The 57,671-nt window shown below is 66.2% G+C and carries 47 protein-coding genes and 1 riboswitch (2 of these 48 cut by a window edge); of the genes, 29 read left to right on the top strand and 18 right to left on the bottom strand.

Annotation, left to right across the window (positions count from 1 at the left end):
• The 3 genes from xerC to P0M04_RS07805 all read right to left on the bottom strand — a co-directional run.
• Positions 1-46 carry the 5' end (the start) of a tyrosine recombinase XerC gene (xerC, locus tag P0M04_RS07815; protein WP_259448336.1) on the bottom strand. The gene continues 893 nt to the left of window position 1, outside the view, so 46 of the gene's 939 nt are visible here — the first part of the coding sequence; its start codon is at positions 44-46; its stop codon lies beyond the left edge, outside the window.
• A 1-nt stretch (position 47) separates the two neighbouring features.
• Positions 48-713, bottom strand: a complete 666-nt coding sequence (locus tag P0M04_RS07810; RefSeq protein ID WP_259448335.1) for a DUF484 family protein — start codon at positions 711-713, stop codon at positions 48-50.
• Between the two features lie 180 nt (positions 714-893).
• Positions 894-1,967, bottom strand: a complete 1,074-nt coding sequence (locus P0M04_RS07805; RefSeq protein ID WP_259448334.1) for a porin — start codon at positions 1,965-1,967, stop codon at positions 894-896.
• Between the two features lie 482 nt (positions 1,968-2,449).
• On the opposite strand from P0M04_RS07805, the gene P0M04_RS07800 reads away from it, so the two are divergent.
• Positions 2,450-4,051 carry a tetratricopeptide repeat protein gene (locus tag P0M04_RS07800; RefSeq protein WP_259448333.1) on the top strand — a complete coding sequence of 534 codons (1,602 nt, stop codon included), beginning with the start codon at positions 2,450-2,452 and terminating at the stop codon, positions 4,049-4,051.
• 15 nt (positions 4,052-4,066) lie between these two features.
• Here the strand turns inward: P0M04_RS07800 and dapF are convergent, their stop codons facing one another.
• Genes dapF through P0M04_RS07785 form a run of 3 tightly spaced genes read right to left on the bottom strand, consistent with a single transcriptional unit; the run spans position 4,067 to position 6,653 of the window.
• The gene (dapF, locus tag P0M04_RS07795; RefSeq protein ID WP_259448332.1) at positions 4,067-4,930 is read right to left on the bottom strand and encodes a diaminopimelate epimerase; all 864 of its coding nucleotides are present in this window, start codon (positions 4,928-4,930) and stop codon (positions 4,067-4,069) included.
• Positions 4,931-4,941: 11 nt separating this feature from the next.
• Entirely contained in the window at positions 4,942-5,805 is an 864-nt protein-coding gene (locus P0M04_RS07790) for a lysophospholipid acyltransferase family protein (RefSeq protein ID WP_259448331.1), read from the bottom strand.
• Complete coding sequence (locus P0M04_RS07785) at positions 5,802-6,653, bottom strand: lysophospholipid acyltransferase family protein (protein WP_259448330.1); 852 nt, start codon at positions 6,651-6,653, stop codon at positions 5,802-5,804. The genes P0M04_RS07790 and P0M04_RS07785 overlap by 4 nt, the downstream gene beginning before the upstream one ends.
• A 179-nt stretch (positions 6,654-6,832) precedes the next feature.
• On the opposite strand from P0M04_RS07785, the gene metK reads away from it, so the two are divergent.
• The 4 genes from metK to metF all read left to right on the top strand — a co-directional run bounded on the left by metK (position 6,833) and on the right by metF (position 10,847).
• Entirely contained in the window at positions 6,833-8,002 is a 1,170-nt protein-coding gene (gene metK / locus P0M04_RS07780) for a methionine adenosyltransferase (protein WP_259448329.1), read from the top strand.
• A 69-nt stretch (positions 8,003-8,071) separates the two neighbouring features.
• A riboswitch (S-adenosyl-L-homocysteine riboswitch) is annotated at positions 8,072-8,143 on the top strand.
• 28 nt (positions 8,144-8,171) lie between these two features.
• Positions 8,172-9,587 carry an adenosylhomocysteinase gene (gene ahcY / locus P0M04_RS07775; protein ID WP_105378467.1) on the top strand — a complete coding sequence of 472 codons (1,416 nt, stop codon included), beginning with the start codon at positions 8,172-8,174 and terminating at the stop codon, positions 9,585-9,587.
• An 86-nt stretch (positions 9,588-9,673) separates the two neighbouring features.
• Positions 9,674-10,027, top strand: a complete 354-nt coding sequence (locus tag P0M04_RS07770; RefSeq protein WP_105378466.1) for a phage holin family protein — start codon at positions 9,674-9,676, stop codon at positions 10,025-10,027.
• Entirely contained in the window at positions 10,014-10,847 is an 834-nt protein-coding gene (metF, locus tag P0M04_RS07765) for a methylenetetrahydrofolate reductase [NAD(P)H] (protein WP_105378465.1), read from the top strand. The genes P0M04_RS07770 and metF overlap by 14 nt, the downstream gene beginning before the upstream one ends.
• Before the next feature lie 60 nt (positions 10,848-10,907).
• On the opposite strand, the gene P0M04_RS07760 is transcribed toward metF, so the two are convergent.
• On the bottom strand, positions 10,908-11,471 hold the full coding sequence (locus tag P0M04_RS07760) for a 5-formyltetrahydrofolate cyclo-ligase (protein WP_259448328.1): 564 nt from the start codon (positions 11,469-11,471) through the stop codon (positions 10,908-10,910).
• 79 nt (positions 11,472-11,550) lie between these two features.
• Between P0M04_RS07760 and P0M04_RS07755 the strand changes: the two genes are divergently transcribed.
• Genes P0M04_RS07755 through P0M04_RS07740 form a run of 4 tightly spaced genes read left to right on the top strand, consistent with a single transcriptional unit; the run spans position 11,551 to position 16,576 of the window.
• Entirely contained in the window at positions 11,551-13,596 is a 2,046-nt protein-coding gene (locus tag P0M04_RS07755) for a lytic transglycosylase domain-containing protein (protein WP_259448327.1), read from the top strand.
• Positions 13,597-13,627: 31 nt separating this feature from the next.
• On the top strand, positions 13,628-14,593 hold the full coding sequence (locus tag P0M04_RS07750) for a complex I NDUFA9 subunit family protein (protein ID WP_259448326.1): 966 nt from the start codon (positions 13,628-13,630) through the stop codon (positions 14,591-14,593).
• Positions 14,594-14,615: 22 nt separating this feature from the next.
• Positions 14,616-15,332: a glutathione S-transferase family protein gene (locus tag P0M04_RS07745; protein ID WP_259448325.1), complete on the top strand. Its 717-nt coding sequence runs from the start codon at positions 14,616-14,618 to the stop codon at positions 15,330-15,332.
• A 5-nt stretch (positions 15,333-15,337) separates the two neighbouring features.
• Positions 15,338-16,576, top strand: coding sequence for a multifunctional CCA addition/repair protein (locus P0M04_RS07740; protein WP_259448501.1), 1,239 nt, complete (start codon positions 15,338-15,340; stop codon positions 16,574-16,576).
• A 1-nt stretch (position 16,577) separates the two neighbouring features.
• Here P0M04_RS07740 and P0M04_RS07735 read toward each other — a convergent pair whose 3' ends face one another.
• A complete protein-coding gene (locus P0M04_RS07735; protein WP_259448324.1) occupies positions 16,578-19,607 on the bottom strand; it encodes a ligand-binding sensor domain-containing diguanylate cyclase in 3,030 nt (1,009 codons plus the stop codon).
• A 188-nt stretch (positions 19,608-19,795) separates the two neighbouring features.
• Here P0M04_RS07735 and P0M04_RS07730 point away from each other — a divergent pair, with 188 nt between their 5' ends.
• Positions 19,796-20,455: a GNAT family N-acetyltransferase gene (locus P0M04_RS07730; RefSeq protein WP_259448323.1), complete on the top strand. Its 660-nt coding sequence runs from the start codon at positions 19,796-19,798 to the stop codon at positions 20,453-20,455.
• 6 nt (positions 20,456-20,461) lie between these two features.
• Here P0M04_RS07730 and P0M04_RS07725 read toward each other — a convergent pair whose 3' ends face one another.
• Positions 20,462-21,460: a LacI family DNA-binding transcriptional regulator gene (locus P0M04_RS07725; protein ID WP_259448322.1), complete on the bottom strand. Its 999-nt coding sequence runs from the start codon at positions 21,458-21,460 to the stop codon at positions 20,462-20,464.
• A 289-nt stretch (positions 21,461-21,749) separates the two neighbouring features.
• Here P0M04_RS07725 and P0M04_RS07720 point away from each other — a divergent pair, with 289 nt between their 5' ends.
• The 5 genes from P0M04_RS07720 to P0M04_RS07700 all read left to right on the top strand — a co-directional run bounded on the left by P0M04_RS07720 (position 21,750) and on the right by P0M04_RS07700 (position 27,498).
• The gene (locus P0M04_RS07720; protein WP_259448321.1) at positions 21,750-22,691 is read left to right on the top strand and encodes a substrate-binding domain-containing protein; all 942 of its coding nucleotides are present in this window, start codon (positions 21,750-21,752) and stop codon (positions 22,689-22,691) included.
• A 24-nt stretch (positions 22,692-22,715) separates the two neighbouring features.
• Positions 22,716-24,224 (top strand): sugar ABC transporter ATP-binding protein, encoded by a 1,509-nt coding sequence (locus P0M04_RS07715; RefSeq protein ID WP_259448320.1) that lies wholly within the window; start codon positions 22,716-22,718, stop codon positions 24,222-24,224.
• 11 nt (positions 24,225-24,235) lie between these two features.
• Positions 24,236-25,264, top strand: a complete 1,029-nt coding sequence (locus P0M04_RS07710) for an ABC transporter permease subunit (RefSeq protein ID WP_259448319.1) — start codon at positions 24,236-24,238, stop codon at positions 25,262-25,264.
• A gap of 1 nt (position 25,265) precedes the next feature.
• Entirely contained in the window at positions 25,266-26,177 is a 912-nt protein-coding gene (locus P0M04_RS07705) for a carbohydrate kinase family protein (RefSeq protein WP_259448318.1), read from the top strand.
• Between the two features lie 94 nt (positions 26,178-26,271).
• Complete coding sequence (locus P0M04_RS07700) at positions 26,272-27,498, top strand: maltoporin (RefSeq protein WP_259448317.1); 1,227 nt, start codon at positions 26,272-26,274, stop codon at positions 27,496-27,498.
• On the opposite strand, the gene P0M04_RS07695 is transcribed toward P0M04_RS07700, so the two are convergent.
• From P0M04_RS07695 to P0M04_RS07685, 3 genes are read right to left on the bottom strand one after another with little or no spacing between them, the layout of a single operon-like run.
• The gene (locus tag P0M04_RS07695) at positions 27,499-28,419 is read right to left on the bottom strand and encodes a carbohydrate kinase family protein (protein ID WP_259448316.1); all 921 of its coding nucleotides are present in this window, start codon (positions 28,417-28,419) and stop codon (positions 27,499-27,501) included.
• 1 nt (position 28,420) lies between these two features.
• Complete coding sequence (locus P0M04_RS07690; RefSeq protein WP_259448315.1) at positions 28,421-29,632, bottom strand: AGE family epimerase/isomerase; 1,212 nt, start codon at positions 29,630-29,632, stop codon at positions 28,421-28,423.
• A 27-nt stretch (positions 29,633-29,659) separates the two neighbouring features.
• On the bottom strand, positions 29,660-30,703 hold the full coding sequence (locus P0M04_RS07685; protein ID WP_259448314.1) for a LacI family DNA-binding transcriptional regulator: 1,044 nt from the start codon (positions 30,701-30,703) through the stop codon (positions 29,660-29,662).
• A 318-nt stretch (positions 30,704-31,021) separates the two neighbouring features.
• Here P0M04_RS07685 and P0M04_RS07680 point away from each other — a divergent pair, with 318 nt between their 5' ends.
• From P0M04_RS07680 to axe2C, 5 genes are all read left to right on the top strand, one after another.
• Positions 31,022-32,290 (top strand): sugar MFS transporter, encoded by a 1,269-nt coding sequence (locus tag P0M04_RS07680; RefSeq protein WP_259448313.1) that lies wholly within the window; start codon positions 31,022-31,024, stop codon positions 32,288-32,290.
• Positions 32,291-32,384: 94 nt separating this feature from the next.
• Positions 32,385-34,628, top strand: coding sequence for a glycoside hydrolase family 3 C-terminal domain-containing protein (locus P0M04_RS07675; RefSeq protein ID WP_259448312.1), 2,244 nt, complete (start codon positions 32,385-32,387; stop codon positions 34,626-34,628).
• Positions 34,629-34,741: 113 nt separating this feature from the next.
• A complete protein-coding gene (locus P0M04_RS07670; RefSeq protein ID WP_259448311.1) occupies positions 34,742-36,058 on the top strand; it encodes a glycoside hydrolase 5 family protein in 1,317 nt (438 codons plus the stop codon).
• Entirely contained in the window at positions 36,058-37,272 is a 1,215-nt protein-coding gene (locus P0M04_RS07665; RefSeq protein WP_259448310.1) for a glycoside hydrolase family 27 protein, read from the top strand. The genes P0M04_RS07670 and P0M04_RS07665 overlap by 1 nt, the downstream gene beginning before the upstream one ends.
• Positions 37,269-38,318 (top strand): bifunctional acetylxylan esterase/glucomannan deacetylase AxeC2, encoded by a 1,050-nt coding sequence (gene axe2C, locus P0M04_RS07660; protein WP_259448309.1) that lies wholly within the window; start codon positions 37,269-37,271, stop codon positions 38,316-38,318. The genes P0M04_RS07665 and axe2C overlap by 4 nt, the downstream gene beginning before the upstream one ends.
• A gap of 197 nt (positions 38,319-38,515) precedes the next feature.
• On the opposite strand, the gene P0M04_RS07655 is transcribed toward axe2C, so the two are convergent.
• A complete protein-coding gene (locus P0M04_RS07655; RefSeq protein WP_036230990.1) occupies positions 38,516-39,016 on the bottom strand; it encodes an Lrp/AsnC family transcriptional regulator in 501 nt (166 codons plus the stop codon).
• A gap of 76 nt (positions 39,017-39,092) precedes the next feature.
• On the opposite strand from P0M04_RS07655, the gene P0M04_RS07650 reads away from it, so the two are divergent.
• The 4 genes from P0M04_RS07650 to P0M04_RS07635 all read left to right on the top strand — a co-directional run bounded on the left by P0M04_RS07650 (position 39,093) and on the right by P0M04_RS07635 (position 47,310).
• Positions 39,093-42,704: an indolepyruvate ferredoxin oxidoreductase family protein gene (locus tag P0M04_RS07650; RefSeq protein ID WP_281042388.1), complete on the top strand. Its 3,612-nt coding sequence runs from the start codon at positions 39,093-39,095 to the stop codon at positions 42,702-42,704.
• Positions 42,705-42,822: 118 nt separating this feature from the next.
• Positions 42,823-44,400, top strand: a complete 1,578-nt coding sequence (locus P0M04_RS07645) for a S41 family peptidase (RefSeq protein WP_259448307.1) — start codon at positions 42,823-42,825, stop codon at positions 44,398-44,400.
• A 62-nt stretch (positions 44,401-44,462) separates the two neighbouring features.
• Positions 44,463-46,238, top strand: coding sequence for a M14 family metallopeptidase (locus P0M04_RS07640; RefSeq protein ID WP_259448306.1), 1,776 nt, complete (start codon positions 44,463-44,465; stop codon positions 46,236-46,238).
• 178 nt (positions 46,239-46,416) lie between these two features.
• Complete coding sequence (locus tag P0M04_RS07635; RefSeq protein WP_259448305.1) at positions 46,417-47,310, top strand: glycosyltransferase family 2 protein; 894 nt, start codon at positions 46,417-46,419, stop codon at positions 47,308-47,310.
• Positions 47,311-47,312: 2 nt separating this feature from the next.
• Here the strand turns inward: P0M04_RS07635 and P0M04_RS07630 are convergent, their stop codons facing one another.
• Positions 47,313-48,605, bottom strand: a complete 1,293-nt coding sequence (locus tag P0M04_RS07630) for a sugar MFS transporter (RefSeq protein ID WP_259448304.1) — start codon at positions 48,603-48,605, stop codon at positions 47,313-47,315.
• Between the two features lie 223 nt (positions 48,606-48,828).
• Here P0M04_RS07630 and P0M04_RS07625 point away from each other — a divergent pair, with 223 nt between their 5' ends.
• Positions 48,829-49,272 (top strand): YciI family protein, encoded by a 444-nt coding sequence (locus tag P0M04_RS07625; protein ID WP_259448303.1) that lies wholly within the window; start codon positions 48,829-48,831, stop codon positions 49,270-49,272.
• A 3-nt stretch (positions 49,273-49,275) separates the two neighbouring features.
• Here P0M04_RS07625 and ttcA read toward each other — a convergent pair whose 3' ends face one another.
• Genes ttcA through P0M04_RS07610 form a run of 3 tightly spaced genes read right to left on the bottom strand, consistent with a single transcriptional unit; the run spans position 49,276 to position 51,450 of the window.
• Positions 49,276-50,205: a tRNA 2-thiocytidine(32) synthetase TtcA gene (ttcA, locus tag P0M04_RS07620; protein WP_259448302.1), complete on the bottom strand. Its 930-nt coding sequence runs from the start codon at positions 50,203-50,205 to the stop codon at positions 49,276-49,278.
• Positions 50,202-50,600, bottom strand: a complete 399-nt coding sequence (locus P0M04_RS07615) for a dihydroneopterin aldolase (RefSeq protein ID WP_198118024.1) — start codon at positions 50,598-50,600, stop codon at positions 50,202-50,204. The genes ttcA and P0M04_RS07615 overlap by 4 nt, the downstream gene beginning before the upstream one ends.
• 31 nt (positions 50,601-50,631) lie before the next feature.
• Positions 50,632-51,450, bottom strand: a complete 819-nt coding sequence (locus P0M04_RS07610; RefSeq protein WP_259448301.1) for an SDR family oxidoreductase — start codon at positions 51,448-51,450, stop codon at positions 50,632-50,634.
• Between the two features lie 42 nt (positions 51,451-51,492).
• Here P0M04_RS07610 and P0M04_RS07605 point away from each other — a divergent pair, with 42 nt between their 5' ends.
• From P0M04_RS07605 to P0M04_RS07590, 4 genes are all read left to right on the top strand, one after another.
• Positions 51,493-52,641 (top strand): class I SAM-dependent methyltransferase, encoded by a 1,149-nt coding sequence (locus P0M04_RS07605; RefSeq protein WP_259448300.1) that lies wholly within the window; start codon positions 51,493-51,495, stop codon positions 52,639-52,641.
• A 142-nt stretch (positions 52,642-52,783) separates the two neighbouring features.
• Positions 52,784-53,788: a J domain-containing protein gene (locus P0M04_RS07600; RefSeq protein ID WP_259448299.1), complete on the top strand. Its 1,005-nt coding sequence runs from the start codon at positions 52,784-52,786 to the stop codon at positions 53,786-53,788.
• Positions 53,789-53,939: 151 nt separating this feature from the next.
• The gene (locus P0M04_RS07595; protein WP_259448298.1) at positions 53,940-55,574 is read left to right on the top strand and encodes a tetratricopeptide repeat-containing response regulator; all 1,635 of its coding nucleotides are present in this window, start codon (positions 53,940-53,942) and stop codon (positions 55,572-55,574) included.
• A gap of 6 nt (positions 55,575-55,580) precedes the next feature.
• Positions 55,581-57,170: an HDOD domain-containing protein gene (locus tag P0M04_RS07590; RefSeq protein ID WP_307727071.1), complete on the top strand. Its 1,590-nt coding sequence runs from the start codon at positions 55,581-55,583 to the stop codon at positions 57,168-57,170.
• Here the strand turns inward: P0M04_RS07590 and P0M04_RS07585 are convergent.
• A protein-coding gene (locus P0M04_RS07585; protein ID WP_259448297.1) for an EAL domain-containing protein crosses the window boundary here: on the bottom strand, positions 57,136-57,671 show its 3' end. The gene runs 2,704 nt beyond the window's last position; the window shows 536 of its 3,240 coding nt (coding positions 2,705-3,240); its start codon lies beyond the right edge, outside the window; it ends in the stop codon at positions 57,136-57,138. The two genes, P0M04_RS07590 and P0M04_RS07585, sit on opposite strands and share 35 nt — an antisense overlap.

Here is a 57,671-nt window from a genome sequence, read left to right as displayed (position 1 = left end):
CCGCCAGGTAGCGGCCGGTCCAGTCGTCGGCGGCCGGGGTGTCCATGTCAGCCGAGCAGCGGAGCGAGTGCGGTGCTGGCCGTCTCGCCGATGTGGACGAGGAAATCCGTCGCCATCGCGGCGCTGAAGCGTTCCGGATCGGGCGAACCGAGCACGAGCAGGCCGAAGGCGCTGCCGTTCGCGCGCAGCGGCAGCAGGACGGTCGAGCGCACCGTGTCCGCCTCGGCCAGCCAGCTTGCTGCTTCAAAATCCTTGTTCGGGCCGCAGTACGGCGCGCGCAGGCTGCTGGCGAACAGGCGCACGTCTTCCGAGACGCCGTTCGTGTACCACGTGTCGGCGTGCTCGGGCGCCAGCTTCCACAGGCGCAGCGTGGCTTGCGGCACGATGAAATGCTTGACGAGGCCCTCGGCGACGGCGGCCGGGATCTCGCCCGGCACGCGGGTCCGCAGCAATTGCTGGGTCCAGCCATGAAAACGGTTGGCGATGGCCGCGTTTTCCTCGGCGTGGCGCACCAGCTCGGACATGCGCAGTTCCAGGGCGCGGTACTTGTCGCGCATGACTTCCATCTGGCGTTCCTGCAGCGAGACCGCGCGGCCCGTGAGTGGGCTCGACAGTTTTACTTCGCCCAGCAGGGTGGCGTGCTCCACGAAGAATTGCGGATGGTCGAGCAGGTATTGGGCGATGGCGGCGGAATCCAGTGTTGCGGCGGTCATGTGCGGCTTGCGAGATGGGTAGACCGTTCATTTTAACCGACAGCAATGCGCCGGCGCAGATTTCCTGTCTGCACTGTGCCGCCGTTGCATCATCGACACCCGGAAAAAGCCAAGGGCGGACCCGGTTGCCAGGTCCGCCCTTGCGGAAGCGATGCAGCGGGGTTTCCCCCGCAGCTCAGCTTAGAACGAGTGGTTCAGGCCCACGTCGTAGTGGTTGACGGTCGGGGTAGCAGCAGGTGCGCCGGTCGTCTGATTGCGGATATGGGTCTTGCGTGATGCGTCAACGTACAGGTAGGTACGCTTCGACAGGCTGTACTCGTAGCCCAGCGAATACTGGCGGGTGATCAGGTCGTGCAGGCGGACGTTTTCTTCCTGCTTCTTCAGACCAAAGCCAGCCAGCACTTTGCCCGGGCCGACAGCGTAGGTTGCACCGATTTCCGCGCCTTTGATGGTCGGACGCTGGGTATTGATGTGCTCCATGTTCTGGTGCGAGTAGGTACCCATCAGTTTCAGTTCCGGGGTCACCGAGAACGAACCTGCGACCGACCAGACTTTCGATTCGACGGCGTTGCGCTCGTAAGCCAGCATCGCGGCGGCCGGACCGTTGTTGTAGGTACCAGCGATCGAGAACGGGTTGGCCGAAGCCTGTGCGCCCGTAGCGTAGGTGGTAGCGCCTGCGCCGACACCGGCCACGCCGCCGCCGTTGGCTTCTTTCGAGGCCCACGAAGCGTTCACCTGGAAGCCATTGGCGACCGGCGAGTTATAGAAGATCGCGTTCGAGATACGGTTGTTGTTCGGGCCGCTGCCGCCGACGTCCAGCGGAGCCGAGTTGAAGCCGGCGACCGAGATGTCGGTGTAGAAACCGGCCGGCGACGGCAGGCCGTGCCACGGTTCGAACGAACCGACGATTTCCTGGAACGGGGTCAGGCCACGGCCCAGACGGATCATACCGAAGTCGCCCTGCAGGCCGACGCGGCTCTGGCCCTGGAACAGCGGACGGCCGTTGTTCTCGGTGGTGCCAGTGTCCGGCTCGTAACGCATTTCGATCTGGAACAGTGCTTTCAGGCCGTTGCCCAGGTCTTCGGTGCCTTTGAAGCCCAGGGTGTTGGCGGCGCGCTTGCCGATAGCCAGGGTGTTGTCGGTACGCTTGACCATGCCGACGTCGACGTTACCGTAGATTTGAACGGCGGTTTGAGCTTGTGCCACACCGGCGAATGCGCCCAGCAGAGCGGCTGCCACGAGGGTTTTTTTCATCTTAATTTTTATCCTAAAAAGTGAATCGAAGGAATCCAGAGAGCATTGAGATTTTTATTAGTTGCTGAACACTCGGATGTGTGAACCTTAAATGCTTAATGCGTCAAGATTGTCTGATTTGTCAATTATGACTGTTGCACTTGGTCGAAAGCCAATAAATCCAATCGTGCTGTTGTATTTTCGAAACGGCCGCGCCGGCAAACCGGGCGCACCTTAAGGCTCGTTTAAGTTTCTAAACATCATCATTCTGTCCCCGTACCACGGCAGGGTTTGTGCGGGCTCAAAGGCCTTTGGAATCGTAGCCGAATCGCATCGCCGCGGCTTTAGACTCTGGCCCATCCGACGTCCATTGTTACCGCAGTGCGCGCCACATGAGCTCATCAGTAGCGCAACGCAGGCGATCTCGCGCGTATCTTCGCGCATTGTGCATGCGAAATGGAACTGCGTACATTTCTAGGCGTCTCTAACATCCAGATAAGACGATGGCAAATCGTGAAGAACTGGCGGTCATCCGCGGCGCACGTGCCGGGCGCGCCGAATCGCAACTGGCCCTGGGCCGGCTCTATCTGTTCGGCAGTGCCGGACTGCCGAAGAGCCTGCCCACGGCCCTCCACTGGCTCGACCGCGCCGCACAGCAGGGTTGCGATGAAGCATGGCAATTGATCGGGAACCATATTCCGATCGATCTCGCGCGTGACAGCCTGCAGCCGGTCACCGGCTGGTACGAACGGGCGTACGACGGCGGCCTCGTGCGCGCCGGGCTCGTCTACGCCCAATTGGTGCTGGGCGCGCTGAACGATGGCCAGTGCACGCCGGCCCAGCGCGCCAAGGCGCTGCGCGCGCTGGAAGATGCGGCCCGTGCCGGCTTCCCGGAGGCGCAGTGGCTGCTCGCGCGCGAACATGGCGCCGCCCCGCCCGAGACGGACGAGCCGGCCGCCCGCGCGCCCGTGGCCAGCCCGGCGGGCCAGCGCTGGCTGCGCCAGGCGGCGGACAGCGGCGTCGGCGCGGCGCAGTTCGCCCTGCTGGAACAGGACTGGAACGCGGGCCGCTGGTCCGCCTGGCTGGAGCGGGCGCTCCCGCTGGCGCGCGTCCTGGCCGGTTCCGATGCCGCGCAGGACCACACGGCCGCCCGCCTGGCGCCGGACGAAGTGTTGCTGCTGTCGCGCTGCGCCCGGCTCGTCGCGGCGAACGAGGCGCCGCACGACGTCGGCCAGGACGAATTGCTGCGGTTCTGGGAAATCGCCGCGACCGAACAGGACCGCCATGCCCAGTTCGCGCTCGGCCTGTGGTGCGCCCGCATGCGGGTGGACGGCAAACGCCTGCCCGGCAGCCATGGCGCGGCCAACTTCAAGAAGGCCGTGCGCTGGCTGACGCAGGCCGGCGAGCAGGGCCTGGCCGAAGCCTGGTACGCCCTGTCGCGCATCTATATCAAGCCGGAATTCTCCCAGCGCAATGTGCTGGAAGCGCAGAAATACCTGGAGCGCGCGGCGGAGATGGGCTATCGCGACGCCCAGCTGGAATGCGGGAATGCGGCGTGGCGTGCGCGCCGCGAGAACGAGAACAACGACGTGCGCGCGCTGTTCTGGTTGCAGAAGGCGGCGGCGCAGGCTTGTCCCAAGGCCGCGGCCGCGCTGCGCAAGCTGGCGCCGCGCCTGCCCGGCGCCTGGAAAGACCTGGGCGCGCTGGCCGGACGCGACCTGGCGGCCCATCCGCTGCTGGCCGCGCGCCTGGAACTGGCGGTGGCCTTTGGCCTGAGCCGGGCCGAGGCGCTGTTGCTGGACATCCGCGGCGCCGACCGCGGCCACTGCCTCGTGATCGACATTCGCGCCAGCTACGGACGCAGCCGGCGCCGGCTGATCTCGGTGGAAACGGCGCAGGAGCGCCAGTTGCTCGACCGCGTGGCGCTCGTCTTCGAGAACGTCGATTGCGGTCTGGGTGGACCGGAAGGGAATTACCGCCAGCGCCTGTACCGGCTGCGCAGCTTGCTGCCGGAGATGGCGAGTGCGGAGTCCGCGACGGACGAACCGGAAGAGTCCCCGGCGCCGGACGGCGCGCCGGATGGTGACTACTCGCTCGCCGCCTGAATCAGATCCCGATTTTCAAATGTCGATTTCGCCTTCGAACACGGTCTCGGCCGGACCGCTCATATAAACAGGCTGGCCTTCGCCGGCCCAGTTGATGGTCAGCTTGCCGCCGCGGGCCTGGACTTGCACGGGCGAGTCCAGCAGGCCACGCCGGATGCCGGCCACGACGGCGGCGCAGGCGCCGGTGCCGCAGGCCAGCGTCTCGCCGGCACCGCGTTCGTAGACGCGCAGCTTCACATGGCCGCGGTCCACGATCTGCAGGAAGCCGGCGTTCACGCGGCGCGGGAACCGCGGATGATGCTCGATCTGCGGGCCCGTTTCGAGGACGGGGGCCGTGTCGACGTCGGCGACGACCTGCACCGCGTGCGGGTTGCCCATCGAGACCGTCGACACGAGCACGGTCTGTTCCTGGCCCTTGTTCGAGACGGTGATCGGCCACAGCGTGTCGCGGCCTTCGGCAACGCCTTCCAGGCCGGCCGCATCGAACGGGACGCGGGCCGGTTCCAGGATCGGGGCGCCCATGTCCACCGTGATGCTGCCGTCGTCTTCCAGGCGCGGCGTGATGATGCCGCTCATCGTTTCGACGCGGATGCTGCGCTTGTCGGTCAGGCCCTTGTCGCTGACGAAGCGGACGAACGCGCGCGAGCCGTTGCCGCATTGTTCGACTTCGCCGCCGTCATTGTTATAGATGCGGTAGCGGAAATCGCTGCCTTCCGTGGCCGGGCGCTCGACGATCAGGATCTGGTCGGCACCGATGCCGAAGCGGCGGTCGGCGAGGCGGCGCCATTGTTCCGGGCCGAGGTCGATGTCCTGGTTGATCGCGTCGATGACGATAAAATCGTTGCCGGCGCCATGCATCTTGGTGAACTTGAGTTTCATGGTATCTGTCATTAATCGTAGAACGAGGGCTCGCCGGGCGGCCGGGTCTTGAAGCGCTTATGCGTCCAGAAGTACTCGGCCGGATGTTCGTGCACGCGGTCCTCGATGAAGGCGTTCATGCGACGGGTGGCGGCGATGATATCGTCGCCCGGAAAATCTTCCCATGCAGGATAGAACTCTACCCGGTATCCCTTGTAGTTGGGCAGGAAAGTGGCGACGACCGGGATGACTTTTGCGCCGGTCGCGCCCGCCAGCCGGCCCATCGCCGTCAACGTGGCGGCCGGGATGCCGAAGAACGGGACGAAGGTCGCATCCTTTTCGCCGAAGTCCATGTCCGGCAGCATGAAGTAGGGGAGGCCTTCGCGCAGTGCGCGGATGATCGGCTTGATGCCGTCGGTGCGCGTGAACAGACGCACCGGGCCATAGCGTTCGCGGCCATAACGCAACAAATCGTCGAATGCCTTGTTCTTTTGCGGCGAATACATCGTCGACAGCGGCACGACGCGCGACGCCACGCCGGCCACGTCCAGGCACACGAAGTGCGGACAGAACACGATGGTCGGGCCGCTTTCCATCTGTTCCTTCGGCACCTTGGGGACGATCTCGATCAGGCCCTGGATGCGCTCGAACGGCGCCCACCAGATCAGCGAGCGCTCCAGGATGCTGCGCGAATAGGCCATGAAATGGCGCTTGGCGATATCGACCCGCTCCGCTTCGCCCAGTTCGGGCATGCACAGGCGCAGGTTGACCAGCGCGATCTTGCGGCGCTTGGGAATCGCGTAATACATCAGCCAGCCGACGGCGTTGCCGATGCGACCAAGGACAGGCAGCGGCAGGAAGTGCAGCAGCCACAACAGGAAAATCAGGAACCTCATGCGACGGTCTCGGGGTGCGGTGCTTCGACGCCTTGCGGCTTCTTGTAGCGGTTATAACTCCAGAAATACTGGGCGGGGCAGAAGGCGATGAGCTTCTCCATCTGGCGGTTGATGGCGGCGGCCTGCTGGGCCGCATCGCCGTCCAGCGACCCTTCGAACGGGACGAAGCGGATGGCGAAGCCGCGGCCGCGCGGCAGGCGTTCCGCGTACACGGTCAGGATATCGGCCTTGCCCAGCTGGGCCAGCTTGGCGGGCAGGGTCATCGTATAGGCGTCGCGGCCGAAGAATGGCGCCCACACGCCTTCTCCTTCCTGCGGAACCTGGTCCGGCAGCACGCCGACCGGCTGGCCGCCCCGCAGCGCCTTGACGAGCATGCGCACTCCGGCCAGGTTGGCGGGCGCCAGGTGCATGTGCTGGCGCTCGCGGGCACCCTCGACGAGCGGTTTCAGGGCGCTCTGGCGCGGCGGGCGGTACATGACCGTCAGTTCGACGCGCAGCGAGACTTGCTGGGCGGTCAGTTCGAAGCAGCCCAGGTGCGGCGTGAGGAAGACGATGCCGCGGCCGGCGTCGAGCTGGCGCTGGACCAGTTCCCAGTTTTCCATGGTGACGTGCCGGGTGACGCGCTCCTGCGGCGCGCACCAGACGAACGGCAGCTCGGCGATGGCCTTGCCGGACTCGGCGATCGCGGCGCGCAGATGGCCGCCGTAGCCGGCCTGTTCGAGGTTCTCGCGCAGGCGCCGGCGGTGCGACGGCGAGAGCAGATAGACGATCCAGCCGAGCGCGGCGCCGAGCGCATGCAGGACGCGCAACGGCAAAAACGACAGGATCCGAAACAAAAGGACAAGCATTTATTGATTTAGGGTAGAGAACCGACGAGTTGCTGTGCCAGAATTTTTGGAGGAGCGTAAAATACCACTTTGTAGCATCCGCGGAGTTAATGACAACTTGCGAAGCGGAATATAAATCTCGCTAAAGCGTCGCAGGCCTTGGTGCTGCGGCAATTTTCATAACAGTATCAGGAGCCTTAATGTCTTCCAACGACTACCTCTTCACTTCCGAGTCCGTCTCGGAAGGCCATCCGGACAAGGTCGCCGACCAGATTTCCGACGCCATCCTCGACGCCATCCTCGAACAGGATCCGCGCGCGCGCGTGGCTGCCGAGACCCTGTGCAACACGGGTCTGGTCGTCCTGGCCGGAGAGATCACGACGCACGCAAACGTCGATTATATTCAAGTTGCACGCAATACCATCAAGCGCATCGGTTACGACAACACCGACTACGGCATCGACTATAAAGGTTGCGCCGTGCTCGTCGCCTATGACAAGCAGTCGCCGGACATCGCCCAGGGCGTGGACGAAGGTGCTGGCCTCGACCTCGACCAGGGCGCCGGCGACCAGGGCCTGATGTTCGGTTACGCGTGCGATGAGACGCCGGAACTGATGCCGGCCGCTATTTATTATGCGCACCGCCTCGTCGAGCGCCAGTCGCAGCTGCGCAAGGACGGCCGCCTGCCGTGGCTGCGTCCGGACGCCAAGTCCCAGGTCACGCTGCGCTACGTCAACGGCCGTCCGGTGTCCGTGAACACCGTCGTGCTGTCGACCCAGCACGCGCCGGAAGTGAGCCACAGCCAGATCGAGGAAGCGGTGATCGAAGAGATCATCAAGCCGGTGCTGCCGCGCGAGTGGCTGCAGGACACCCGCTACCTGGTCAACCCGACCGGCCGCTTCGTCATCGGCGGCCCGCAGGGCGACTGCGGCCTGACCGGCCGCAAGATCATCGTCGACACCTACGGCGGTGCCGCACCGCACGGCGGCGGCGCATTCTCCGGCAAGGACCCGTCGAAGGTCGACCGCTCGGCCGCCTACGCTGCCCGCTACGTCGCCAAGAACGTCGTGGCCGCCGGCCTGGCGCGTCAGTGCCAGGTGCAGGTCAGCTACGCGATCGGCGTGGCCCGTCCGATCAACATCACGGTCTACACCGAAGGCACGGGCGTCATTTCGGACGAGAAGATCGCCGAACTGGTGATGGAACACTTCGACCTGCGCCCGAAAGGCATCGTGCAGATGCTCGACCTGCTGCGTCCGATCTACGCCAAGTCGGCCGCCTACGGTCACTTCGGCCGCGAAGAGCCGGAATTCACGTGGGAGCGCACCGACAAGGCCGCGCTGCTGCGCGCCGAAGCCGGTCTCGCGTAACACCCCCACGGGCGTTGTAAAACGCCTGCAGCCGGTGAGCACAAAGGTGCTCACCGTGCTACACTTACCAGTTCCGAGGAGCGTTGCGACGAGATTCCCCATCTCGCCAGGCTCGGATCATCAACACCGCGCTCACGTTACTTTTTTCTTAACTTGAAAGGAGGGCGTGATGAGCGCCGTACTCAAAGACACCACCCAGGACTACCTCGTTGCCGACATCGGCCTCGCCTCGTGGGGCGAGAAGGAAATCCGCATCGCCGAAACCGAAATGCCGGGCCTGATGGCCATCCGCGACGAATACGCGGCCGCCCAGCCCCTGAAAGGCGCGCGCATCGCCGGTTCGCTGCACATGACCATCCAGACCGCCGTGCTGATCCGTACGCTGGAAGCCCTCGGCGCGCAAGTGCGCTGGGCCTCGTGCAACATCTACTCGACGCAGGACCACGCTGCCGCTGCCATCGCATCGGTCGGTACGCCCGTGTTCGCCGTCAAGGGCGAGACGCTGGACGAATACTGGGAATACACCCATCGCATCTTCGAATGGCCGGGTGACAACCACGCCAACATGATCCTGGACGACGGCGGCGACGCCACGCTGCTGCTGCACCTGGGCGTGCGCGCCGAGAAGGACATCTCGGTGCTGGACAAGCCGGGTTCGGAAGAAGAAATCTGCCTGTTCAATGCGATCAAGGGCCGCCTGGCCGTCGATCCGCAGTGGTACTCGAAGCGCCTGCCGGAAATCCAGGGCGTGACCGAAGAAACCACCACTGGCGTGCACCGCCTGTACCAGATGCACGCGGAAGGCAAGCTGGCATTCCCGGCCATCAACGTCAACGATTCCGTGACGAAATCGAAGTTCGACAACCTGTACGGCTGCCGCGAATCGCTCGTCGACGGCATCAAGCGTGCGACGGACGTGATGATCGCCGGTAAGATCGCTGTCATCGCAGGCTACGGTGACGTCGGCAAGGGCTCGGCGCAGGCCATGCGCGCGTTGTCGGCCCAGGTGTGGGTCACCGAGATCGACCCGATCTGCGCACTGCAGGCCGCGATGGAAGGCTACCGCGTCGTGACGATGGACATGGCTGCCGAACACGGCGACATCTTCGTCACCTGCACCGGCAACTACCACGTGATCACCGAGCAGCACATGCTGCGCATGAAGGACCAGGCGATCGTCTGCAATATCGGCCACTTCGACAACGAGATCGAAGTCGCCGCGCTGCGCAAGTACGAGTGGGAAAACATCAAGCCGCAGGTCGACCACATCATCTTCCCGGACGGCAAGCGCATCATCCTGCTGGCCGAAGGCCGTCTCGTGAACCTGGGCTGCGGCACGGGTCACCCGTCGTACGTGATGAGCTCGTCGTTCGCGAACCAGACCATCGCCCAGATCGAACTGTTCACCAATACCGCCGCCTACCCGGTCGGCGTGTACACGCTGCCGAAGAAGCTGGACGAAAAAGTCGCCCGCCTGCAGCTGAAGAAGCTCAACGCCCAGCTGACCGAGCTGACCGACGAGCAGGCTGCCTACATCACGGTAAGCAAGGAAGGCCCCTACAAGCCGGAACACTACCGTTATTGATCTGGTAAGCTCTTCCGTGAACTGATGCTGCGCACCGCCGGATTCCATCGTCGGCGGTGCCGATAACTTCTCACGAAAGACACGACATGCGCCTGCTCCTGACCTGGCTGATCAACGCGGCAGCCCTGATGGCCCTGCCTTACCTGATGCATTCGGTATCGGTCGACAACGTCGGCGCCGCCCTCGTGGCGGCCCTTGTCCTGGGCCTCGTGAACACGATCATCCGTCCGTTGCTCGTCGTGCTGACGCTGCCCGTGACGGTCGTGTCGCTGGGCCTGTTCATCCTGGTGATCAACGCATTGCTGTTCTGGCTGGTCGCGCACCTCGTCGGGGGTTTTCATGTCGCGGGGTTCTGGTCCGCGTTCCTGGCGGCGATCCTGTACAGTGTCATTTCGTGGGCGCTTTCTACCTTATTACTCAACAAAGATGGAAACCCCTAACATCAGTATCGAGTTTTTTCCGCCCAAGACGCCCGAGGGTGCGGACAAGCTGCGCGTGGCTCGCCAGAAGCTGGCCGAGCTGAATCCTAAGTATTTCTCCGTGACGTTCGGCGCCGGCGGCAGCACGCAGCACGGCACGCTGTCGACCGTGCTCGAGATCCTCGCCGCGGGCCATGATGCCGCACCGCACCTGTCGTGCGTGGGCGGCACGCGCGAATCGATCCGCGCGATCTTGCAGGAATTCAAGGAGAAGGGCATCCGCCGCCTCGTGGCGTTGCGCGGTGACTTGCCGAGTGGCTATGGCGGCGCGGGCGAACTGCGCTATGCCAGCGACCTCGTGGAGTTCATCCGCCAGGAAACGGGCGACTGGTTCCACATCGAGGTGGCCGCGTATCCGGAAATGCACCCGCAGGCACGTTCTCCGCAGGACGACCTGCAAGCCTTCGCCCGCAAGGTGCAGGCCGGCGCGAATGCCGCGATCACGCAGTATTTCTACAATCCGGACGCGTACTTCCAGTTCGTCGACAATGCGCACAAGCTCGGCGTGGACGTGCCCATCGTGGCCGGCATCATGCCAATCACGAATTACACGCAGCTGATGCGTTTCTCCGACATGTGCGGCGCCGAGATTCCGCGCTGGATCCGGCTGAAACTGGCCAGCTTCGGCGACGACTCGGCGTCCATCAAGGCGTTCGGCCTGGATGTCGTCAGCGGCCTGTGCGAGCGCCTGCTCGCTGGCGGCGCGCCCGGCCTGCACTTCTACAGCATGAACCAGGCGGCGGCCACGACCGCGATCTGGCAGCGCATCACGGCAGCCTGATCCGGCGTTGTCCCGCAAGAATGCCCGTGCGACCGGAAGGCCGCGCGGGCATTTTTTTCATCACGTGACGTTGGTGGTTTCCGTCACGATCACGTCCAGCGGCACGTCGTGCGGCGCGTGCGAGAACATGGCTTCCTGATTACTGTAGGCAATGCCCAAGGTGTGCGGACGCGGCGGTTGTTCGAGGGTGCGGTCGTAATAGCCGCCGCCATAGCCGAGGCGATACCCTTCGGCATTGAAACCGAGACAGGGGATCAGGAGGGCCGGCGGGCGCTCGATGAAGCGCAGCTGGGCCGGGACCTGGATGCCGGCTTCGTCCGGCAACATGGCTTCGCCGGGGACCCACTCGGTGAACGTCAGCGGCGCATTGCGTTCCATCACGACGGGCAGCGCCAGGCGCACGCCGGCCTGGTGCAGCTCCGCGTACGCCGCGCGCAGGTCGGGCTCGCCGGCCAGCGGCCAGTACACGCCGATGACACTTACCTGGCGCAATCTCCACCACGCGACCACCTGCGCGCCGATATGTGCATCCCACTGGACCTTGATTGCTGGATCAAGCCCCCCACGTGCAGTCCTGAGCGCCTTGCGCAACGCTGTTTTCGCTGCCTGTTTCTCGTCCGCCACGCTCGGGTTCGAGGGGCATGGTATTCTTGAATCGCCGGTCATGGATGAAATGAAGCCTACATTGAATATTGCATTATCGATGTCGCAGACACTGTTAGCCGGCACCGTCGTGGCCGCTTCCAGCCTGCTCTTCCTCGCGTCGCCCGATGTCGCGGCCCAGGCCGCGTCTCCGGGTACGACACCCCCCGCACCTGCCGCACCGACGGCGGTGCTTGCGCCGGGCGGGCTGTCGCCCGCCCCTCCAGTGGTCGCGCCCGGACCGCAGGCGGATGCCAGCCGCGAGCAGGACGAGATTTTTGCGCAACTGCGCGACGCTGCCCGCAAGAACGATGCCGACAAGGCCGCGGCGCTGGCGGCACGGTTGCCGGGCTACGCGATTCCGTCGTACGTCGACTATTATCGGCTCAAACCGCGGCTACGCGACGCTTCCAACGAGGAAATCCTGGATTTCCTGAAACGTTACGAAGGCAGCGCCATCGCCGACCGCCTGCGCAACGACTGGCTGCTGGAACTCGGCCGCAAGCGCGACTGGGTCAACTTCGACCGCGAGCTGCCCCTGTTCGTCAAGAAAGACGATTACCAGGTCAAGTGCTATGCCTTGCTGTCGCGCGCAGCGAAGGGACAAAACGTGGCGGCCGAGGCACGCGTGCTGCTCGACAATCCGCCGCTGTACGGCGAAGCCTGCGCCGCGCTCGTCAACCAGCTCGTCCAGTCCGGCCAGTTCACGAACAACGATTTGCTGGCCCAGCTGCGCCTGGCCGGCGAGATGCACGCGACGGGGCCGTCGCGCCGCACGGCGCTGCTGCTGGGCGCGTCCGACAGCCGCGCCGCGCAGGCCGTCGACCTGCCGGCCGTGGCGATGGCGCGTGGCATCGGCAGCACGCGCGCCGATCACGAGATCTACCTCGTCGCCCTCGGCCGCATGGCGCGCACGAGCCTGAAGCTGGCGACAGTGGCGCTGAACAAGAATGCGTCGAAACTGTCGGCCGAGGAACGCGCGATTGGCTGGGCGAACATTGCCCTGGCCGCGTCGCTGACGCTGGCGCCGGAGGCGTACGACGACTGGAAGAAGGCCGAAGGGGCGCCGCTGACGTGGAACCAGCTGGAGTGGAAGACGCGCATCGCGCTGCGCCGCGGCGACTGGAAGACGGTGCGGTCCACGATCGAGGCGATGCCGGCACCGCAGCATGACGAGCCCGTCTGGACGTACTGGCTGGGCCGCGCCCTGCAGGCCGAAGGCCGGCGCGAGGATGGGCAGGCGCTGTTCCGCCGCATCGCCGACCAGAACAGTTTTTATGGCCAGCTGGCGATGGAAGAGCTGGGCATGCAGATCAGCATCCCGCCCAGCGCCGCGCCGCCCACGCCGGCCGAGCTGGCGCAGGTGGCGACCAATCCCGGCTTCAAGCGCGCGTTGAAATTCTTTTCGATGCGCATGCGCTTCGAGGGCACGCGCGAATGGAATTGGGCGCTCAACGGTTTCACGGAACGCCAGCTGCTGGCCGCCGCCGAGTTCGCGCGCCAGAACGATATCCTCGACCGCATGCTGTCCACGTCGGAACGCACGCGCACCGAATTCGACTACACCCAGCGCTTCCCGGCGCCGCACAACGACATCCTGCATCCGACGGCGCAGGGCCTCGGCCTCGACCAGGCGTGGGTCTACGGCCTGATCCGCCAGGAATCGCGCTTCGTGACGGATGCGCAGTCGGGCGTGGGGGCGTCCGGGCTGATGCAGGTGATGCCGTCGACCGGTAAATGGGTGGCGGAAAAGATCGGCCTGACGGATTACGGTCACGGCATGCTCAGCGATATCCGGACGAATATCGTGCTCGGCACCAATTACCTGAACATGGTGCTGAACAATGCGGAAGGCTCGCAGGTGCTGGCGACGGCCGCCTACAACGCCGGACCGGGACGGGCGCGCACGTGGCGCGGGCTGTTGACGGCGCCGATGGAAGGGGCCGTGTTCGTCGAGTCGATCCCGTTCGAGGAAACCCGAACCTACGTGCGCAACGTGATGTCGAACGCGACGAACTATGCCGCGTTGTTCGACAAGCGTCCGCAATCGCTCAAGGCGCGCCTGGGCACGATCACGCCGCGCGGCGGGGGCATCGGCCTCCCCTGACTTTTTGTAGGATAACCAGCAGGAGTCCAGCATGCACGCGCAGTCGGTCGTTCTGTTCGGCGGAACCGGATTCATCGGCAGCCACCTGGCGGCCAGGCTGTCCGAGCACGCCATCGACATCGTCGTGCCCACGCGGCACGAACGCCATGCGATGCACCTGATGCCGCTGGGCGTCGACATCGTGCAGGCCGACCCGTACGACGACACGGCGCTCCGCAAGCTCGTGGCCGGGCGCGATGCCGTCATCAACCTGGTCGGCATCCTCCATTCGCGCCGCGGCGATCCGTACGGGCCGGATTTCCGCCGTGCCCACGTGGAACTGCCGCGCCGCATCGCCGCCGCCTGCGCGCTCGAGGGCGTGCCGCGCTACCTGCACATGAGCGCGTTGGGCGCGGACCGCAACGGCCCGTCGATGTACCAGCGCTCGAAGGCCGACGGCGAAGCGGCCGCGGCAAGCCAGCCCGGCGTCGCGGCGACGATCTTCCGGCCATCCGTCGTGTTCGGCCCGGAAGACAAATTTCTCAACATGTTCGCGCGCCTGCAGCGCCACCTGCCTGTCGTCCCGCTCGCCTGTGCGCACGCGCGCTTCCAGCCCGTGTACGTGGGCGACGTGGCCGAGGCGTACGTGCGTGCGCTGCTCGATCCGCACACGGCCGGCTTCACGTATGAACTGGGCGGGCCGCAGGTCTACGAGCTGGGCGAACTGGTGCGGCTGGCGGGGCGCTATGCCGGCCACGAGCGCAAGGTGATCGCCCTGCCGGACGCGCTCGCGCGGCTGCAGGCGATGTTCTTCGAACTGCTGCCGGGCGAGCCCGTCATCACGCGCGACAACCTCGATTCGATGAAGGTGGACAACGTCGTCCAGCCGTCCAGGGACAATAAAGTCTTGACAACAACGGCGCTGGGAATCAAGCTCACGGCGCTCGAGGCCGTCGCGCCGCAGTACCTGGCGCCGCCCGGCGGACTCGACGTCCTGCGCGCCCGTGCCGGGCGCTGACCTTCAACGATCACGCCACACCATGCAGACTCTCGAACTCGACCCGACATTGACGCAGACCCTCGACAACGCACGCCAGGCTGGCCTGACCCTGGTCATCGGCAACAAAAATTACTCTTCGTGGTCGATGCGCCCGTGGGTGGCGCTCGTCGCCGCCGGCATCCCGTTCACGGAAGTACGCGTCCTGCTCGACAAGCCGGACACGGCTACCAACATCGCGCAGTACTCGGCGTCCGGCCGCGTGCCCGTGCTGCTGGCCGGCGAGATGACGATCTGGGACAGCCTCGCCATCTGCGAATACGTAGCCGAGCAATTTCCTGAGAAGCATATGTGGCCGCAGGACGTGGCCGCCCGCGCGCTGGCGCGTTCCGTCGTCGCCGAAATGCATTCCGGCTTCGGCGACCTGCGCACCGCGATGACGATGAACATCAAGGCGCGCCTGCCGGGCCGTGGCCGTACGCCGGGGGCCCAGGCCGACATCGGCCGCATCTGCGAGATCTGGGAAGAGTGCCTGTCCCGCTTCGGCCACCACAACTTCCTGTTCGGCGATTTTTCCATCGCCGACGCCTTCTTCGCGCCCGTCGTCACGCGCTTCCAGACCTACGGCGTGGCCATGGCGCCCGCGCTGCAGGCCTATTGCGCGCGCGTGCTCGCGCACCCGGCCGTCGCGCGCTGGGTCGAGGAAGCGATGGCCGAAACGGAAATCGCCGGGCTGCACGAAGACGAGTTGCCGGACTGATGACGATGCAGGCGTACGTCGTCGGCGGCGCCGTCCGCGATGAGCTGCTGGGCCTGCCCGTGCAGGATCACGACTGGGTCGTCGTCGGCGCCACGCCCGAGGACATGATCGCCAGGGGGTTCCGGCCCGTCGGCAAGGATTTCCCCGTGTTCCTGCATCCGGACACGCATGAGGAATACGCGCTCGCCCGCACCGAGCGCAAGACGGCGCCCGGCTACCACGGCTTCGTGTTCCACACCGCACCGGACGTGAAGCTGGAAGACGACCTGATCCGGCGCGATTTGACCATCAATGCGATGGCGCGCGCCGAGGACGGCTCCATCGTCGATCCGTACGGCGGCTTGCAGGATTTGCGGGACCGCGTGTTCCGCCACGTATCGCCCGCGTTTGCCGAAGACCCGGTGCGCATCCTGCGCCTGGCCCGCTTCGCCGCGCGCTTCCCGGATTTTACGGTTGCCGACACGACGCTCGCGCTGATGCGCCAGATGGTCGAGGCAGGCGAGGTGGATGCGCTCGTGCCGGAGCGCGTGTGGCAGGAACTCGCGCGCGGGCTGATGGAACAAAAGCCGTCGCGCATGCTGGCCGTGCTGCGCGACTGCGGCGCGCTGGCGCGTATCCTGCCCGAGCTGGACGCGTTGTGGGGCGTGCCGCAACCGCCGCTGCACCATCCCGAAGTCGATACCGGTGTCCACATGATGCTCGTGATCGACTATGCGGCCGAACGGGGCTACGACCTGCCGGTACGCTTCGCCGCGCTGATGCACGACCTGGGTAAAGGCATGACGCCGCCCGAACATTGGCCGAAGCACCATGGCCACGAAGGCATGGGCCCGCGCCTGATCACGGAACTGGGTAAACGCCTGCGCGTGCCGACGGAGTGCCGCGACCTAGCCGTGATGACGGCGCGCGAGCACGGCAACGTGAGCCGCGCGCTCGAGCTGCGGCCGAACACGATCGTGACCCTGTTCGAACGCTGCGACGCGTTCCGCAAGCCGGACCGCTTTGCGCAGATGCTGCTGGCGTCCGAATGCGATGCGCGCGGGCGCGGCGACGAACATCACGTCATGCGCAGCCGCGACTATCCGCAGGCGCCTTACCTGCTGCGTGCGCTGGACGCGGCGCGTGCCGTGAACGCGGGCGAGGTGGCGGCGCGCTATCCCGAGCATCGCGAAAAGATCCCGGAAGCCGTGCACGCGGCGCGGGTAAGTGCCGTGAAGGCGGCGCTCGGCGACGTACGCGACTGAACTAAGCCGCCATGTCTTCCCGGCACCACGTGTCGCGGCCGGCTTCCTTGGCGCGGTAGAGCGCCGTATCGGCTTTTTTGTACAGCGCATCGACACCGTCCCGCCACGCCACGGCGGCGCCGATGCTGGCGCTGACGTGCATGACGTGGGGACCGAACGCGACCGGCGCGCGCATCGAGTCGACGATGCGCTGGGCCACGTCGTCGACGATGGTATCGCTGGCCGGCGTCAGCAGGACGGCGAATTCGTCGCCGCCGAGCCGCGCCACGCAGTCGGTCTGGCGCACGGCCGCGCGCAGGCGCTCCGCCGCCGCGACCAGCAGCGCGTCGCCCGCATCATGGCCGAGCGTATCGTTGATGTGCTTGAAGCGGTCCAGGTCGATCAGGAGCAGGGCGAACGGGTCGCCGCCGCGCCGGCCGAGGGCGGCCAGGCGGTGCAGCTCGTCATTGAAACGGCGCCGGTTGGGCAGGTCCGTCAACGCGTCGTTGTAGGCCATGGTTTCCAGCTGCAGCTGGGTGGCACGCAGCTCGGCGGTGCGGCTGGCGACCACCGCCTCCAGCTCGCGCTGGCGCCGGCGCAGCAACGACGTCCGCGCCTGCACCAGGGCGGCGAGGACGGCCAGCACGGCGATCACGCCCAGCGCCCGCACCCAGTTCAACTGGTACCAGGCGGGCAGCACGCGGACCGGCAGTTCCAGGGTGGCGGCATCGTCGCTGTCGTTGATGGCGCGCACGCGCAGGCGGTAGGTGCCCGGCGGCAGGTTGTTATAGCTGGCGCGGCGCACGGCCGTGTCGGCATCGATCCACGCGGTGTCGAAGCCTTCGAGCTGGTAGGCGTAGTGGCGGTGCTCGGCCGGCATGTAATCCAGTGCCGCGAACTCGACCGCGAAACCGCGTTCGCGATCGGCGGGTGCGATGGTCAGCGTGGGGGGCTCGCCGGCCGATGCGCCCGGCGGCAGCGTGCGGATCACCCGTCCGCCGAGCATCAGTTGCGTGATGGCGAGCGGGGGCAGGGGCCGGCGGGTGTCCAGCCGGTCGGGGAACACGACGGAGAGGCCGGTGAAACCGCCGAACAGCACTTCGCCGCCAGCACCCAGCGCGCCCGAGCTGGTCCAGTAACTCGGCACGTGGACGCCGTCGGCCTCGCCCAGCCGGCGTACCTGCAGGGTGTCGGGATGCACGCCGGCCAGGCCGAGGTCGGTGCTCAGCCATATCTGTCCGCTACGGTCCTGCACCAGCATGTTGACGCTGTTGTCGGGCAGGCCGTCGGCCGTCGTCAGGCGCCGGAACCAGCGCCGTCCGCCGGCATCGGTGTGGTCCAGGACGGCGATGCCGTTGCCGAACGAGGCCACCCACAGGCGGCCCCTGTGATCGATGAGAAGGGAGGACACGAAGCCGTTCGGCGCGCGCGCGCGGTCGGCGTTGTCGGTCGGCAGACGCTCCACCGTCTTGCCGTCCCGGTCCAGCCGCACGACGCCACGCCGGGTGCCGATCCATACGGTACCGTCCGCGAGCGGCAGCAGCGCGGTGACGCGGCGGTCGCCCAGCGCGTCGTCTTCGTGGCGCAGCGGCGTCGCCGGACCTGCTGGCGACGGACGCACCGCCCATGCCCCGTCCAGTCCGCCCAGCCACAGGACATCGTCGTGCCACGCCAGCGCCCAGACGGACGCGTCGGGACGGCGTCCGGCAATCTCGACGCGCCGCACGGCGTGCCCGTTGCCGTCGCTGTGATACAGGCCCTGCTGTGTGCCGATGTAGACGCTGCCGTCCGGCGCGTTCGCCATGGCGAGCACCCGGCCCTTGGGCAGGGTGTCCGCCATGGCCACTGCGCCGGTGTGCGGGTCGACGATGCTCACGGCACCGCCGGGGACGCTCAGCCACACCTTGCCGTCCGGGCGGCGCAGCAGATGATAAATGTTGAGGCCGGTAATGCTGCCGATCGTCCGCACCGTCACGACGCCTTGCGCGCGGGGATCGTGCTGGCTCAGGGTGCCCCCTGTGGCAATGAAGATCTGGCCGCCGCGCTCGCGCAACATGGCGAGGATCTCGTCGCTGCGCAGGCTGTCCGGCACGTCGCCGCGGTAGCGCAGGCGCCGCGTCGTTCCCTGGCGCACGTCGACCTCGACGATGCCGCCGCTCTCCGTGCCGAGCCAGACGGTATCGTCATTCTTTTGCACGATCGTGAACACGCGTTCGCCCTGCAAGGTGGCCTGCGTACCCGTTTCCACGATGGGGCGGGGCGTGGCGCCCGGCGCGGCGATGACGAAGGCGCCGTGGGTACGGGTGCCGATCCATACGCGGCCCGCGTTGTCCTGGTACAGGGCGTTGATCGAAGGTTCGTTCGGCGCCGGCGCCTCCAGGTGCACGACCTCCAGCCGGTCGTGGTCGCCGGACCGGTAGAAGAGGCCCTCGCGGGTGCCGATCCAGAGACCGCCCTGGCGGTCGCGCAGCAGCACGTCCACTCCGTCCGGCGGCAGCGCGGGTGCAGCGAGTTGCGGGGCGCCGCTGGCGGCGGCGTGCACTTTGCCGTCGGCGTCGACGCGTTCCAGTCCCGCGCCGGTGCCGACCCAGATGCCGCCGGCGCCGTCGTCGACGATGCTGGACACGCGTGCATGGCCCAGGCCGCCCGGGCCTGCCGGGATGCTGGCGAAGCGATCGCGCGTCGCGTCGTAACGCGCCAGGCCGCCCGCGCTCGTACCGATCCACAGGCGCCCGCCCGTGTCCACGTGCACGCTCTGGATATAACCGTCCGGCAGGCTGCCTTCCCGCGCGGGATCGGCCACGTAGCGCCGTACGCGGAATCCGTCCCAGCGCACCAGGCCGGTCTGCGTACCCAGCCAGATGAAGCCTTCGCGATCCTGGGCGAGGGACGTGCCGAAACGCAGCGCTTCTTCGGTGTGATGCCTGAACGAGACGTGAGAAAATGGTTGCCAGGCCGAGGATGCATCAGCGGCGGCCGCGGTGGACGAGATGGCCATCAGCATGCCAATCCAGAACATCACGCACGGCAGGGCTTGGCGAAAAAATGACATGCGGCACTCTCGGTTTCTTTACGGAATCAAGTATATGCCGCCGCACCGTTGGTATCTCGTTTCCGGCGATAGATTGTCAAATTCTGTTGTATTGGCGCAAGAATTTACGCGGGTGGCATGCCATCTCGGCATGACATCGTCGGATTCGGTAAAATCCAGGCCTTGTTGCAGTGCACAAAGAGCGCCCCATGCAGGACAATCCACTCCGCCGCTGGCTGAACCACCTGATCAAGAAGAAGGGCCAGGCCGTACTGGTCAAGGCGCTGGGCAAGCGCGACCGGCGCCGGGTCCTGCGCCACTTCCTGGCCCTCGACCGCGACGACCGCCTGCTGCGCTTCGGCACCGTGCTGCCGGACGGGCAGGTCGAAGCCTATGTCGCGAAGCTCGATTTTGCGAAGGACATCGTGTTCGGCGTCTACAACGGGCGGTTCCAGCTCGTCGGCGTGGGCCACCTCGCGTTCACGTCGCGCGAGGCGCATCCGGACAGCATCCATTACACCGACAAGGAAAAAGTGGCCGAGTTCGGCGTATCCGTTTCCAGATCGGCGCGGGGGCAGGGCGTCGGCACGCGGCTGTTCGAACGGGCCGCCATCCACTGCCGCAATTCCGACGTCGACACGTTGTACATGCAATGCCTGTCGTCGAACCGTACGATGATGCACATCGCGAAGAAGGCGGGCATGGAGATCCGCCGCGAATATGGCGAGGCGGATGCCCACCTGCACCTGCCGCCGCCCAGTCCGGGCAGCGTACTCGCCGAGGCGCTGGAAGAGCAGTTCGCCAAGATCGATTACACGGTCAAGGCGAATGCGCGCGCCGCGATCAAATGGTTCCGGCCGAAGCGTTGAACGTTATCAGGCCGACTCGCGCGGCACCAGTCCACCCGTAAACCGCTTGCGGTAAGGCGCCGTGGCGGTGCCGTCGAGCTGCGCCTGCAGGCATTCCATCGCCGCGACGCCGATGGCGGCGACGTCCTGCCGGAACGTGGTCAGCGGCGGGTACAGGTAGGCGGAAATGGGCAGGTCGTCGTGGCCGACAATGGCCAGGTCCTTGCCCGGTTCCAGGCCGAAGCGGCGGCAGGCGGACATGGCGCCGATCGCGAGCCTGTCGGTGCCGCAGGCCAGCGCCGTGACGCCGGCGCGCTTCCAGGCGCCGCTCGCGAGCCAGTCGAGCACGTGGCGGAACGCATACGCTTCGAAATCCCACGACGGCTGCGTGCTGGCCGGGACGAGGTGCGGCTGCATGCCGGCTTCCGCCATCGCGTCCTGGTAGCCTGCGAGCCGTTCTTCCGGCGACGGATGCGCGACGGGCGGCGCGCCCAGGTAGGCCGGGCGGTGGCCGCGGCCCAGCAGGTAGCGGGTCAGCATCGCCATGCTTTGGCGGTTGTCGTTCATGACGTAGTTGCAGTCTTCGTGGACGTAGCTGTCCATGTAGACGATGCGCATTTCCTGCTCCAGCCGCAGCAGCAGGTCCAGGTTCGCCGTCGACGCGACCGCGGTCAGGATCACGCCCGCCACCTTCATCGACCGCATCGTCATCAGCGCCGCCGCTTCCTCGGCCGGGTCGTTGTACGAGCACTGGATGATCACGTCCATGCCCAGCGCCTTGGCCTTCGCCTCGATCGCGCGCAGCGCCTCGGCGAAGAACGGTTCGTTCACCACCGGCAGGATCACGCCGACCATGCGCGAGCGCCCGCGCACAAGGCTCACGGCGTGCGGATCGGGTACGTATTCGAGGTCGCGGCAGGCCTGTTCGATGCGCGCCCGCGTATCGGCTTTCAGTCCCTCGCGGTCGTTGAAATACTTCGACACCGTGGCGCGCGACACGCCGGCCCGCGCGGCGACGTCGTGCATCGTTACGGGACCACGGAGAGTTTGCGCTGTTTTCATTAGTTTGTTGACTCGTGTAAAGTAAGCGCCCCGCCGACCGGCGCGTCACCATCATAGCAAAAATACTTACCTGCAATAAGAGCGTTCTTTCTCCAAGGGCTTGACCTGTTTTGCCGCTATGGGTCATCTGCCGTTGTGGTCACTCAACCATTAAAAAATTTGTAAAAAAATCTGTTGACGACAAAAAGTCGACACGTGTAAATTTCTTTCATCACGCAGCCTTGCACCATAAAAACAGCTCGGAGACACCGTCATGAAAAAACCTGCCGTGTACGCCTGCATCGCGGCGTTCGCCTTCTCGCTGGCCGGCCTGGCGCACGCCGCCCGGCCGCTGAAATCCATCGGGGTCGCCGTCAGCGACCTCGCCAATCCATATTTTGTCGCCATCGGCAAGGGCGCCGCCGATGCCGCGAAAAAGGTCGGCGGCGACAAGGTCAAGGTGACGACCGTCTCCAGCAAGTACGACCTCAACACCCAGGTCGGCCAGATCGAAAACTTCATCGCGAACAAGGTCGACATCCTCATCGTCAATGCGTCCGACCCGAAGGGCATCGCGCCCGTGCTGCAAAAGGCGCGCGATGCCGGCATCGTCGTGGTGGCCGTCGACGTCGGCGCCGACAATGCGGATGCGACGATCATGTCCGACAACACGATGGCCGGTACCGAATCCTGCAAGCGCATCGTGGAGCGCCTGCACGGCAAGGGGAACGTCGTGATCGTCAACGGTCCGCCCGTCACCGCCGTGATCGCGCGCGTGGCGGGCTGCAAGCAGGCGTTCGCGGGCACCGGCATCCGCGTCGTGTCCGACAACCAGGACGCGAAGGGCAGCCTCGATGGCGGCATGGAAGTGATGACGAACCTGTTGATCGCGCACCGCCGCATCGACGCCGTCTTCGCGATCAACGACCCGTCCGCGATCGGTGCCGAACTCGCGGTCAAGCAGGCGGGCCGGCCCGACGTGCAGATGGTGGCGTCGGTCGACGGCGCGCCGGATGCGGAAGCGGCCCTCAAATCGAAGAACAGCATCTTCGCCGTCACCACCGCACAAGACCCCTACAAGATGGCCACGCTGGCCGTCGACATCGGCTACGGGATCATGAACGGCAAGCGTCCCGCGAACCCGGTCGTGCTGATTCCGACCCCTGCGATCACCAAGCAGAACGTGCTGGCCTACAAAGGCTGGGCCAGCCACTAAACACCCCCGAACCCGGAGGAGACAATGGCAACACGAGATCCACAAGCGGTGCTGGAGGTATCCGGCATCCGCAAGCGGTTCGGCGCCGTCACGGTGCTGGACGGCGTGCAACTGACCATCCGCCCCGGCGAGATCCACGCGCTGATGGGAGAAAACGGTGCCGGCAAGAGCACCCTCATGAAAATCCTCGCCGGCGTGTACCAGCCGGATGCCGGCGAGATCCGCGTGGGCGGGAAGCCTGTGCGCATCGGGTGTCCGGCCGACGCGCGCGCCTGCGGCATCAACCTGATCTACCAGGAGCTGTCCGTCGCGGCCAATCTGACCGTTGCGCAGAACATCTTCATGGGCGCGGAACCGCGCGGGCGCTTCGGCATCGTCGACACGGCGCAGATGAACCGGCGCGCGGCCGAGGTATTGAAAAGTCTCGGCGCCACGTTCGCGCCGAACCGCATGGCGAGCGGCCTGTCGATCGCCGACCAGCAGCAGGTGGAAATCGCCCGCGCCCTCGTGCACGACAGCCGCGTGCTGATCATGGACGAGCCGACGGCCGCGTTGTCCGAGCGCGAGACGGAGCGCCTGTTCGACGTGATGCGGGCCCTGCGCGCACGCGGCATCGCGATCATCTACATCAGCCACCGCATGGCCGAAGTGCGCATGCTGGCCGACCGCGTGACCATCCTGCGCGACGGCACGTGGATCGGCGAGCTGACGCGCGACGAAGCGACGCCCGACACGGTCGTGCGCATGATGGTCGGCCGTGAGATCGGCGGCTTTTATGAACACACGCAGCGGCGCGTGCCCGGCCCCGTGCGCCTGAAGCTGAACGATGTGCACGGCGCCAAGGTGCATCCGGTATCGCTGGACGTGCGCGCCGGCGAGATCGTCGGCCTCGCGGGCCTCGTCGGCGCGGGCCGCACGGAACTGGCGCGGCTGGTCTTCGGCGCGGACCCTCTGTCCGGCGGCGCGATCGAAGTCGATGGCAAGCCGGTCGCGATCCGCACGCCGGGCGATGCGATCCGCCTCGGCATCGCCTACGTGCCGGAAGACCGCAAGGGGCAGGGCCTGTTCCTGCAGCAGTCGCTGCTGGCGAACGTGACGATGAACGTCCTCGGCAAGCATGCAAGCTGCGGCGTGCTGCGGCGCGGCGAGTTGCTGCAGGTGACGCGTGACGCGATTCAACGACTGTCCGCGCGCGGCGCGGGGCCGGACGGCATCATCGGCGGCCTCTCGGGCGGCAACCAGCAAAAGCTGCTTCTCGCGCGCTGGCTGGAAATCAGGCCGCGCGTGCTGATCCTCGACGAGCCGACGCGCGGCGTCGACATCGGCGCCAAGCACGAGATCTACCGGATCATCCACGAGCTGGCGGATGCCGGCGTGGCCGTGCTGTGCATCTCGAGCGAGCTGGCGGAAATCATCGGCGTGTGCGACCGCGTGCTCGTCATGCGCGAAGGCTGGCTGTCCGGAGAGCTCGCCGGCGCACGCATCACCCAGGAAAACATCATGGCACTGGCCACCCAGGCCCAGGCCGCATAGGAGACATCATCATGCAGACTCTGAAATCATCCCTTCCCACCGCGCCGGGTGCGGCCGCACACGGCGGCATCGGTCAGGCGTTCTCGCGCATGTTCGCGACGATGGGCATGCTGCCCGTGCTCGTCGCGCTGTACATCGTGTTCTACTTCCTGACCGGGTACTTCGCCGAAGACGGCGTCTCGAATTTCGCGACGACGGCCAACACGATGAACGTGCTGCGCCAGAGTTCCATCAACCTCGTGCTCGCGACCGGCATGACGTTCGTGATCCTCACGGGCGGCATCGACCTGTCCGTCGGCTCCGTGCTGGCGGTGTCCGCGGTGCTGGGCATGATCGCGTCGCTGCCCGGTCACGCGCCGGCGCTGTCGCTGCCGATCTTCCTGCTGGCGGGCCTCGGCATGGGCCTGCTCAACGGCACGCTCGTTGCCGTCTTCAAGATCAATCCGTTCGTCGTCACGCTCGGCACGATGACGGCGCTGCGCGGCACCGCCTACCTGCTCGCAGACGGCACCACGATCCTGAACCGCGAGATCCCGACGTTCGAATGGATCGGCAACGAGTCGTTCGCCGGCCTGCCATGGCTCGTGTGGGTCGCTGCTGCCCTCGTGCTGGCCGCGTGGTTCATCCTGCGCCGCACCGTGCTGGGCATGCACGTGTACGCGGTCGGCGGCAATCCGCAGGCGGCGCGGCTCACGGGCATCAAGGTCGGCCTCGTCCTCGTCTTCGTCTACGCGTTCTCCGGCCTGTGCGCGGGCACCGCGGGTGCGATGTCGGCCAGCCGCCTGTACGGCGCGAACGGCAACTGGGGCTCCGGCTACGAGCTCGATGCGATCGCCGCGGTGGTCCTCGGCGGCACGAGCCTGATGGGCGGCGTGGGCACGATCTGGGGCACCGTCACGGGTGCGTTGATCATCGGCCTCCTCAACAACGGTCTCACGATCCTCGGCCTGTCGTCGTTCTGGCAGTACGTGGCGAAGGGCACGGTCATCGTGCTCGCCGTGATGCTCGACAAATGGCGTTATCAACAACAGGCGAACTGACATGCAAGCACAACGACTCCCCCGCTACGTGGTCTTCGGCGAAGCGCTCACCGACATGATCCGCCAGGACGACGGCACGTGGCGCTCGCTGCCCGGCGGCTCGTGCTGGAACGTGGCGCGCGTCGGCGCAAGGCTCGGCGTGCCCACGGGGTATGCGGGCGCCGTCAGCATGGACGCCTTCGGCGACGAGATCGCGGACGCCAGCCGCGCGGCCGGCCTGGACGAACGCTTCCTGCAGCGTGTGGACGCGCCGCCGTTCATCGCGATGGTGACGTCGCGTCATCCGCCCCGGTACGTCTTCCTCGGCGAGAACAGCGCGGACCTGCACTTCCGCCCCGAGCTGCTGCCCGACGGCTGGCTGGAAGCGGCCGACGTGATCCACATGGGCAGCCTCGCGCTGGCGCGCGGACCGCTGGCGCGCCGGCTCGTGGAGCAGGCGCTGATGGCGCGCCAAGCCGGCAGGCGCATCGCCTTCGATCCGAACTTCCGCAACGCGATGCGCGACGCGGCGTACCGGCCCACGTTCGAACTGATCGCGGGTCTCGCCAGCCACATCAAGGTGTCCGACGAAGACCTGGAAGGCCTGTTCCCGGGCCTCGCGCAGCGCGAGGCGCTGGCCGCACTGCGCGCGCTGGCGCCCGATGCCGAGATCCTCTTTACGCGCGGGGCCGATGGTCTTTCTCTGATCCGCGGTGACCACGTGCTCGACGCGCCCGCGCGCCGCGTGGACGTCGTCGACACCGTCGGCTGCGGCGATGCGTCGATGGCCGCCTGGATCACCGGCCTGCTGCTGCATCCGGAGATGCCCGCGCCGCGCCAGCTCGCGCGCATCGCCGCGGCGGCCGCCACGGCCGCCATGCATGCCGGGCCGTATGCGCCCACGGCACAAGAAGTCGCAACCCTGCTCGACTGACCCGACATCCGATCCTGTTCCATTGACCTGCCGCGGCATTGCGCCGCGGCCGGACGGGATCCGCTTTGCCTAAAAAAATATAAAAGGAGATACCATGCGCATGCCAACCATCGCGCCGGCGCTGCTCGCGCTCGCGTTTTGCTTCCCTGCGTCCGCCGTGGACGTCCAGAACTACCTGCGGGCCAACGCGGCCGCGAATTCCGAAGGCGGCGGCCAGACCTGCTTCGGCCTCGCCGGCGCCGGGGCCAAGTACCGGCTGGGTAACGAATGCGGCGTCTACGGCGAAATGCTGCTGGGCCAGCACCTCGTGCAGGGGGATGCCGGCGAGGACGTGAAAGCCTACGCGATGCTCAACCTGGGCAACGCGGCCGCGTCCAACAATGCGCGGCGGCCGCAGGGCGGCTGGAAGATCGGCCTGCCGCAGGCCTACCTCGCCATCGAGCATGTGAGCGGACTCGGTGACGCCGCGCTGTGGATCGGGCGCCGCTACTACAAGCGCGAAGGCGCGAACGTCAACGATTTCCTGTACTGGAATCCGTCCGGGATGGGCGTCGGCATCGAGGACGTGCCGCTGGGCCCCATGAAGTTCAGCTATGCCTACCTGCACGACGACCAGCAGACGATGCCGATCATGCGCGTCGGCGACACGGCGAACCGCCACGACTTTCAATTGCGCGGCGTGCCCGTGAATCCGGGCGGCACGCTGGAACTGGGTCTGGCGCTGATCCGCAGCGACGGCCAGCGCGGTCACCACGGCGGCTCGATGCTCACCGTGCAGCACCGCCAGCGCGTGCTGGACGGCGCCGGCGACAACCGCTTCGCGGTCCAGTGGGGCACCGGTGCGGGCACCGACAATGGCGCGACGGGCGACATCACCAGCGGCGACGACGTGCACCGGCTGCGCATCATCGACAGCTGGTATGCGCAGGTCACGCGCCGCTTCGGCGGAGAATTCATCGCCGTCTGGCAGCGCGACACGGCGCACGATGCCGCGAAGGCGAAGACGTGGGCATCAGCGGGCGGGCGCATGTCGTACGCACTGTCCGACAAGGTGAAGCTGCTGGCGGATATCGGCCACGACCGCGTGGCGCCACGGAACGGCGACGTACGCCGGCTGACCAAGGTCACGGGCGCCATCGCGCTGATGTCGAAGCCGGGCTATTTCGACCGTCCGGAACTGCGCCTGTTCGTCACGCACGCGCGCTGGAACGAGGCCGCGCGCGCGGCCGCGCGGACGAACGATCCGCTGGCCGCGAACGGCATCCATGGCACGACGCTGTCCGGTTTTACGGTAGGTGTCACCTTCGAAAACTGCTGGTGATCAGGCGTGCATCCCGGCCAGCAGCGTATCGATTGCCGCGAGCGACGGCGGCGTGGCGCCCGCCGCGAGGCAGGCCGCGGCACCCGCCGCGACGGCGAAGCGCAGGTGGGCGAGGCCGTCGCGTTCCGGCGCATGCAGCATGCTCCACGCGAGCGCGGCGATGCTGGCGTCGCCCGCGCCGACCGTGTCCACGGGCGTGATGCGCGGTGCCGCCATGTCCCACGATCCGGCAGGCGTGTGCAGCGACGCGCCTGCGCCGCCCTTCGTGTACAGGTACGTTGCGTCCGGGTTCCAGCTACGCATCGTCGCGAAGGCGGCATCCGCATCGTGCGTGCGCAGCAGGCCCACGAGGTCTTCTTCCGACACTTTTACCACGTCGGCCAGCGCGGTCATGCGCTTGAGCGTGTGGTCGTAGTTCTCGTCCATCAGCGCGCGGAAGTTCGGGTCGTAGCTGATGCGCACGCCGCGCGCCTTCAGCGTTTCGGCGAGGGCGACCAGCTTGCCGGCCAGCGGCTGGCGCGCCAGACTGATGCCGCCGAAGTGCGCCCAGCGGCAGGCGCCAATCCAGCCTTGCGGCAGTTGCGCGGCGTCGAAGTGCAGGTCGGCGCTGTCGTCGCCGACGAAAAAATAGCTGGGCGGGTCGAGCCGGTGCACGATCGCGAGCAGCGGCGATTTGTCCAGGCGCTGCAGGAAGCGTTCGTCCAGGCCCGCGTCGAGGCTGGCGCGCCACAACTGGTCGCCGAACACGTCGCGGCTGACGGCGCCGGCGAAGGCGCTGGGCGCGCCCAGCTTCGCCATCGCGCGCGCCACGTTCCACGTCGAGCCGCCCGTCACGCTGTGCCAGCGCGTGGCGCCGGCGTCGTCGACGATCATATCGGTCAGCGCTTCGCCGGCCGCGACGAATACGGGAAAGTCGGCCATGTCAGTCCTTCACGAGAACGGTCAATACTTCATAGCACGCGCCCATCGTGTGGTAGTCCACTTTGCCGGCCGGGCTCTTTTCGTCCGTGACCTTTTCGTTCTTCGGGCCGAGGATGCGGTACCAGGCGCCGTGCTCGTGGTCGACGAAGTGTTCCCAGCTGTACGCCCAGATGCGGTCGTACCAGTCCCAGTACGCCTTGTCTTCCGTGCGCGCGCCGAGGAGGGCGGCGGCGGCGAGGCTCTCGGCCTGCACCCAGAAGTATTTGTCGGCGTCGCAGATTTCGTTTTCCGGACCGAAGCCGTAATAAATGCCGCCGTGCTTCGCATCCCACGCTTTCGTCAGTGCCGCGTCGAACAGCTGGCGCGCGCGCGGCAGCAGCCAGTCGGAAGGGCCGGCCATTTGTTCTTTGTGGCGTTCCATGATCAGCAGGAGCTTGGCCCATTCCGTCAGGTGGCCCGGCTGGTAGCCCCACGGGCGGAAGATGTTCGTCTTGTCGTCGCGGTTGTAGTCCGGGTCGACGGACCAGTCGCTGTTGTAGTGTTCCCAGACCAGGTTGCCGTACAGGGCCGCCTGGCGCACCGTGATGTTGTGCGCGAGCGTCTCGGCGCGCCACAGGAATTTCGTGTCGCCCGTCGCCTCGAACGCGGCCAGCATGGCTTCGCACGCATGCATGTTGGCGTTCTGGCCGCGGTACGGGTACAGCGTCGACCAGTCGCCGTTCGCTTCGTCCGCGTACAGGCCGTGCGCCGGTTCCCAGAAGCGGCGCTCCATCAGGTCGTAGGTCTCGTCCAGCCAGGCGCGCGCCTCATCGACGCCGGCCATGATGGCGTGGGCGTACGCCAGCAGCACGAAGGCGAGGCCGTAGCAGTGGTTCGTGTCGTCCGTGACCTTCTTTTGTCCGTCGTTCCAGTCCAGCGTCCAGGCATAGCCGCCCGTTTCCGGGTTGCGGTGCGCGTCGCGCAGGAAGCGCAGGCCGTGCAGCACGCGTTCGCGGTCGGCCGGCTCCTGGAACTGGCGCCACGCCATCGAAAAATTAAACACGAAGCGGGTGCTGCTCACCAGGTGGCGCGTGCGCGCGTCATAGATCGCGCCGTCGTCCTTGTAGAAGTGATAGAAGCCGCCGCTCGGGTCGACGCAGCGCGGATCGTAGAACTGGCGGGTGTGGCGGATGTGCTGCAGCAGCGTCGAGCGGGAATGGAAATCGGGAAGCATGGTGGGTGTAGGTGGATGAAGAGTGACTTACTTACGGATGCGGAAGTCTTCGCATACGGTACTGGCACGGACGACCAGTTCCACGGGCGCCACCTGTTCCAGCGGCGGATCCTGCGGACCGCGCAGCAGCAGCTCGACGCCCAGCGCGCCCAGTTCCTTCTTGTTGATGCGCAGCGTCGTCAGCGGGCGGTGGCCCAGCACGGCGCCGGGGATGTCGTCGAAGCCGACGATCGAGACGTCGTGCGGCACCGTCTTCCCGGCCGCCAGGCAGGCGCGCATCGCGACGAGGGCGGCGGCGTCGTTGTAGCAGAACACGGCATCGGGCGGGTGGGGCTGGTCGAGCAGGGATTGCATCGCCTCGTAGGCGCCCGTCTCGAGGTCGACGCCGTCCGGCAGGCAGATCTCCAGGCGCGGGTCGGCCAGCATGCCGGCTTCGTACAAGGCCTGGCGGTACCCGCGGTTGCGCTCGCGGATGCTGTAGTGGCCCAGCGAGCCGGAGATCATGCCGATGCGTTCGCGGCCCAGCGAAATCAAATGCCTGGTGGCGAGGTAGCCGCCCATGTGGTTGTCCGGGTTGACCGAGCTGTAGCCGCGCAGCTTCATGTCGATGAGGACGAGGGGCTTGCCGCTGGCGCGCAGGGCGTTCAGCAGTTCGGGTTCGAAGAAGCCGGCGCACACGATGGCGTCCGGCGCGTGCATGCGCAGCTGTTCCGTCACGCCGTCGGCCGGGCCGACCGCCATGAACGACAGCACGATGCCCTGCTTGCGGCAGGCTTCCTCGGCACCGTGCAGCACGGGCGAATAAAAGGGACTGCTTGCGGCCGTATTGTGTTGTCGATGCAACAGGAACGTGAGGCGGCGGATGCGCTTGCGGCGCAGCTTGCAGAAGTCATACCCCAGTTCGTGGGCTGCCGACAACACCATCTGGCGCGTGCTTTCCGTGAGGCCGGGCTCGTTTTTCAGGGCGCGCGAGATCGTGCCGGCCGAGACGCCGGCGTACTTGGCCAGGTCGCGGATCGTGACCGGTGCGGGGCTGTCGCCCGCCTGGGGGCGTGAGGTGACGGGATTCACGTTGTCTCCGATATCGTTGCTGCGAGCGCCTGGGGCGTCGCTCATTTGAATGGAGTCTTGCATATGAAAATTCCCCTGGTCAAACGCGAAGATGCATTTACAGGGAAGTTTAGTCGGCTTTACTAAACAGCTGTTTGCCCGGTATATTCTCATGTAAGAAACCGATTTCATAAGAGGGGAGGCCGTGTTTAGTGGCGCCTGACTAAACTTCGCGGCGAATCGCATACCCCGTTTGACCCCATTACCCTGCTTCTGCAGAATCTTTTCACAATAAAAGTTGCCGTACTGTTAGCGGTAACATCTCTAGGAGACTTAACCATGGATCGTGCATCACAGGCTGCCGTCGAGCCTGCCAACCGGGCCCAGCCCAGCTACACCTTTCCCCTGACCGTCGTCACCGCACTGTTTTTCATGTGGGGCCTGCTGACGTCGCTGAACGACATCCTGATCCCGCACCTGAAATCGGTCTACAACCTGACGTACGTACAGGCGATGATGGTGAACCTGGCCTTCTTCAGCGGTTACTTCCTGCTGTCGATCCCGGCCGGCGCCCTGATCCGCCGCATTGGTTATAAAGCCGGCGCCGTCACCGGCCTGGCCGTGTGCGCCGTCGGTGCCGCGCTGTTCTACCCGGCCGCCACCAGCGTGTACGCGCTGTTCCTGTTCGCCCTGTTCGTGCTGGCCGCCGGCATCACGATCCTGCAGGTCGCCGCGAACCCGTACGTCACCGCCCTGGGCGCCCCGGCCACGGCGTCGAGCCGCCTGAACCTGACCCAGGCCTTCAACTCGCTGGGCACCGTCGTCGGTCCTCCGGTCGGCGGCATCCTGATCCTGTCGCACATGACGGAAGCGGCCGATCCGGCCAACATGTCGGCCGCCGAGCGCCTCGCGCAGGCGCAGGCCGTGCAGGGTCCGTACCTGGGCCTGGCCGCCACGCTGGCGATCCTGGCGATCCTGTTCGCCGTCATCCGCCTGCCGATCATCCGCGACGACGACGCCGGTCCCGCCAAAGGTTCGATCTTCAGCCAGAAGCGCCTGATGCTGGGCGTGACCGCGATCTTCCTGTACGTCGGCGCCGAAGTGAGTATCGGCAGCTTCCTGATCAACTACATGGGCGACCCGGGCATCGCCGGCTTCACGGCCGAAACGGGCGCGAAATACGTTGCGTACTACTGGGGCGGCGCGATGGTCGGTCGTTTCATCGGTTCGGCCGTGATGCGCACGATCAGCCCGGGCAAGGTGCTGGCGTTCAACGCGGCGGCGTGCATCGCGCTGCTGGTGGCGACCACCTTCGGCCACGGCCACTTCGCGATGTGGGCCGTGCTGCTGGTCGGCCTGTTCAACTCGATCATGTTCCCGACCATCTTCAGCATGTCGGTGCATGAACTGGGCCCGCTGACGAGCCAGGGCTCCGGCCTGCTCGTGATGGCGATCGCCGGCGGCGCCGTGGTGCCCGTCATCCAGGCCCAGGCCGCGGACATGATCGGCCTGCAGACCTCCTTCCTGGTCCCGGCCGCGTGCTACGCCTTCATCCTGTACTTCGGCGCGAAATACGCCCGCATGTACGTGGACGTCAAGGCCGTCTGACCTGCTTGATCCAGAATTGCCGCCGCGTGGTTCTCACGCGGCGGCATTGCTTCGCATACCTATAACGATCCGTACCCTAAGAGAGCCTCGTCCCATGCGTTTGAATCAACTGACCCTCGTTGGCGCCCTGGCTGCCGCCTTCCCCCTGTTCGCCACCGCCGCCGACGCACCCGCCGCGCCGGCCCAGAAGCCGTGGCTGGACCGTTCCCTGAGCGCCGACAAGCGCGCCGAACTCGCCGTCAAGGCCATGACCCGCGAAGAAAAACTGCGCTGGGTGTTCGGCTATTTCGGCACGTCGTTCGCCCCGAAGGGCACCACGCCGCCGAAGGGCGCGATCCCGTTCTCGGCCGGTTTCGTGCCGGGTACCCCGCGCCTCGGCCTGCCGGACCTGCTGGAAACGGACGCCGGCCTCGGCGTCGCCACCCAGGCCACCCCGACCCCGCGCGAGCGCACGCAGCTGCCGTCCGGCCTCGCCACCGCGTCGACGTGGGATCCGCAAGTGGCCTATGCCGGCGGCGCGATGATCGGCTCGGAAGCGCGCCTGTCCGGCTTCAACGTGATGCTGGCCGGCGGCGTGAACCTGATGCGCGATCCGCGCAACGGCCGTAACTTCGAATACGCGGGTGAAGACCCGCTGCTGGCCGGCACGATGGTCGGCCACGCCGTCAAGGGCATCGAATCGAACCACGTCATCTCGACCGTCAAGCACTACGCGCTGAACGACCAGGAGACGGGCCGCAACGAGCACGACGTCCGCATCGACAAGGCCGCGGCCCGCATGTCCGACCTGCTCGCGATGCAACTGGCGCTGGAGCAGTCGGACGCCGGTTCCGTCATGTGCTCGTACAACCGCGTGTTCGGCACCTATGCGTGCGAGAACGACTACCTGCTGAACGAAGTGCTCAAGAAGGACTGGGGCTTCAAGGGCTACGTGATGTCCGACTGGGGCGCGACGCACAGCACCGTGCAGGCTGCGAACAATGGCCTGGACCGCCAGTCGGGCCAGGAATTCGACAAGTCGCCGTACTTCGGCGGCGCGCTGGAAGAAGCCGTCAAGAACGGCTGGGTGTCGGAAGCGCGCCTCGATGACATGGCCACGCGCGTCGTGCGCGCCATGTTCGCCAAGGGCGTCGTCGACAATCCGGTCGCGCAGGACGGCAAGATCGACTTCGCGAAGAACGGCGCGGTCAGCCGCGCGACGGCGGAAGAGGGCATCGTCCTGCTGAAGAATGACAACAAGGTCCTGCCGCTGTCGAAAGACGTGAAGACCATTGCCATCATCGGCGGCCATGCCGACGTGGGCGTGCTGTCGGGCGGCGGCTCGTCGCAGGTGTACCCGATCGGCGGCAATGCCGTGCCGGGTCTGGAGCCGAAGGTCTGGCCGGGTCCGGTCGTGTACCACCCGTCGTCGCCGCTGCGCGCCATTCAGGCGCTGGCGCCGAATGCGAAGGTCGTGTACGACAACGGCACCGACCCGGCCCGCGCCGCACGCGTGGCCGCGCAGGCCGACGTCGCGCTCGTGTTCGCGACGCAGTGGATCGGCGAGGCGAACGACGCGACGTCGCTGGCGCTGCCGGACAACCAGGATACGCTGATCGACAACGTGGCCGGCGCCAATCCGCGCACCGTCGTCGTGCTGGAGACGGGCGGTCCCGTCGCCATGCCGTGGGTATCGAAAACCCCGGCCGTGCTGGAAGCATGGTACCCGGGCACGAGCGGCGGCGAAGCGATCGCGCGCGTGCTGTTCGGCGCCGTGAATCCGTCCGGCCACCTGCCGGCCACGTTCCCGGTCTCCGAGCAGCAGCTGCCGCGTCCGACGCTGGACGGCGATCCGAAACAGCCGGAGCAGCGCTTCACCGTCGATTACACGAAGGAAGGCGCGGCCGTCGGCTATAAATGGTTCGACCAGAAGGGCCTGACCCCGCTGTTCCCGTTCGGCCACGGCCTGTCGTACACGACGTTCTCGTACTCGGGCCTGGCGAGCCAGGTCAAGGACGGCCGCCTGCACGTGCGCTTCAAGGTCACGAACACGGGCAACGTCGCCGGCAAGGACGTGCCGCAGGTGTATATCTCGCCGCTGGCGGCCAAGTGGGAAGCGCCGAAGCGCCTGGCCGGCTGGGACAAGGTCGCGCTGCAGCCGGGCGAGTCGAAGGAAGTCGACGTCGTCGTCGAGCCGCGCATCCTCGGCCTGTTCGACGAGAAGAGCAAGACCTGGCGCATCGCCAAGGGCAAGTACAAGCTCGTGCTGGCCGAAGACGCCGCAGGCAAGAACGCGACCAGCGTGACGGTCGACCTGCCGGCGTCCACGCTGGACGTGCGCGGCCGCCAGCGCAAGTAAGCACGCAAGTAAGCACGCAAGTAAGCATCACCCCCCCTGCCGCCCACCGCCCGGTGGGCGGCGCATGATCCCACAACGACGCTCCCATGAAGGAGTGCGAGGAGACTACGACCATGCAACGCAAGTTCGGCAACATCGCTCTGGCCGCCGCCCTGTTGGTGGCCAATGCGGCCCACGCAGACAACAACGGCTTCGTGGCCGTCAAGGACAGCCATTTCGAACGCAACGGCCAGCGCTACATGATCGCCGGTGCGAACTTCTGGTATGGCGGCTATCTTGGCGCGCCGACGGGTGTCGGGCAGCGCGCCCGCCTCGTCAAGGAGCTGGACCGCATGAAGGCGCTCGGCATCAACAACGTGCGCGTGCTGGCCGTGTCGGAGAAGACGGCGATGAAGAGTGCCGTCAGCCCCGCCACGACGAGCGCGCCCGGGCAGTACGACGAGCAGCTGCTGCAAGGCCTGGACTTCATGATGGCCGAACTGGCGAAGCGCGACATGACGGCCGTGCTCTACTTAAATAACTTCTGGCAGTGGTCCGGCGGGATGACCCAGTACCTGAACTGGTTCACCGGCTCGCCCGCGCACGATCCCAACGTGAGCAAGGACTACGAACGCTACATGGCCGAAAACGCGACGTTCTACACGAACGCACGCGCCCAGGCCGAATACCGCAACGTGATCACGAAGATCGTCCAGCGCACGAACACGGTGACGAAAAAACCGTACCGCGACGACCCGACGATCCTGTCGTGGCAGCTCGCGAACGAGCCGCGCCCCGGCAACAGCAAATCCACGCCGCAGGAAAAGGCGACGTACGTGAAGTGGATCGCGGATACCGCCCACTACATCCGCTCGCTCGATGGCCACCACATGGTCAGCACGGGCAGCGAGGGCCTGGCCGGTTCCGCGCAGGATGCGCAGCTGTACCTCGATGCGCATCGCACGCCGGACATCGCCTACCTGACGTACCACCTGTGGCCGACGAACTGGGGCTGGTTCGATCCGAAGAAGCCCGACGCCACGTGGAACGGCATGATGGAGAAGGCCAGCCACTACCTGAACGTGCACGTCGACTATGCGAAGAAGCTCGGCAAGCCGATCGTGCTGGAGGAGTTCGGCCTGAACCGCGACGGCGGCTCCTTCGACATCAAGGCCTCGACCAAGGTGCGCGACCGCTTCTACGACGAAGTCTTCACGACCCTGGAGAAGCGCGCGGCAGCGGGCGATCCGGTCGCCGGCTGGAACTTCTGGGCGTGGGGCGGTGCGGGGCGCGCGGCCAATGCGGATTACTGGTGGAAGCCGGGTAACGATTTCGTCGGCGATCCGCCGCAGGAAGAGCAGGGCCTTTATTCCGTGTTCGACAGCGATGCCAGCTCGCTCAAGTTGATCGCGGACCACGATAAACGCCTGAAGACGATTGGAGCAAAATAGTGAAACGGTGTGCCTCCCTGATCCTCGCCGCCACCATCGCGGCGTCCCCGGTCGCGGCCTGGGCGCAGAAATTCGACGGCCTCGCGGCCACGCCGCAGATGGGCTGGAACAGCTGGAATAAGTTCGCCTGCGATATCGATGAAAAACTGATCCGCGAGACGGCCGACGCGATGGTCAAGCTGGGCCTGAAGGATGCGGGCTACCAGTACATCAACATCGACGACTGCTGGCACGGCGCGCGCGACGGGAACGGCAACATCCAGGCGGACCCGCAGCGCTTCCCGTCCGGGATGAAGGCCCTGTCCGACTACGTGCATGCGCGCGGCCTGAAGCTGGGCATCTATTCGGACGCCGGCGACAAGACGTGCGGCGGCCGTCCCGGCAGCCGCGGCCACGAATACCAGGATGCGAAGACGTATGCCGCCTGGGGCATCGATTACCTGAAATACGACTGGTGCGAGACCAAGGGCCTGAACGCCGTCGGCGCCTACACGACGATGCGCGACGCGATCCGCGCCGCCAACCGCCCGATCCTGTTCAGCATGTGCGAATGGGGCGACAACAAGCCGTGGGAATGGGGGGCCGACGTCGGCCACTCGTGGCGCACGACGGGCGACATCTACCCGTGCTGGGATTGCGAAAAGAGCGCAGGCTCGTGGTCCGCATGGGGCGTGATGCGCATCCTCGACATGCAGGCGGGTCTGCGCAAGTACGCGGGGCCGGGCCACTGGAACGACATGGACATGCTGGAAGTCGGCATGGGCATGACGGAAGACGAGGACCGCGCGCACTTCTCGATCTGGGCCATGCTGAACTCGCCGCTCATCCTCGGCAACGACCTGCGTTCGATGCCGGACTCGGTCAAGAAAATCATCGGCCGCCGCGACGTCATCGCCCTCAACCAGGACCCGCTGGGCGTGCCGGCGCTGCGCTTCTGGAAGCAGGGCCCCGTCGAACTGTGGGCCAAGCCGCTCGCCAACGACGAATGGGCCTTCATGGTGCTGAACCGCGGCGAATCTGCGCTGCCGCTGCACTATGACTGGAAGCAGAACGCCATCGCCGACGATCTCTCCAAGCGCGAAGTCGACTTCAAGAAGGCCACCTGGCAGTGGACGGATGCGTGGACCGGCAAGACGGGCGACACGAGCAAACGTCTCGATGCGACCGTGCCGTCGCACGGCGTGCTGCTGCTGCGCCTGAAGAAGGGGGCATGATGCGCCGGCCGCTGATCGCCGTGTTGCTGGCATTGTGCGCGGCCGGCGCGGCGGCCGAACAGACCATCACGGCGAGCGACAGCCACGTGACCCGCATGGGCCGCACGGTCGCCGGCGACGACGGCACGGTGCGCTTCGGCTATGCCGGCGTGACCTTGCTGCTGGCCGTCGACGGCACGCGGCTCGCCGTCGATGCCGCGGGCGGGTCCCGCAGTCTCGTCGACGTGATCGTGGACGGCAAGCCTGCGGGCACGCTGCGCCTGGCACCGCAGATGACACGCTACGATGTGTTCAAGGGCGCGGCGCCCGGCCCGCACAAGGTGGAACTCGTGCACCGCGGCGAGACGTGGCTGGGCGTGCCGTCCATCGCGCGCTTCACGTCCGACGGCACGTTCCTCGCGGCGCCCGCGCTGCCGGCGCGGCGCCTGCTCGTGCTGGGCGATTCCGTGACCTGCGGCGCCGTCATGGAACGGGGCGCCGACGAGAAGGACATGCCCGAATGGTCGAACCCGCGCCTGTCCTACGGCATGCTGGCCGCGCGCGCCCTCGACGCGCAGGTGCAGCTGGTCTGCTACGGCGGCCGGGGGCTGGTGCGCAGCTGGAACAACCGCACCGACGAGTTCCAGCTGCCCGCGTTCTACGATCTCGCCATCGCCGATGCCGCGCAGCCGGTGCCGTGGAACCAGGCCGATTACGCCCCGGACCTGATCGTCATCGCGATCGGCACCAATGATTTCAATCCCGGCATTCCGGAACGCGCGGCCTATGTCGACACGTACACGGCCTTGCTGCGCCGCGTGCTGCGCGACCATCCGCATGCGCAGATCGCGCTGACGGAAGGCGTGCTGCTGGATGGCGACAAGAAGGCGGCGCTGATCGGCTATCTCAAGGAGGCAATGGCGCGGGTGGGCGACAAACGCGTGCACCTGCTCGCACCGGTGACGTACCAGCCCGGTGACGCCGTCAACGGCCATCCGACGACGGCGCAGCATGCGGTCATGGCGGCCGAACTGCTGCCGCAACTGCGGCGCATCACCGGCTGGTAGGCCAAAAAAAATCCGACGGACCGGGCATCTGCCCGGTGCATCGGAAAGAGAGCCGGACCACCCCGGCTGGAGACGATCCGGCCGCTCCCTGAAGCGGCGGTCGGACCGAGACCAGATCGAGATTAGCGATACTGCCGCGTCGGGTCAAACGCACGCGCGCATCGGCCATCGAGTTTCGTGCTTATTACTAAACAGCCTCAAACGATGGGCAGCGCCGTCGTTTCCTTGATCCGCTGCAGGGCGAAGCTCGACTTGACGTCCAGCACGGCCGGGTGGCGCAGCAGGGTGCTCATCATGAAGCGCGAGAAGTGGTCCATGTCTTCCACGTGCACGCGCAGCAGGAAATCCATCTCCCCCGTCATCGCATAGCAGGCCACCACTTCCGGCCAGGTCGACACGGCCTGGGCAAATTCAAAGCGCGGCGACGTGGCCGGCACGCGCGCGTTCGCCGCGCCTTCGCTGTGCTTTTCCAGACGGACATTCACATAGGCCAGCAGGCCCAGGCCCAGCTTGTCGGGATCGAGCAGGGCGACGTATTGCCGGATGACACCTGCCTCTTCCAGCCGCTTGATGCGGCGCAGGCAGGGCGACGGCGACAGGCTGACGCGCTCGGCCACGTCCTGGTTCGACAGGCGGCCATCCGACTGCAGGATCGCCAGGATTTTGCGATCGGTTTTATCCAGCTCGATTTTTGACATGAATTCTCCACGGGACTCGCGTACGTCGCAATTTTATTGCGCAAATCGTCTGACGGGGGGAATTCATTGAAATTTAATGCTTGTGACACAGGTCTATACTGGCCCGAACCGAAACACGACAAACATAATCGGAGACACGCATGAACGCCCCCTGGACCGCAGCCAGCTGGAACCGCTACCCCCGCACGAGATCACGCTCGACGACAAATGGACGCTCGAGCGCGGCCGCGCCTTCATGACCGGCACCCAGGCGCTGATCCGCCTGCCGATGCTGCAGCGCGAACGCGACCTGAAGGTGGGCCTGAACACGGCGGGCTACATCACCGGCTACCGCGGCTCGCCCGTCACCCAGGTCGACCAGACCGCGTGGAAGGCAAAGAAACACCTGGAATCGCACCACGTCCACTTCCACCCCGGCATGAACGAAGACCTCGCGGCGACGGCCGTCTGGGGCACGCAGCAGACCAACCTGTTCAAGGATGCGAAGTACGACGGCGTGTTCGCCATGTGGTACGGCAAGGGTCCAGGCGTGGACCGCTGCGGCGACGTTTTTAAACACGGCAACAACGCGGGCTCCGCGAAGAACGGCGGCGTGCTCGTGCTGGCGGGCGACGACCATGCGGCGAAATCGTCGTCGACGGCGCACCAGTCCGACCATATCCTGCATCACTGCGGCATCCCCGTGCTGTACCCGTCGTCCGTGCAGGAATATATCGACTACGGCCTGCATGCGTGGGCGATGAGCCGCTACAGCGGCCTGTGGGTGTCGATGAAATGCGTGACCGACATCATCGAATCGGGCGCCGTCGTCGACCTCGATCCGGACCGCGTGCAGACGATCCTGCCGACCGACTTCGAGATGCCGCAGGGCGGCCTGAATATCCGCTGGCCGGACGCCGTGCTGGACCAGGAAGTGCGCATGAACCACTACAAGTGGTATGCCGCGCTGGCCTATGCGCGCGCCAACAAGCTCAACCAGATCATCTGGGACAGCCCCCAGCCCAAGATCGGCATCATCACCGCCGGTAAATCCTACCTCGACACGCGCCAGGCGCTGGCGGATCTCGGCATCGACGAGCAGGCCGCGCGCGACATCGGCCTGCGCGTCTACAAGGTCGGCATGACGTGGCCGCTCGACTCCGTCGGCGTGCACGAATTCGCGCGCGGCCTGGACGAGATCCTCGTCGTCGAGGAAAAGCGGCAAGTGCTGGAATACGCGCTGAAGGAAGAGCTGTACAACCTGCCGGACGGCGAACGTCCGCGCGTCGTCGGCAAGTTCGACGACGCCGGCGAGTGGAGCGTCAAGAACCGCTCCGGCCAGGGCGACTGGCTGCTGTCGGCGAACTACGAGCTGAACCCGGCGCAGGTCGCGCGCGCGATCGCGTCGCGCATCTCGCACTACTGCGCCGGCCACCCCGTCGCGGAGCGCGTGAAAGAACGCATCGCCTTCCTCGAAGCGAAGGAACTGATCCTCAAAAACATCCCGAAGGCGAATCCGGAAACGGACCGCATCCCCTATTTTTGCTCCGGCTGCCCGCACAACAGCTCGACGAAAGTGCCGGAAGGGTCGCGCGCGATGGCCGGCATCGGTTGCCACTACATGGTGCTGTGGATGGACCGCGAGACGTCCACGTTCACGCACATGGGCGGAGAGGGCGTCACGTGGATCGGCCAGGCGCCGTTCACGGGCGAGAAGCACGTGTTCGCGAACCTCGGCGACGGCACCTATTACCACTCGGGCGTGCTGGCGATCCGCGCGTCGGTCGCGGCCAAGGTCAACATCACTTATAAAATCCTGTACAACGACGCCGTCGCGATGACGGGAGGCCAGGTCGTCGACGGCCCGCTCGATCCGGCCAAGATCAGCCGCCAGCTCGCGGCCGAAGGCGTCAAACCGATCATCGTCGTCACCGACGAGCCGGAAAAATACCCGGACGATTATCCGTGGGCCGAAGGCGTCACCGTGCGCCACCGTGCGGAACTGATGGACGTGCAGCGCGAACTGCGCGAGATGCCGGGCGTGTCGGCCATGATCTACGACCAGACCTGCGCGTCCGAGAAGCGCCGCCGCCGCAAGAAAGGCGCGTACCCGGATCCGGCCAAGCGCGCGGTGATCAACGACGCCGTGTGCGAAGGCTGCGGCGACTGCTCGAAACAGTCGAACTGCCTGTCGGTCGAACCGCTGGAGACGGAACTGGGCCGCAAGCGCCAGATCAACCAGTCCTCGTGCAACAAGGATTTCTCGTGCGTGACCGGGTTCTGCCCGAGCTTCGTCACGGTCGAAGGCGGCGGACTCAAAAAGCCGAAGAAGACCGCTGCCGAAGCGGCGCCGCCGTCGCTGCCGATGCCGAAGATTCCGGCGACGACGAACCCGTTCGGCATCCTCGTCACCGGCGTCGGCGGCACGGGTGTCGTGACGGTCGGCCAGATCCTCGCGGTGGCCGCCCACGTGGAAGGCAAGGGTGCCCTCGTGCTGGACATGAGCGGCCTCGCGCAGAAGGGTGGTCCGGTGATGTCGCACGTGCGCCTGGCGGACCGCCAGGGCGACCTGTATTCGACGCGGGTCGGCACCGGCAACGCGGACCTCGTGATCGGCTGCGACCAGATCGTGACGGCCAGCCGCGACGCGTTGTCGCGCATGGGCGAAAACCGTACGTGGGCCGCCGTCAACGCGACGGGTGCCACTACCGCCGCCTTCATCCGCAACCCGGACTGGCAGTTCCCGGCCGAAGGTTCGCGCGGCGCCATCGTGCAGGCTTGCGGCGAAGGCAATGTCGACTTCATCGACGCCGGCCATATCGCGACCACCTTGATGGGCGACGCCATCGCCACCAACATGTTCATGCTGGGCTACGCGTTCCAGAAAGGCCACGTGCCGCTGCAGGAAGCGTCGATCCTGAAGGCGATCGAGTTGAACGGCGTCTCCGTCGCCTTCAACAAGGCCGCGTTCAACTGGGGCCGCACGGCGGCGCACGACCTGCCGTCCGTGCAGAAGCTCGTCACGCCCGCGAAGGTGATCGAGTTCAAGCGCGCGCAGACGCTCGACGATCTCGTCAAGCGCCGCGTCGAATTGCTGACCGCCTACCAGAATGCCGACTATGCGGCGCAGTACAAGGCCTTCGTCGACCGGGTTCGCACGGCCGAAGAGAAGCTGGGCAAGGGCACGCGCCTGACGGAAGCCGTCGCACGCTACCTGCACAAGCTGATGGCCTACAAGGACGAGTACGAAGTCGCGCGCCTGTACACGGATCCCGCGTTCATGGCCAAGATCGACGGCATGTTCGAAGGCGACGTCAAACTGAAATTCCACCTGGCGCCGCCGCTGTTCGCGAAGAAGGATAAAGAAGGCCATCTCGTGAAGCAGGAATTCGGTCCGTGGATGATGAAGGCGTTCGGTGTGCTGGCGAAGCTGAAAGGCTTGCGCGGCACGGCGCTGGATCCGTTCGGCCACACGGCCGAGCGCCGGATGGAGCGTGCCCTGATCCAGGAATACCGCGCGACCATCGAAGGCTTGCTGCCCAAGCTGACGGCCGAGAACCTGGCGCAGGCCGTGGCGATCGCGGGCATCCCGGAAGACATCCGCGGCTTCGGTCACGTCAAGGAGCGCAACCTCAAATTGGCCAAGCGCAAGGAAGCGGAACTGGTGTCCGCCTTCCATGCGGGCGGCACCGCCACCCGCGCCGCCTGATGCTGTCTTTTTGACACGACGCCGCCTGCCGGATGACCTTCGGCAGGCGGCGTTGTCGCATCGCGCACTGTTACAGTTGGATGCATTTCGCGAAGCGGCCGGGTCTATAATCGGACGCATGAAATCGCTTTCCTCCTTCGCTTTTTCGAGCCCCGTTTCCCGTCTGATCGCCTGCGCTGTCGCCACGCTCGTCACGCTGGCCGGCTGTGGCGGCGGCGGTGGGAATCCGAACATCGGCGCATCGACGCCCGTCGCCGGCAATCCCGGCACCGGGACGACCACGCCACCGACGACGACGCCCACGCCGCCGACCGCGACACCGGACCCGATCCCGTCCGACTACATGAGCTACCAAAACCTGTGCGCCGCACCGCGCACGGGGGTCGACGCCGAGGGCTATGCGTTCCCGGACCGTCAGGGCACGCTGCAGGACGAGATGAAATTCCTGCGCGGCTGGAGCGACGCGACTTATCTCTGGTACAACGAAATCCCGTCCACGGTCCACATGGCGGACTACACGAACACGCTCGACTATTTCGACGCGCTCAAGACGCCCGCACTGACCGCATCGGGCAAGCTCAAGGACCGTTTCCACTTCACCTACACGACGGCGGAATGGGATGCGCTCACCAATGCGAGCCAGGATACGGGTTATGGCCTGACCTGGTCCGTGAATTCCACGACGGCGCCGCGCACCTGGATCGCCGCGATCGTCGAGCCGGGTTCGCCTGCCGCCGCCGCCGGCATCCAGCGGGGCGACCTGCTGACGGCCGTCGACGGCATCGACTTCATCAACACCACAGACAAGGCGCAGGTCGCCCTGCTGAACGACGGCCTGTCGCCGGACACCGCGGGCGAGCGCCACACGCTCACGATCCGCCGCGGTGACACCACGATGGACGTCGCGCTGACGTCCGCTGTCGTGACGACGACGCCCGTAAAAAACGTGAAAGTGATCGACACGCCGACCGGCAAGGTGGGCTACCTGAGTTTCGAGGATCACAACGCCGTTTCGGAACTCCAGCTCGTCAACGCGTTCACGACCCTGAAGAACCAGGGCGCGGCGGACCTCGTGCTCGACATGCGCTACAACGGCGGCGGCCTGCTGTACGTCGCCAGCGAGCTCGCGTACATGATCGCGGGACCGGCCACGGCCGGCAAGACGTTCGAACGCGCGGTCTACAACGACAAGACGGCGCCCGACGCCCCGATCCCGTTCCGCAGCACGGCCTACGGCTTTTCCGCGCCGCGCAACATGGCGCTGCCTTACCTGGGCCTGAAGCGCGTGACCGTGCTGACGACGTCCGACACGTGTTCGGCCAGCGAAGCCGTCATCAACGGCCTGCGCGGCGTCGACGTCCAGGTCGACCTCATCGGCGCCACGACCTGCGGCAAGCCCTATGGCTTCACGCCGATGGACAACTGCGGCACGACCTACTTCACGATCCAGTTCCAGGGCACGAACGCGAAGGGCTTCGGCGATTTCGCGGACGGCTTCGCGCCGACCTGCGCCGTGTCCGACGACATGGCGCATGCGCTGGGTGATCCGGCCGAGGGCATGCTGGCCGCGGCGCTGTCCTACCGCGCCACCAATGCCTGCCCGGCGTCGTCGACGGCGCGCGCGCGTGGTGTACCGATGCATCTGGCGCGGTCGCAGCTGAAAGAGATCGCGATTTATCCGCCCAGGACGCGCTGACTTCGGCTCATCGATCTATAATTTCCGGCTTGAATCTTTTCTAATCTTGCCGGAGTTTATCGATGATCCGCACCGCTCCTTTTCTGGCCTCGCTGGCCTCGCTGGCCTTGCTGGCCGCCCCATTGGCCCACGCCGCGCCTGATCTGGTGACCGTATCCGAGCGCTCCGGCTTCCAGGCCACGGGCCGCTACGACGAGGTCGTCAAGTTGTGCGGCGCCTTCCAGCAGGCGTATCCGAAGCAGGCGAGATGCTTCCAGTTCGGCACGACGCCGGAAGGCCGGCCGATGCTGGCGCTGGCCGTCAACGCGCGCGGCGTGGTCACGCCCGAGGCGGTGCGCAAGGCGAACCTGCCCGTCACGCTGATCCAGGGGGGCATCCACGCGGGAGAGATCGACGGCAAGGACGCGGGCTTCCTCGCCTTGCGCGCCATCCTCGACGGCAAACTGGCCGCGGGCGTGCTCGACAAACAGGTGTTGCTGTTCGTCCCCGTGTTCAACGTCGACGGCCACGAACGCTTCGCCAAATGGAACCGCCCGAACCAGCGCGGCCCTGTCGAGATGGGCTGGCGCACGACGGCGCAGAACTACAACCTGAACCGCGACTACGTGAAGGCCGATTCGCCCGAAATGCAGGCCATGCTGGCGCTGGTGAACACGTGGGATCCGCTGACCTATGTCGACCTGCACGTCACGGACGGCGCCATGTTCCAGCACGACGTCTCCATCCAGGTCGAACCGGTGTACTCGGGCGATCCGGAATTCCGCAAGATCGGCCAGGCCCTGCGCACCAACGTCATCGCCGACATCAGCAAGCAGGGCTCGATGCCGCAGTCCTACTACATGTCGTTCAAGGAGACGGACGACCCGGCCTCCGGCTTCGTCGACGGCGTCTCCGATCCGCGCTTCTCGACCGGCTATTTCCAGCTCCGCAACCGGATGGCGATGCTCGTCGAAACGCACTCGTGGAAGGACTACCCGACCCGCGTGCGCATCACGCACAATGCCATCGTCTCCGTGCTGCAGCAGGTGGCGGCCCACGGTGCCGAATGGACGCAGGCCGCACGCGCCGCCGACGCACGCGCCACGCGCATCGCCGGCCAGCCCGTGGCGCTGACGTACCGCACCACCGACAAGACGACGATGGTCGACTTCCAGGGCTATGCGTACACGCGCACGATGTCCGACGTGTCCGGCATGCTGATGACGCACTACGACGAAACGAAGCCGCAGGTCTGGCATGTGCCGCTGCGCGACGAAGTCGTCGCCGACCTGCAGGTGCAGGCGCCCGGCGCGGGCTACGTCGTGCCGGCCGCGTGGGCGCAGATGGTCGCGACGAAGCTCACGCAACACGGCATCGTGTTCCGCAAGGTGGACAAGACGACAGCCGCCGCACAGGTGCAAACGTTCCGCGCCGACCAGGCCGCGTTTTCTCCGACGTCGTTCGAATCGCACCAGCGCCTGAAGGTCGAAGGCAGCTGGAAGCCCGAGCCGCGCAACCTCGGCAAAGGCGCGCTGTTCGTGCCGATCGCCCAGCCCAAGGCACGCCTCGTCATGGCCCTGTTCGAGCCGCAGGCCCCGGATTCGCTGCTGGCCTGGGGCGAGTTCAACAACGCCTTCGAGCGCAAGGAATACATGGAGGAATACGTGGCCGAGGACGTGGCGCGCGAACAGATGGCGCGCGATCCGGCACTGGCCGCCGAATTCCGGCACAAGGTCGAGACCGATCCTGCATTCGCCAAAAATGCCCATGCGCGTCTCGAATTCTTTGCGCGCCGCCACCCGTCCTGGGATGAGCGGCTGAACCTGTACCCGGTCATGCGCACCGACGTGGCGCTATAAGATTCGTCGGCGGCAAATGCTTGTAGTCTGATCCTGCTCAACCGCCGCCGATTCCGCCGCAACCGTCGCGCACGGCGCCACTCTGAACCCATGTGTTTCGTTCGCTGGAGGGTGCCATGTACAAAATTTTCCGTTTTGCAACTAACCGCCGAACGCGGGCGCGCGGCGGGGGCTGAGCATGGGCGCCGCGGCCGTCCGGGCCAGCTGCTGCATCGTCTGCGGCATGGCGGCACCGGACCGGATCGAGCACCTGCTGCTCAGCCTCACGACGGCCTGTCCGCACCTGCTCATCTACCTGGTCGACGATGCGCATCAGCCGGTGCTGGCCGCGCTGGCCGGACGCTACGGTGCGCATTACCGCCCACAACGGGACCGACCTGGTCAGGCGCGCGCCCGGAACCGGATCCTGCGCGAGGCGGCCGCGGCGGGGAGCGTCTACCACCTGCTGCTGGCGCCCGACATCGGCTTGCCGCTCGACGCGGTGGCCCGGATGATCGCCTATATGGAGCAGCATCCCGACGTGGGTCTGCTGGCGCCGCGGGTGCAGGACGTGGACGGGCGCCTGCAGCCGCTGTGCAGTCTGCTGCCGGGGCCGCTGGAATTGCTGCTGGGACGCTGCTTTCCGCTGCTGCGCCGGTCCAGCGGCAGGCTCGCGCGCTACCAGTTGCATGCGGGTGGCTACAGCCGGGTGATGGAGGTGCCGGTGCCGCCGGCCTGCTGCCTGCTGATGCGGGTCGAGACCGTACTGCGTGCCGGCATGTTCGACGCGCGCTTCCTGCAGCGTTTCGACATCGTCGACCTGGCGCGCCGCACGGCACGCATCGCGCGCACCGTGTTCGTGCCGCACGTGGCCGTCGTCCGTGACCCGGCCCAGGCCGGCGCGCGCGGCTGGCGCCGGCGGTCGGCCTCGCTCTGGTGGCGGTGCGTGTCGGCCTGGCGTTACTTCGACAAGTGGGGCTGGCTGCGCGATCCCGAGCGCGACCGCATCAATGCCCGCGCGTTGCGCCAGCTGGGGCCGGCACGCAGGCAGCCGGATGGCGTGAGCCCGGCCGGAACCGATGTGACAGGGTGAGTTCAGCCGTGTTGCAGCGGCCGGCGCGCGTACCAGCCGAACGCGAGGATCAGCAGGTAGCACAGCGCGGGCACGGCCAGCGAGAGGCGCAGGCCGAAGGCGTCGGCGGCGTAGCCCGTGATCAGGGGCACGATGGCGCCGCCGACGATGGCCACGCAGATCAGGCCCGAGCCTTCCGCCGCGCGCTCGCCCAGGCCTTCCGACGCCAGCGTGAAGATGGTGGGGAACATGATCGAGTTGACGAGGCCGATGGCCAGCAGCGCCCAGCCCGACGTGGCGCCCTGCGTGGTGGCGGAGACGAGCAGCAGCAGGGCGGCGATGGCGCCGGCGCCGGCCAGCACCTTGCCCGGCGAGCAGATGCGCAGGACGTAAGCGCCGAGGAAACGGCCGACCATGGCGCCGCCCCAGTACAGCGGCACGTGCTTGCCCGCCGCTTCGGCACCGAGGCCCAGCACGTCGTGCTGCATCAGGTAATTGACGATCAGCGAGCCGACGGCCACTTCGGCACCGACGTACAGGAAGATGCACAGGGCGCCGAACGCGAAGCGGGGCTGTTTCAGCAGGTCGAAGGCGCTCCACATGCTGGTGTCGGGATGGGGATGCTCGACGAGCTTCTTGCGGTTCGTCCAGACGAGCAGGGCGACGACGGCCAGCGCGACCGCCAGGCCGAGGTAGGTGTGCACGACGACCTGGCTTTCGGCCGCGCGGTAGGCGGCGAGCGCGTCGGCCGACAGCGTCGTCTGGTCGACGTGGGCCAGCGAGCCGAGGATCAGGATGGCGCCGACGTAGGGAAAGACGGTCGTGCCGAGGGAATTGAAGGCCTGGGCGAAGGTCAGGCGGCTGGAGGCGGTGGCGGGGGCGCCCAGCATCGAGATCAGCGGATTCGCCACGACCTGCACGATGGTGATGCCGGCCGCCAGCACGAACAGCGCGAGCAGGAAGGTGATGAACATGCCCGATGAGGAGGCGGGGATGAACAGCAGGCAGCCTGCCGTCATCGTGAGCAGGCCGACGACGGCCGTGCGCATGTAGCCGATGCGCTGCACGATGGCGGCGGCCGGCAGCGACACGATGAAATAGGCGGCAAAGAAGGCCGATTGCACGAGCATCGCCTGCGCGTACGACAGCGTGAACAAGTCCTTCAGTTTCGGGATGATGACGTCGTTCAGGCTCGTGATGCCGCCGAACGTGAAGAACAGGGCGAACACGAAAACGCGCAGGCTCGCGACCTGGGTGTTGGCGTGGGTGGCGGTGCCGCTGGGCTGGGCGGTACCGGCGGGTTGGCCGATTTGCATGAGGAATCCGGATGGGCGTGACAGGGGTAGGAATATTACATCTGTTTGGCGGCTCGTAGTCACCTCCTGGTCGCCATCATCAGAGTGAAATCGATCTCATCATGCGTTCATGAAGAAACTGCACTACATAGGCATTGTCAAACAATGCATGATGCGTAGACGTTCTGTTTCTGTGCCGATCATGCTAGGCTGGCTGACCTCATCATCGATACGGGGACACGCGATGTGGATCAGGAAAACGGCAGTGGGATGCGCCCTGGCGCTGGCGGCGCTCGCTCCGGCGGCCGCGCAATACGATGCGGCGCTGGCCCAGTCGCTCGGCGCGAACGAGAACGGCATGCGCAGCTATGTGCTCGTGATTTTGAAGACCGGTCCTTCGCGCGTGCCGGACGGGGCCGAGCGCACGAAGATGTTCGAAGGGCATTTCGCCAACATGAAACGCCTGGCGGCCGAGAAGAAACTGGTGGTGGCCGGACCCCTGGACGGGGTCGAGGGCAGGCGCGGGATCTTCGTCTTCGCTACGCCCGACATCGAGGTGGCGAAGACCTATGTCGCCACCGATCCCGTCATCGTCAACGGCGAGATGGTGGCCGAGTATCACAAGTTTTTCGCGTCGGCCGGCCTGATGGCCGTGAACGACATCCACGCGAAAATACAAAAGCAGTAAGGCTTACAGCGGCTGCAGCGGAATGGTGCCCGTCGCCGGCGTCGAGCACGGCTCTTCGTCGAACGCGATGTCGCCGGCCGGATTGGCCACGCCGTCCGCCTTCAGGTCCTTGAAGCCGAACATGTCGCGGTCCATCAGGTGCGACGGCACGACGGTCGACAGCGACGAGAAGATGTTTTCCACACGGCCCGGGTGTTTCTTCTCCCAGTCACGCAGCATCGCCTTGATCTGTTTTCTCTGCAGGTTTTCCTGCGAGCCGCACAGGTCGCATGGGATGATCGGGAACTGCTTTACTTCCGCATAGCGTTCCGTATCCGCTTCCTTCACGTAGGCCAGCGGACGGATCACCATGTGCTTGCCGTCGTCCGAGACGAGCTTGGCCGGCATGCCCTTGATCTTCGCGCCGAAGAACATGTTCAGGAAGAAGGTCTCGAGGATGTCGTCGCGGTGGTGGCCCAGGGCGATCTTGTTGCAGCCGAGCTCGTCGGCTACGCGGTACAGGATGCCGCGCCGCAGGCGCGAACACAGCGAACAGGTCGTCTTGCCTTCCGGGATCAGGCGCTTGACGATGCTGTAGGTATCCTGGTTCTCGATGTGGTACGGGATGCCCAGCTTTTCCAGGTAGGCCGGCAGCACGTCGGCCGGGAAGTTCGGCTGTTTCTGGTCGAGGTTGACGGCGACGATGTCGAAGTGGATCGGGGCGCGCTCGCGCAGGGTCATCAGGATGTCCAGCAGCGCATAGCTGTCCTTGCCGCCGGACAGGCAGACCATGACCTTGTCGCCGTCCTCGATCATGTTGAAATCGCCGATCGCCTGGCCGACGAGGCGGCACAGGCGCTTGTGCAGCTTGTTGTTCTCGTAGGCCTGCTTTTCCGCCTTCTTGTCGACGGATTCGAGCGCGTCGGCCGGACGCGCCATCGTCACTTCATTCATGCTTCATCCTTGATCTGGAACACTTCGACGCCGACGCCTTCGCAGTCGGGATACACGTCGGGCTTCATCGTCGACACGCGGGCCGCGCGCACGTTCGGGTGCGCCAGCATCGCCTTCACGACGTCGTCGCACAGCGTTTCCTGCAGGTGCACGTGGCCCTGCGCCATGCGTTTGGCGATGGTTTCGCGCATGAAGTCGTAGTCGACCACTTCATCCAGCTGGTCGTCCTTCGGCGTCGACAGGGCGAGCGGGATGTACAGGTCGACATTGATCAGGACGCGTTGCTCGCCCTTCTTTTCGAACTCATGGACACCGATGTTGATCATGACTTCGTAATTGCGCAGGAACAGCCTGCGGCAATCGCGCAGCTGCGGGTAGAACAGGGCGGACAACATAGGAAACCTTCGATGGTGAGGTGGGTACAGGTTATTTGGTCAAAAACATCACGTCGCGCGCCAGCGGCATCAGGTGCTGGCCGCCGTCGACGAGCAGGGTGGTGCCGGTCAGCGCCTTCGCATGGGCCGCGTAGCACACGGCGTCGACGATGTCCTGCGGCGTGGACGAGCGTCCCAGCGGCGTGACCTGGTGCGCGCGCTCGAAGCCGTCCGCACTCTGGTCGCCCGAGACGAGCGTGATACCGGGCGCGACGCCGACGACGCGCAGCTTCGGTGCCAGCGCCTGGGCCAGCATCGTGGTAGCCGTCTGCAATGCTGCTTTCGACAACGTATACGACAAAAAATCTGGGTTGAGATTGTACAGTTTCTGGTCGAGCAAGTTGATCACGACGGCCTGGCCGCCGTCCGGCACCAGCGCGTGCAATTCTTGCGCGAGCAGCAGCGGGGCGGCCACGTTGCACTGCATGTGCGTGGCCAGCAGTGCCGGAGAAAAATCGTCCGGCTTGTCGTATTCGAACAACGACGCGTTGTTGACGATGCAATCCAGCGCACCCAGCAGGTGCACGGCCTGGCGGGGCAGGGCACGCACGGCGGCATCAATGGCGAGATCGGCATGTAGCGCGACGGCGCGCCGGCCCAGGGCGCGGATGGCCGCGACGACCTCGTCGGCATCCGACGCGGACTGGCGGTAGTGCACGGCGACGTCCCAGCCGGCCTCGGCCATGCCAAGCGCGATGGCGCGGCCGATGCGCCGGCCTGCGCCGGTGACGAGGGCCACGCGCGCGCGTCCCGCATGCGGGCGGTCTACGGGTGTGCCAATTGAATCAGGAGTCGAAAATGTCTGTGTCATCGTGGTTTGTGGGTCGCTGCCGATTCTCGCTACAATGGCCGGATGTCCTTACCTCTTCCCTCCAGCGACGCACTGGCCGCGTCCCAAGCCCTGCAGCGCATGATCGCTGCCGAGATCGCCGACCAGGGCGGCGCCATCCCGTTTGCGCGTTTCATGGAACTGGCGCTGTACGCGCCGAATCTCGGCTATTACAGCGGCGGTGCGGCGAAGCTGGGCCGCGATGGCGATTTCACCACGTCGCCCGAGATCAGTCCGCTGTTCGGCGCCACGCTGGCGCGCGCGGCCGCCGCTATTATGGCCCAAAGTGCCCCTAACATTATCGAATTCGGCGCCGGCACGGGCAAACTCGCGTACGACGTCCTGACGACGCTGGGCGAACTGGGTGTGCGCGTCGACAGTTATACGATCATCGAACTGTCGGGCGAATTGCGCGCCCGCCAGCAGGAAGTGCTGAAGGATTTCCCGCAGGTGCGCTGGACGCACGATTTCCCCGTGGCGTTCCGCGGCGTCGTGCTCGCCAACGAAGTGCTGGATGCGATGCCGGTCGAGCTCGTCGTGCGCGACGCCGGCCGCTGGCTGCGCCAGATGGTGACGGTGGAAGACGGCCGCTTCGCCTTCACCCCCGCAGAACCCGACGCGGCGCTGGTGGACCAGATCGCCCGCCAGATTCCCGACGCCGACACCCTGCAGGACGGCTATCTGACCGAAGTGCACCCGGTTGCCTGCGGTTTCATGCGCTCGCTGGCGCAGATGTTCGAGAAGGGAAAGGGCGCCGCGATCCTGATCGACTATGGTTTCCCGGCCCACGAATATTATTTCGACGAGCGCACGAGCGGCACGCTGATGTGTCATTACCGCCACCATGCGCACCCCGATCCGTTTTATCTGCCAGGCCTGCAGGACATCACGGCGCACGTCGATTTCACGGCGATGGCGCTGGCGGCCCATGGCGCGGGACTGGACGTGCTCGGCTATATGAGCCAGGCGGCATTCCTGCTGGCGGCCGGGATCGGCGAGCTGCTGCTGAAGACGGATCCGGAGGACGCGCTGCGCTACCTGCCGCAGTCGAAGGCCGTGCAAAAACTCGTGTCGCCGGCCGAAATGGGGGAATTGTTCAAGGTGCTCATCGTCGGCAGCGGCGTCGCGCTTGAACCGGCCATCGAGCGCGCCGATCGAAGCCACAAGTTGTGATACTGACATCTTGCGTGGTGGACACAAACCCGGCTATGCTGTAATGCCGCCCGTACGGCAGGCTGCCCTTTGCCTCTGCCGTTAAAGAACGAATCGGCTAATATTGAAGCAGCTGGCGCCCTGTGCAACCCGACCCTGACCCATGGCCAAGATCCATACCCATTATGACAACCTGAAGGTGTCGCGCCACGCACCGCAGGAAGTCATTCGCGCGGCCTACAAGGCCTTGAGTCAGAAATATCATCCCGACAAGAATCCGGGTGACGAGCGTGCCGCCCGCATCATGGCCATCGTCAATACGGCCTACAACATCCTGTCCGATCCCGTGCGCCGCAAGGAGCACGACGAGTGGATCGCGTCGGAAGAGTGGGAAGTCGAATGGCTGGAAAGTTCCCATGGCGAGGAGGGCCGCGAGAAACCGCGCGGCGAGCACTGGGAACCGCGCCAGGTCGAGGCGCCGTCGCGCTGGCGCGTGCTGCGCGATCCGCGCTGGTGGGGGCTGATGCTGGCCTCGTTCGCCGGCGGCGGCGCGTTGGCCATCGTCCTGCTCGATCCCCCCAGGGTGCTGCCGAGCGCGCTGGCCTGGCCGGGCAAAGCCCAGTCCGCGGTTGCGCCGTCGGCATCGGCGTCCGCCTCCGCTTCCGCCTCCGCATCGACCCCGAACACGCCGCCGGATCCGCTCGGCAGCGACGCCAGCGCCGACGGCTGGGCGCGTCCCACCGGGCAGACCGATGCACCGCCCGACATCAAGGCCCTCGGCGTGACCCAGTTGATCGTGCCGGCCCGCGCACCCGATTGCGATACGGACCTGCAAGCCCAGGTTGCGCCGACGGGCGATCCGTGGCCAGCGCAGTCCAGCTATATCGACGGTTATCCGCTCGGCAACCAGGGCGACGAGATGCAGGTGCTGGTCGACAACAGCAACAATCCGTCGCCTGTCCTGGTCAAGATCTACGACCTGGACCGCCGCTCGAACGTGCGCCACGCCTATGTGCTGGGCCGTGCCAAGTTCCTTATCGATAAACTATCGGCCGGCAAGTACGAAGTCCGTTATCAGAACATCATGATCGGGGGCGCCCGCCCCGAATGCGCCAACGGCCACCGCGCGCCGCTGCGCCAGGCCGCCGCGCGCCAGCCCGGCGCCTGACAACCGAAAGTGTGGTTTTTCGCGACATTTCGCCAGGTTTACACGCTGGTGAGGTCAAGAATTTTGTTCCCTGGACGTAATATACTCGGTAGACCACACGGGCCCATGCAGCCCGCTCCGCCCATCGCAGGCACACACGGACAACCGGGACATGAACGAACTTGACGGCCTCAACGCCCTGATCATCGAGCCGCACGCCGGTATGCGCTCGACGATCCACAACATGCTGAACATGTGCGGCCTGAGCAAGATCGACCACGTCGGCGGTTCGAACCAGGCCGTCAAGCACCTCGGCCTGAAGCACTACGACCTGATCCTGTGCGAATACGCGCTGGAAGGCGGCCAGGACGGCCAGCAGCTGCTCGAGGACGTGCGCCACCACAAGCTCATGCCGCTGTCGACCATGTTCTTCATGGTCACGGCCGAAGGCGATTACGGCAAGGTCGTCAGCGCCGCCGAACTGGGCCCCACCGACTACGTCCTGAAACCGTTCACGGCCGACCGCCTGCTCGAACGCATCGCGCGTGGCCTGGAGCGGAGAAATGCGCTGCTGCCCGTGTACGAGCTGATGGAGGCGGGCAGCCAGCGCGAGGCGATCGGCGCCTGCCTCGACGGCGAAGAGCGTCATCCACGCTACCTCGTCGACTTCCTGCGCCTGCGCGCCGAACTTCACATGTTCCTCGGCGAGCCGCACGAAGCGGAGCCGGTCTACCGCCAGCTTGTGGAGACCAAAGCCATCGCCTGGGCACGCCTGGGCCTGGCCAAGACGCTGTTCCTGCGCGAGCGCTACGACGAAGCGCGCGAGATGCTCGAAGACCTCGTCGACAGCAACAAGAACTTCGTCGACGCCTACGACTGGCTCGCACGCACCCACGAGGCCGTGGGCGCGCTGGATGCGGCGCAGGCCGTGCTGACGGAGGCCGTGGCCGTCTCTCCGCACGCGGTGCGGCGGCTGCGCAAGCTGGGGGAGACGGCGCTGGAGGCGGGCGACCACGACACGGCCGAGAAGATCCTCAAGCAGGTCGTCAGCAAGGCCAAGTATTCCGAGTTCAAGGACCCGCAGGATCACGTGCGCCTCGTGCAGACGCTCGTGCGCAAGGGCGACCCGGTGCAGGCCGCGGCCGTCATCCGCGACCTCGACAAATCGATGGCGTTCCAGAAGCACACGCCACTGTGCAGCGCCATCGCGTCGAGCCTCGTGCACGAATACACGGGCAACGAGGCGCGCCTGGCCGAATCGCTGGCGACGGCCCTCGCCGCCAGCCAGGACGCGCCGGAGCTGCGCCCGGAGATCAAGCTGGAACTGGCACGCACCTGCATCGAGAACGGCATGGAGGAGGGCGCCGCCGAGATCGTGCGCGACGTGATGCGCAATGCGCAGAACGGCGCCGCGGTGGCACGCGCGATGGCCGTGTTCGAGAACGCGGGCCAGGCCGAGACGGCGCAGAAGCTCGCCATGGAAAGCCGCCAGCAGGTCGTCGACCTCGTCGCCACCGGCGCCGCCAAGGCCAAGAGCGGCGACTACAAGGGCGCCGTCGTGCTGATGCAGGAAGCGGCGACCAAGCTGCCGGACAATCCGCAGGTCGTGTTCAACGCCGCGCTGGCGATCCTGAAATGCCTCGAGCACGACGGCTGGGACGAGCGCCTCGGCCAGCAGGCTCAGGGCTTCATCGCGGGCGTGCGCCGCCTCGATCCGGTGAACCCGAAGCTGCCGGCGCTGGCCGGGCTGCACCAGCAGATCCTCAAGAAATACGACAAAGGTCCGCGCCTGAAGAAGGCCGGCTAAGCGATCATGATTCCTGCAGTCGGGAGCCCCGCTTCCTCTTCCAATACAAACCCCGCGCCGTTCCAGCCGACGGACGGGGGCCGCCGCGTGCGCGCCGCGCTGCTGCAAAAGGTCTGCGGCGACGAGGACATGTTCGCGCTCGGCAGCGCCATCGCGCGCGTCGTGCAGATGGCCACGTCGGAAGACCAGGGGACCCACGATCTCGCGCACTACGTGCTGTCCGACGTGGCGCTCACGCAGCGCATCCTGCGCCTCGCGAACACGGTCCGCTACCGCACGGCGGCCGGCACCGCCGTCACGACGGTGTCGCGCGCCATTTCCCTGCTGGGCTTCGACAACGTGCGCACGGTCGCGCTGGCGATGCTGCTCGTCGACGCGCTGGCCAGCAGCGACCATGCGTACAGCGTGCGCGTGGAGCTGGAAGCGTCGCTGTGCGCGAGCCTCGTCGGCCGCGAAATGGCGCGCCACAGCTTTTACCAGGGCGCGGAAGAAGCGTCGATCGGCGCGCTGTTCAAGAATCTCGGCGCGCTGCTGGTCGCGTCGCACGAACACGACCGCTACCGCGAGATCCAGGCCCTCCTCGCCACCGGCAAGCACACGTCCGCGCAGGCTGCCCAGATGATCCTCGGCTGCAGTTTCGACGCGTTGGCCGAGGCCGTGCTGGGCGAGTGGAAGATCCCGGGCGTGATCATGCACGCCCAGCGTCCGTTGGAAGCCGGCACCCTCAAGCTGGCCGTCAACCGTGGCGAGTGGATGCGCCAGGTGGCGTCGTTCAGCCTGGACGTGGCGCGCTTGATGGGCAAGACCCCTACGCCGTCCGACACGCCGGAAGCGCAGGCGCTGCTGGCGCGCTACGGCACCGCGCTGAACCTCGGCGCGGCCGAGCTGGACGAATTGTTCGAAGCGGTGGCGTTCGAAATGACGAGCCTCCTGCAGAGCATGAACCTGCAACCCGTGCCGCGCCGCGCCCCGCAGGAAGACAAGGGCGGCCTGCCCAACGTGCTGTTGCTGGCGACCCTCGGCGGGGAGGAAGAAGAGCAGGGCACGTACCCGAGCGGCAAGCCGAAGAACGCGCGCGACCTGCTGCTGGCGGGCGTGCAGGACGTCACCCAGATGCGCGCGTCCGGCCGGCACAAGGTCAATGACGTCGTCATGGCCGTGCTGGAGACGCTGTACACGGCGCTCGGCTTCCGCTTCGCGACGGTCGTGCTGAAGGACGTGCGCGCCGGGCAGTACCGCGCCCGCGCATCGTTCGGGCTCGCGCAGGCGCGCGTGCAGGAAGGCTTCACGTTTCCGCTGGCGCCCGCCGGAGAGAAGAGCGCGCGCGACCTGTTCTACCTCGCGATGGAAAACGACGCCGACCTCATGATCTCGGACGCGCGCAGCGCCAAGATCCGCGACCTGCTGCCGGCCTGGCACAAGGCCCTGCTGCCCGATGCGCAGAGCTTCATCGTGCTGCCGCTGGTGGTCGGCAAGGTGCAACTGGGCCTGTTCTACGCCGACCGCACGGAGCTCGCGCCGGAAGGCGTGCCGCCCGACGAGACGGCCCTCATCAAGGCGCTCAAAGGCCAGGTACTGGCTGCGCTTGCGCCCTGACGAACTCCCGGAATTCGCGCGCCGGCATCGGCCGCCCGAACAGATAGCCCTGCGCCTCGTCGCTGTTGCGGTCGCGCAGGAAGCCCCGCTGCGCCTGGGTTTCCACGCCTTCCGCGATCACGCCCAGCCCGAGCGCGTGGGCCAGGCCGATGGTCGCGTCGACGATGGCGGCGTCGTTCGGATTCGTCTCGATGTCGCGCACGAAGCCGCGGTCGATCTTGATGCGGTCGATCGCGAACAGCTTCAGGTAGGCCAGCGACGAATACCCCGTGCCGAAGTCGTCGATGGCCAGCTTGAAGCCGCGCGCGCGCAGCTGCAGCAGCAGGCTGCGCGTGTTTTCCGGGTCGCGCATCGCGGCCGTTTCCGTGATCTCCAGCTCCATCCGCGCCGGGTCGATCGCGTGCTCGGCGAGCAGCTCGTCCAGCCGCGACAGCAGCGCGCCGCCGCTGAACTGGCGCGCCGACAGGTTCACGGCCAGGCGCAGGTGGGCCATGCCGTCGT

Source organism: Telluria mixta (assembly GCF_029223865.1).
GTDB lineage: Bacteria > Pseudomonadota > Gammaproteobacteria > Burkholderiales > Burkholderiaceae_D > Telluria > Telluria mixta.
The sequence above is the reverse complement of the archived record's forward strand: the minus strand, read 5'-3'. Positions and strand labels throughout refer to the sequence as shown.

What these genes read in the sequence shown, in the direction of transcription:
- P0M04_RS07810 (WP_259448335.1), bottom strand. Translation starts at nt 713, where the DNA reads ATGACCGCCGCAACACTGGATTCCGCCGCCATCGCCCAATACCTGCTC.
- P0M04_RS07805 (WP_259448334.1), bottom strand. Translation starts at nt 1,967, where the DNA reads ATGAAAAAAACCCTCGTGGCAGCCGCTCTGCTGGGCGCATTCGCCGGT.
- P0M04_RS07800 (WP_259448333.1), top strand. Translation starts at nt 2,450, where the DNA reads ATGGCAAATCGTGAAGAACTGGCGGTCATCCGCGGCGCACGTGCCGGG.
- dapF (WP_259448332.1), bottom strand. Translation starts at nt 4,930, where the DNA reads ATGAAACTCAAGTTCACCAAGATGCATGGCGCCGGCAACGATTTTATC.
- P0M04_RS07790 (WP_259448331.1), bottom strand. Translation starts at nt 5,805, where the DNA reads ATGAGGTTCCTGATTTTCCTGTTGTGGCTGCTGCACTTCCTGCCGCTG.
- P0M04_RS07785 (WP_259448330.1), bottom strand. Translation starts at nt 6,653, where the DNA reads ATGCTTGTCCTTTTGTTTCGGATCCTGTCGTTTTTGCCGTTGCGCGTC.
- metK (WP_259448329.1), top strand. Translation starts at nt 6,833, where the DNA reads ATGTCTTCCAACGACTACCTCTTCACTTCCGAGTCCGTCTCGGAAGGC.
- ahcY (WP_105378467.1), top strand. Translation starts at nt 8,172, where the DNA reads ATGAGCGCCGTACTCAAAGACACCACCCAGGACTACCTCGTTGCCGAC.
- P0M04_RS07770 (WP_105378466.1), top strand. Translation starts at nt 9,674, where the DNA reads ATGCGCCTGCTCCTGACCTGGCTGATCAACGCGGCAGCCCTGATGGCC.
- metF (WP_105378465.1), top strand. Translation starts at nt 10,014, where the DNA reads ATGGAAACCCCTAACATCAGTATCGAGTTTTTTCCGCCCAAGACGCCC.
- P0M04_RS07755 (WP_259448327.1), top strand. Translation starts at nt 11,551, where the DNA reads ATGTCGCAGACACTGTTAGCCGGCACCGTCGTGGCCGCTTCCAGCCTG.
- P0M04_RS07750 (WP_259448326.1), top strand. Translation starts at nt 13,628, where the DNA reads ATGCACGCGCAGTCGGTCGTTCTGTTCGGCGGAACCGGATTCATCGGC.
- P0M04_RS07745 (WP_259448325.1), top strand. Translation starts at nt 14,616, where the DNA reads ATGCAGACTCTCGAACTCGACCCGACATTGACGCAGACCCTCGACAAC.
- P0M04_RS07740 (WP_259448501.1), top strand. Translation starts at nt 15,338, where the DNA reads ATGCAGGCGTACGTCGTCGGCGGCGCCGTCCGCGATGAGCTGCTGGGC.
- P0M04_RS07735 (WP_259448324.1), bottom strand. Translation starts at nt 19,607, where the DNA reads ATGTCATTTTTTCGCCAAGCCCTGCCGTGCGTGATGTTCTGGATTGGC.
- P0M04_RS07730 (WP_259448323.1), top strand. Translation starts at nt 19,796, where the DNA reads ATGCAGGACAATCCACTCCGCCGCTGGCTGAACCACCTGATCAAGAAG.
- P0M04_RS07725 (WP_259448322.1), bottom strand. Translation starts at nt 21,460, where the DNA reads ATGCACGACGTCGCCGCGCGGGCCGGCGTGTCGCGCGCCACGGTGTCG.
- P0M04_RS07720 (WP_259448321.1), top strand. Translation starts at nt 21,750, where the DNA reads ATGAAAAAACCTGCCGTGTACGCCTGCATCGCGGCGTTCGCCTTCTCG.
- P0M04_RS07715 (WP_259448320.1), top strand. Translation starts at nt 22,716, where the DNA reads ATGGCAACACGAGATCCACAAGCGGTGCTGGAGGTATCCGGCATCCGC.
- P0M04_RS07710 (WP_259448319.1), top strand. Translation starts at nt 24,236, where the DNA reads ATGCAGACTCTGAAATCATCCCTTCCCACCGCGCCGGGTGCGGCCGCA.
- P0M04_RS07705 (WP_259448318.1), top strand. Translation starts at nt 25,266, where the DNA reads ATGCAAGCACAACGACTCCCCCGCTACGTGGTCTTCGGCGAAGCGCTC.
- P0M04_RS07700 (WP_259448317.1), top strand. Translation starts at nt 26,272, where the DNA reads ATGCGCATGCCAACCATCGCGCCGGCGCTGCTCGCGCTCGCGTTTTGC.
- P0M04_RS07695 (WP_259448316.1), bottom strand. Translation starts at nt 28,419, where the DNA reads ATGGCCGACTTTCCCGTATTCGTCGCGGCCGGCGAAGCGCTGACCGAT.
- P0M04_RS07690 (WP_259448315.1), bottom strand. Translation starts at nt 29,632, where the DNA reads ATGCTTCCCGATTTCCATTCCCGCTCGACGCTGCTGCAGCACATCCGC.
- P0M04_RS07680 (WP_259448313.1), top strand. Translation starts at nt 31,022, where the DNA reads ATGGATCGTGCATCACAGGCTGCCGTCGAGCCTGCCAACCGGGCCCAG.
- P0M04_RS07675 (WP_259448312.1), top strand. Translation starts at nt 32,385, where the DNA reads ATGCGTTTGAATCAACTGACCCTCGTTGGCGCCCTGGCTGCCGCCTTC.
- P0M04_RS07670 (WP_259448311.1), top strand. Translation starts at nt 34,742, where the DNA reads ATGCAACGCAAGTTCGGCAACATCGCTCTGGCCGCCGCCCTGTTGGTG.
- axe2C (WP_259448309.1), top strand. Translation starts at nt 37,269, where the DNA reads ATGATGCGCCGGCCGCTGATCGCCGTGTTGCTGGCATTGTGCGCGGCC.
- P0M04_RS07655 (WP_036230990.1), bottom strand. Translation starts at nt 39,016, where the DNA reads ATGTCAAAAATCGAGCTGGATAAAACCGATCGCAAAATCCTGGCGATC.
- P0M04_RS07650 (WP_281042388.1), top strand. Translation starts at nt 39,093, where the DNA reads ATGCTTGTGACACAGGTCTATACTGGCCCGAACCGAAACACGACAAAC.
- P0M04_RS07645 (WP_259448307.1), top strand. Translation starts at nt 42,823, where the DNA reads ATGAAATCGCTTTCCTCCTTCGCTTTTTCGAGCCCCGTTTCCCGTCTG.
- P0M04_RS07640 (WP_259448306.1), top strand. Translation starts at nt 44,463, where the DNA reads ATGATCCGCACCGCTCCTTTTCTGGCCTCGCTGGCCTCGCTGGCCTTG.
- P0M04_RS07635 (WP_259448305.1), top strand. Translation starts at nt 46,417, where the DNA reads ATGGGCGCCGCGGCCGTCCGGGCCAGCTGCTGCATCGTCTGCGGCATG.
- P0M04_RS07630 (WP_259448304.1), bottom strand. Translation starts at nt 48,605, where the DNA reads ATGCAAATCGGCCAACCCGCCGGTACCGCCCAGCCCAGCGGCACCGCC.
- P0M04_RS07625 (WP_259448303.1), top strand. Translation starts at nt 48,829, where the DNA reads ATGTGGATCAGGAAAACGGCAGTGGGATGCGCCCTGGCGCTGGCGGCG.
- ttcA (WP_259448302.1), bottom strand. Translation starts at nt 50,205, where the DNA reads ATGAATGAAGTGACGATGGCGCGTCCGGCCGACGCGCTCGAATCCGTC.
- P0M04_RS07615 (WP_198118024.1), bottom strand. Translation starts at nt 50,600, where the DNA reads ATGTTGTCCGCCCTGTTCTACCCGCAGCTGCGCGATTGCCGCAGGCTG.
- P0M04_RS07610 (WP_259448301.1), bottom strand. Translation starts at nt 51,450, where the DNA reads ATGACACAGACATTTTCGACTCCTGATTCAATTGGCACACCCGTAGAC.
- P0M04_RS07605 (WP_259448300.1), top strand. Translation starts at nt 51,493, where the DNA reads ATGTCCTTACCTCTTCCCTCCAGCGACGCACTGGCCGCGTCCCAAGCC.
- P0M04_RS07600 (WP_259448299.1), top strand. Translation starts at nt 52,784, where the DNA reads ATGGCCAAGATCCATACCCATTATGACAACCTGAAGGTGTCGCGCCAC.
- P0M04_RS07595 (WP_259448298.1), top strand. Translation starts at nt 53,940, where the DNA reads ATGAACGAACTTGACGGCCTCAACGCCCTGATCATCGAGCCGCACGCC.
- P0M04_RS07590 (WP_307727071.1), top strand. Translation starts at nt 55,581, where the DNA reads ATGATTCCTGCAGTCGGGAGCCCCGCTTCCTCTTCCAATACAAACCCC.